This is a genomic window from Kitasatospora sp. NPDC002227 (assembly GCF_040296285.1).
Classification (GTDB): domain Bacteria; phylum Actinomycetota; class Actinomycetes; order Streptomycetales; family Streptomycetaceae; genus Kitasatospora.
On the sequence record NZ_JBEOWY010000035.1, the window covers coordinates 1 to 56922 of the forward strand.

The 56922-nt window shown below is 73.1% G+C and carries 48 protein-coding genes (1 of these 48 only partly in view); 21 read left to right on the forward strand and 27 right to left on the reverse strand.

The features are described from left to right. Positions 1-128 precede the first annotated feature (128 nt). A complete protein-coding gene (locus ABT095_RS26450; protein WP_350532006.1) occupies positions 129-500 on the reverse strand; it encodes a sortase-dependent protein in 372 nt (123 codons plus the stop codon). A 155-nt stretch (positions 501-655) separates the two neighbouring features. Continuing rightward, positions 656-1990, reverse strand: coding sequence for a histidine-type phosphatase (locus tag ABT095_RS26455; protein ID WP_350532007.1), 1335 nt, complete (start codon positions 1988-1990; stop codon positions 656-658). 175 nt (positions 1991-2165) lie between these two features. Between ABT095_RS26455 and ABT095_RS26460 the strand changes: the two genes are divergently transcribed. Further along, the gene (locus tag ABT095_RS26460) at positions 2166-2573 is read left to right on the forward strand and encodes a YciI family protein (protein ID WP_350532008.1); all 408 of its coding nucleotides are present in this window, start codon (positions 2166-2168) and stop codon (positions 2571-2573) included. 8 nt (positions 2574-2581) lie between these two features. Next, complete coding sequence (locus ABT095_RS26465) at positions 2582-3814, forward strand: RNA polymerase sigma factor (RefSeq protein ID WP_350532009.1); 1233 nt, start codon at positions 2582-2584, stop codon at positions 3812-3814. On the opposite strand, the gene ABT095_RS26470 is transcribed toward ABT095_RS26465, so the two are convergent. Then, positions 3789-6641 carry a DEAD/DEAH box helicase gene (locus ABT095_RS26470; protein WP_350532010.1) on the reverse strand — a complete coding sequence of 951 codons (2853 nt, stop codon included), beginning with the start codon at positions 6639-6641 and terminating at the stop codon, positions 3789-3791. The genes ABT095_RS26465 and ABT095_RS26470 overlap by 26 nt on opposite strands. A gap of 318 nt (positions 6642-6959) precedes the next feature. Between ABT095_RS26470 and ABT095_RS26475 the strand changes: the two genes are divergently transcribed. After that, positions 6960-7334: a hypothetical protein gene (locus ABT095_RS26475; protein ID WP_350532011.1), complete on the forward strand. Its 375-nt coding sequence runs from the start codon at positions 6960-6962 to the stop codon at positions 7332-7334. A 29-nt stretch (positions 7335-7363) separates the two neighbouring features. Next, complete coding sequence (locus ABT095_RS26480; protein ID WP_350532012.1) at positions 7364-7699, forward strand: ArsR/SmtB family transcription factor; 336 nt, start codon at positions 7364-7366, stop codon at positions 7697-7699. 15 nt (positions 7700-7714) lie between these two features. Here the strand turns inward: ABT095_RS26480 and ABT095_RS26485 are convergent, their stop codons facing one another. After that, on the reverse strand, positions 7715-8881 hold the full coding sequence (locus ABT095_RS26485) for an aminotransferase class V-fold PLP-dependent enzyme (protein WP_350532013.1): 1167 nt from the start codon (positions 8879-8881) through the stop codon (positions 7715-7717). A gap of 98 nt (positions 8882-8979) precedes the next feature. On the opposite strand from ABT095_RS26485, the gene ABT095_RS26490 reads away from it, so the two are divergent. Beyond that, entirely contained in the window at positions 8980-11055 is a 2076-nt protein-coding gene (locus ABT095_RS26490; RefSeq protein ID WP_350532014.1) for a S9 family peptidase, read from the forward strand. Between the two features lie 137 nt (positions 11056-11192). Beyond that, positions 11193-13574 carry an immune inhibitor A domain-containing protein gene (locus ABT095_RS26495; RefSeq protein ID WP_350532015.1) on the forward strand — a complete coding sequence of 794 codons (2382 nt, stop codon included), beginning with the start codon at positions 11193-11195 and terminating at the stop codon, positions 13572-13574. 148 nt (positions 13575-13722) lie between these two features. Here ABT095_RS26495 and ABT095_RS26500 read toward each other — a convergent pair whose 3' ends face one another. Then, positions 13723-14337: an MBL fold metallo-hydrolase gene (locus ABT095_RS26500; protein ID WP_350532016.1), complete on the reverse strand. Its 615-nt coding sequence runs from the start codon at positions 14335-14337 to the stop codon at positions 13723-13725. A gap of 97 nt (positions 14338-14434) precedes the next feature. Here ABT095_RS26500 and ABT095_RS26505 point away from each other — a divergent pair, with 97 nt between their 5' ends. Further along, a complete protein-coding gene (locus ABT095_RS26505) occupies positions 14435-14578 on the forward strand; it encodes a hypothetical protein (protein ID WP_350532017.1) in 144 nt (47 codons plus the stop codon). Positions 14579-14583: 5 nt separating this feature from the next. Continuing rightward, positions 14584-15087 carry a hypothetical protein gene (locus ABT095_RS26510; protein ID WP_350532018.1) on the forward strand — a complete coding sequence of 168 codons (504 nt, stop codon included), beginning with the start codon at positions 14584-14586 and terminating at the stop codon, positions 15085-15087. A gap of 65 nt (positions 15088-15152) precedes the next feature. Here the strand turns inward: ABT095_RS26510 and ABT095_RS26515 are convergent, their stop codons facing one another. Together ABT095_RS26515 and ABT095_RS26520 are read right to left on the reverse strand one after the other, a co-directional pair. After that, positions 15153-15608 (reverse strand): hypothetical protein, encoded by a 456-nt coding sequence (locus ABT095_RS26515; protein ID WP_350532019.1) that lies wholly within the window; start codon positions 15606-15608, stop codon positions 15153-15155. Then, positions 15605-20476: a ricin-type beta-trefoil lectin domain protein gene (locus ABT095_RS26520; protein WP_350532020.1), complete on the reverse strand. Its 4872-nt coding sequence runs from the start codon at positions 20474-20476 to the stop codon at positions 15605-15607. The genes ABT095_RS26515 and ABT095_RS26520 overlap by 4 nt, the downstream gene beginning before the upstream one ends. A gap of 349 nt (positions 20477-20825) precedes the next feature. Here ABT095_RS26520 and ABT095_RS26525 point away from each other — a divergent pair, with 349 nt between their 5' ends. The 3 genes from ABT095_RS26525 (at position 20826) to ABT095_RS26535 (ending at position 24724) form a co-directional block, all read left to right on the forward strand. After that, a complete protein-coding gene (locus tag ABT095_RS26525) occupies positions 20826-21878 on the forward strand; it encodes a hypothetical protein (protein ID WP_350532021.1) in 1053 nt (350 codons plus the stop codon). A gap of 22 nt (positions 21879-21900) precedes the next feature. Then, the gene (locus ABT095_RS26530; protein WP_350532022.1) at positions 21901-23073 is read left to right on the forward strand and encodes an MFS transporter; all 1173 of its coding nucleotides are present in this window, start codon (positions 21901-21903) and stop codon (positions 23071-23073) included. 637 nt (positions 23074-23710) lie between these two features. Next, a complete protein-coding gene (locus tag ABT095_RS26535) occupies positions 23711-24724 on the forward strand; it encodes a Crp/Fnr family transcriptional regulator (RefSeq protein WP_350532023.1) in 1014 nt (337 codons plus the stop codon). Between the two features lie 25 nt (positions 24725-24749). Here ABT095_RS26535 and ABT095_RS26540 read toward each other — a convergent pair whose 3' ends face one another. After that, positions 24750-25388, reverse strand: a complete 639-nt coding sequence (locus tag ABT095_RS26540) for a TetR/AcrR family transcriptional regulator (protein ID WP_350532024.1) — start codon at positions 25386-25388, stop codon at positions 24750-24752. 84 nt (positions 25389-25472) lie between these two features. Here ABT095_RS26540 and ABT095_RS26545 point away from each other — a divergent pair, with 84 nt between their 5' ends. Beyond that, a complete protein-coding gene (locus ABT095_RS26545; protein ID WP_350532025.1) occupies positions 25473-27026 on the forward strand; it encodes an FAD-dependent monooxygenase in 1554 nt (517 codons plus the stop codon). A gap of 188 nt (positions 27027-27214) precedes the next feature. Further along, positions 27215-29299: a helix-turn-helix domain-containing protein gene (locus ABT095_RS26550; RefSeq protein WP_350532026.1), complete on the forward strand. Its 2085-nt coding sequence runs from the start codon at positions 27215-27217 to the stop codon at positions 29297-29299. A gap of 227 nt (positions 29300-29526) precedes the next feature. Here ABT095_RS26550 and ABT095_RS26555 read toward each other — a convergent pair whose 3' ends face one another. The 6 genes from ABT095_RS26555 to ABT095_RS26580 all read right to left on the reverse strand — a co-directional run bounded on the left by ABT095_RS26555 (position 29527) and on the right by ABT095_RS26580 (position 37238). Beyond that, the gene (locus tag ABT095_RS26555; protein WP_350532027.1) at positions 29527-31332 is read right to left on the reverse strand and encodes a glycoside hydrolase family 36 protein; all 1806 of its coding nucleotides are present in this window, start codon (positions 31330-31332) and stop codon (positions 29527-29529) included. Between the two features lie 204 nt (positions 31333-31536). Further along, the gene (locus tag ABT095_RS26560) at positions 31537-32514 is read right to left on the reverse strand and encodes an ABC transporter ATP-binding protein (RefSeq protein WP_350532028.1); all 978 of its coding nucleotides are present in this window, start codon (positions 32512-32514) and stop codon (positions 31537-31539) included. Continuing rightward, positions 32511-33497: an ABC transporter ATP-binding protein gene (locus tag ABT095_RS26565; RefSeq protein WP_350532029.1), complete on the reverse strand. Its 987-nt coding sequence runs from the start codon at positions 33495-33497 to the stop codon at positions 32511-32513. The genes ABT095_RS26560 and ABT095_RS26565 overlap by 4 nt, the downstream gene beginning before the upstream one ends. After that, positions 33494-34483, reverse strand: coding sequence for an ABC transporter permease (locus ABT095_RS26570; RefSeq protein ID WP_350532030.1), 990 nt, complete (start codon positions 34481-34483; stop codon positions 33494-33496). Before ABT095_RS26570 ends, ABT095_RS26565 begins: the two co-directional genes overlap by 4 nt. Next, positions 34480-35469 carry an ABC transporter permease gene (locus tag ABT095_RS26575; protein WP_350532031.1) on the reverse strand — a complete coding sequence of 330 codons (990 nt, stop codon included), beginning with the start codon at positions 35467-35469 and terminating at the stop codon, positions 34480-34482. Before ABT095_RS26575 ends, ABT095_RS26570 begins: the two co-directional genes overlap by 4 nt. A gap of 38 nt (positions 35470-35507) precedes the next feature. After that, entirely contained in the window at positions 35508-37238 is a 1731-nt protein-coding gene (locus ABT095_RS26580; protein WP_350532032.1) for an ABC transporter substrate-binding protein, read from the reverse strand. Between the two features lie 273 nt (positions 37239-37511). On the opposite strand from ABT095_RS26580, the gene ABT095_RS26585 reads away from it, so the two are divergent. Then, positions 37512-38978: an aminopeptidase P family protein gene (locus tag ABT095_RS26585; protein ID WP_350532033.1), complete on the forward strand. Its 1467-nt coding sequence runs from the start codon at positions 37512-37514 to the stop codon at positions 38976-38978. Positions 38979-39087: 109 nt separating this feature from the next. Here the strand turns inward: ABT095_RS26585 and ABT095_RS26590 are convergent, their stop codons facing one another. Continuing rightward, positions 39088-40113, reverse strand: a complete 1026-nt coding sequence (locus ABT095_RS26590; RefSeq protein ID WP_350532034.1) for a nitronate monooxygenase — start codon at positions 40111-40113, stop codon at positions 39088-39090. Positions 40114-40359: 246 nt separating this feature from the next. On the opposite strand from ABT095_RS26590, the gene ABT095_RS26595 reads away from it, so the two are divergent. The 5 genes from ABT095_RS26595 (at position 40360) to ABT095_RS26615 (ending at position 43969) form a co-directional block, all read left to right on the forward strand. Continuing rightward, the gene (locus ABT095_RS26595) at positions 40360-41280 is read left to right on the forward strand and encodes a hypothetical protein (protein ID WP_350532035.1); all 921 of its coding nucleotides are present in this window, start codon (positions 40360-40362) and stop codon (positions 41278-41280) included. 188 nt (positions 41281-41468) lie between these two features. Continuing rightward, positions 41469-42080 (forward strand): HAD family hydrolase, encoded by a 612-nt coding sequence (locus ABT095_RS26600; RefSeq protein WP_350532036.1) that lies wholly within the window; start codon positions 41469-41471, stop codon positions 42078-42080. Positions 42081-42140: 60 nt separating this feature from the next. Beyond that, complete coding sequence (gene zapE / locus ABT095_RS26605) at positions 42141-43229, forward strand: cell division protein ZapE (RefSeq protein WP_350532037.1); 1089 nt, start codon at positions 42141-42143, stop codon at positions 43227-43229. An 11-nt stretch (positions 43230-43240) separates the two neighbouring features. Further along, positions 43241-43612 carry a DUF6086 family protein gene (locus tag ABT095_RS26610; RefSeq protein ID WP_350532038.1) on the forward strand — a complete coding sequence of 124 codons (372 nt, stop codon included), beginning with the start codon at positions 43241-43243 and terminating at the stop codon, positions 43610-43612. Positions 43613-43666: 54 nt separating this feature from the next. Further along, on the forward strand, positions 43667-43969 hold the full coding sequence (locus ABT095_RS26615) for a hypothetical protein (RefSeq protein WP_350532039.1): 303 nt from the start codon (positions 43667-43669) through the stop codon (positions 43967-43969). Between the two features lie 67 nt (positions 43970-44036). On the opposite strand, the gene ABT095_RS26620 is transcribed toward ABT095_RS26615, so the two are convergent. The 3 genes from ABT095_RS26620 to ABT095_RS26630 are packed head-to-tail and all read right to left on the reverse strand — an operon-like array spanning position 44037 to position 46579. Next, on the reverse strand, positions 44037-44705 hold the full coding sequence (locus ABT095_RS26620; RefSeq protein WP_350532040.1) for a P-loop nucleotide/nucleoside kinase family protein: 669 nt from the start codon (positions 44703-44705) through the stop codon (positions 44037-44039). Between the two features lie 42 nt (positions 44706-44747). Continuing rightward, positions 44748-45380, reverse strand: a complete 633-nt coding sequence (locus tag ABT095_RS26625) for a response regulator (RefSeq protein ID WP_350532075.1) — start codon at positions 45378-45380, stop codon at positions 44748-44750. Positions 45381-45394: 14 nt separating this feature from the next. Next, entirely contained in the window at positions 45395-46579 is a 1185-nt protein-coding gene (locus tag ABT095_RS26630; RefSeq protein WP_350532041.1) for a sensor histidine kinase, read from the reverse strand. Positions 46580-46758: 179 nt separating this feature from the next. On the opposite strand from ABT095_RS26630, the gene ABT095_RS26635 reads away from it, so the two are divergent. Together ABT095_RS26635 and ABT095_RS26640 are read left to right on the forward strand one after the other, a co-directional pair. Then, complete coding sequence (locus tag ABT095_RS26635; RefSeq protein ID WP_350532042.1) at positions 46759-47832, forward strand: ABC transporter permease; 1074 nt, start codon at positions 46759-46761, stop codon at positions 47830-47832. Next, a complete protein-coding gene (locus tag ABT095_RS26640) occupies positions 47829-48521 on the forward strand; it encodes an ABC transporter ATP-binding protein (protein WP_350532043.1) in 693 nt (230 codons plus the stop codon). Before ABT095_RS26635 ends, ABT095_RS26640 begins: the two co-directional genes overlap by 4 nt. Before the next feature lie 62 nt (positions 48522-48583). Here the strand turns inward: ABT095_RS26640 and ABT095_RS26645 are convergent, their stop codons facing one another. The 9 genes from ABT095_RS26645 to ABT095_RS26685 form a co-directional block, all read right to left on the reverse strand. After that, positions 48584-49087 (reverse strand): DUF3761 domain-containing protein, encoded by a 504-nt coding sequence (locus ABT095_RS26645; protein ID WP_350532044.1) that lies wholly within the window; start codon positions 49085-49087, stop codon positions 48584-48586. Between the two features lie 76 nt (positions 49088-49163). Next, a complete protein-coding gene (locus tag ABT095_RS26650; RefSeq protein WP_350532045.1) occupies positions 49164-49874 on the reverse strand; it encodes a GntR family transcriptional regulator in 711 nt (236 codons plus the stop codon). 53 nt (positions 49875-49927) lie between these two features. Beyond that, the gene (locus ABT095_RS26655) at positions 49928-50854 is read right to left on the reverse strand and encodes an ornithine cyclodeaminase family protein (RefSeq protein WP_350532046.1); all 927 of its coding nucleotides are present in this window, start codon (positions 50852-50854) and stop codon (positions 49928-49930) included. Continuing rightward, positions 50854-51885: a proline racemase family protein gene (locus tag ABT095_RS26660; RefSeq protein ID WP_350532047.1), complete on the reverse strand. Its 1032-nt coding sequence runs from the start codon at positions 51883-51885 to the stop codon at positions 50854-50856. The genes ABT095_RS26655 and ABT095_RS26660 overlap by 1 nt, the downstream gene beginning before the upstream one ends. Beyond that, entirely contained in the window at positions 51882-53261 is a 1380-nt protein-coding gene (locus ABT095_RS26665; protein WP_350532048.1) for an aldehyde dehydrogenase family protein, read from the reverse strand. The genes ABT095_RS26660 and ABT095_RS26665 overlap by 4 nt, the downstream gene beginning before the upstream one ends. 138 nt (positions 53262-53399) lie before the next feature. After that, positions 53400-54404 carry a proline racemase family protein gene (locus tag ABT095_RS26670; protein WP_350532049.1) on the reverse strand — a complete coding sequence of 335 codons (1005 nt, stop codon included), beginning with the start codon at positions 54402-54404 and terminating at the stop codon, positions 53400-53402. A gap of 88 nt (positions 54405-54492) precedes the next feature. Continuing rightward, a complete protein-coding gene (locus tag ABT095_RS26675) occupies positions 54493-55356 on the reverse strand; it encodes a dihydrodipicolinate synthase family protein (protein WP_350532076.1) in 864 nt (287 codons plus the stop codon). A 131-nt stretch (positions 55357-55487) separates the two neighbouring features. Beyond that, a complete protein-coding gene (locus ABT095_RS26680; RefSeq protein WP_350532050.1) occupies positions 55488-56918 on the reverse strand; it encodes an FAD/NAD(P)-dependent oxidoreductase in 1431 nt (476 codons plus the stop codon). Continuing rightward, on the reverse strand, positions 56899-56922 hold the 3' portion of the coding sequence (locus ABT095_RS26685) for a (2Fe-2S)-binding protein (RefSeq protein ID WP_350532051.1). Its footprint extends 300 nt past the window's final position; the window shows 24 of its 324 coding nt (coding positions 301-324); its start codon lies off the right edge, out of view; its stop codon occupies positions 56899-56901. The genes ABT095_RS26680 and ABT095_RS26685 overlap by 20 nt, the downstream gene beginning before the upstream one ends.

A 56922-nucleotide genomic window follows, 5' to 3' on the forward strand; every position in this document is an offset into this window, starting at 1 on the left:
GTCGATCCAGTTGTAGAGCCACTCCTTGCGCACCGTGACCTTGTGCGCCCACGGAAACAACCCCTCCGCCAGACCCACCACTCGGTCCGCGATGGCACGAAGGGCGCCGGCGGCGACGGCGGCCTCGGCTAGCCCCGGGCCCCGGCACGGCGGCGGACAACGGCGAAGCCAATACCGGCCGCACCGACGGCGGCCAGGCCCGAGCCCGCGACCAGGGTGGCGGTGGAGTGGCTCTCCTCGCCCTCACCGGTCTGGGCGCCGCCCTTGGGGACGGCCTTCACCTGCGGCGTACCCGTACCGGCCGGGGCGGCGCTGGGGGAGACCGAGGGCTTGGGGCTCGCGGCCGCGGTGGGCGCGGACGACACCGCCGGGGCGGGCGTGCCGTCGGCGAAGGCCGCCGCGCCCGAGAGGGCGACGGCACCGGCCGCGCCGACCGAGACCAGGGCGAGGCGCACGGCACGCCGGCCCGTCTTCCGAGGAGTTGCCTGAGGAGCTGTCATGGGATTCCCTCCGCATGGTCACCGCCCGCTTCCTGCTGGCCGCGAGTCGGTACGTCAGACGTTAGGAACCGCACCTCACAGCCCCGGGCCGGTGCCGTAACAGCCTCCGGGCGGGTCTGTAACAGTCGGCTGTAACAGTCGGCTGCAACAGAGCCTCAGCGGCCGAAGCAGCGCTTCAGCTCGTCCAGCTCGTAGAAGTACCCGCCTTTGGTGAAGGGCTTGCAGGAGGCGGGGAAGTACGTCTCCTTCTCGTTGTAGAGCATCCGGACCAGGTAGGCCGGCGCCTTGCCGTCCGCCGCATTGCCCGCGTAGACGTCCCACTGGATGTTGGCGGCCATCGGGGCGACCCGGGCCCCGCGCCACGGGTTGTTCGCATAGGTGTACGGCTGCGCCGGGTCGGCCGGCTCGGTGCTGCCGGGCAGGCCGAGCAGCACGGCGAGCGGCTCGATCTCCTCGGCGTGGGTGAAGCGCAGCACCGCGCCGTTGTCGCTGGTGCCCGCCGCCTTGGCCTCGGCCTGGGCGAAGAGGTCGTCGAGGAGGGGGTTGGCCATCTTGTAGGTGATGGTGCGTCCGCTGAAGGCGGGGCCCTTCTCGTAGAACTCCTCGGCGTCGTCCAGGTACTGCAGCCACTTGGCGTCGACCGGGGCCAGGAAGGGGCCGAGGTCGACCTCGGGCGCCTCGACCCGCAGGTCGGGGGCGGCGCCGTAGAGCTGGTAGAGCGCGGTGGCGAAGGCCTGCTGCTCGGCAGGGGTGAGCGTCTGCACGAACTCCGGGCAGAACAGCCGGGTGACGACGTGTCGGGCCACCGAGGCCGTGCGGGGCTGGTCCCGGATCTGCGCGAGGGTGGCGTGGAGCTCCGGGTCATCGGCCAGGTAGGCCTGGTAGTCCGCGTTCTGCGGCTGCTTGTGGAAGTACAGCAGGTTCTTGTCCGTGACCGGCGGCCGGACCAGGCCGGTCAGGCCCGGGTCCGCGGCCGTCAGGGCACCGGTGAACGCGTTGGCGCTGGCCACCACGCGGGCCACCCCGGAGGTCTCCACCACGATCGGCTCGCCCCCGGCCACGATCGAGTCGAAGAGCTCGGGCAGCCGCTGCTCCAGGCGCCGTGCCGTCCCCTGCTGCTCCTGCACCCCGAGCCCGGCGAGGCTCCCGTAACCGATCCCGGCCGCGGCCGCCAGCAGGGAGCGCACCTGCGGGCCGAGCTGCTCCCCGAGCCCGGTCAGCGCGCCGGCGGCCTGCGCCCGGTCGAGCACGGCGAGCACGGCGTCGCCGTCCTTGCCGTCCGTCATGGCGCGGGAGCCGTGGCGGGCGACGTTCTCGGTGAAGACCGGGGTGAAGCCCTTGGGGGCGTGGTGGTAGCGGTCGAGGGGTTGCTGCGGCGCGTACGGGGTCTTGGTCCCGTAGTACCCCTCGGCCGGGGCCGCGTCGGCGGTGCCGACGGTGAGCAGCGTGGTGGCGGCCAGGGCGGCGGCGAGAGTGGCGGTGTGCTTCAAGACGGGCCTCTCGGAAGGACGACTGGGCGCCCGCACCCTCGCACCGCCGTCCGAACGCCTGGTGTGGCGGAGGTGAACCGGAAAAATCTTCGGCGGCGATGTCGAGAACCCGCGGCCTGCTCCGTCCCAGGGGTGAAGGCGACCACAATGGGTCGCACCGGCAAGGAGGAAAATCATGGCCAAGTACCTGCTGCTGAAACACTACCGAGGCGCCCCGGCGGCCGTGAACGACGTGCCGATGGAGCACTGGACGCCCGAGGAAATCTCCGCTCACATCACCTTCATGGGCGACTTCGCGGCCCGGCTGGAGCAGACCGGCGAGTTCGTGGACGGCCAGGCGCTGGCACCCGAGGGCCTCTGGGTCCGCTACGACGGCGAGGGGCGCCCGCCGGTGACCGACGGGCCGTTCCCCGAGGCCAAGGACCTGATCGCCGGCTGGATGGTGATCGACGTGGACAGCCAGGAGCGCGCCGTCGAGTTGGCCGGTGAGCTCTCGGCCGCCCCCGGTGCGGACGGCAAGCCGATCCACGAGTGGCTGGAGCTGCGCCCCTTCCTGACCGCGCCGCCCACCGTCACGGACTGACCGCACCGATGGACGAAGCCCTGGTCCGGTCCCTCACCCCGGGCGTCCTCGCCGTCCTCGTCCGCCGCGGAGCCGACTTCGCGGCGGCCGAGGACGCGGTGCAGGACGCCCTGGTGGAGGCCGTCCGCAGCTGGCCGGACGATCCCCCGCGCGACCCCAAGGGGTGGCTGGTCACCGCCGCCTGGCGCAAGTTCCTCGACGCCGTACGGTCGGACACCGCCCGGCAGCGGCGCGAGGAGCGGATCGACCAGGAGCCGGCCCCCGGGCCCGCGCCGGAGGCGGACGACACCCTGCAGCTCTACTTCCTCTGCGCCCACCCCTCGCTGACGGCCTCCTCCGCCGTCGCGCTCACGCTGCGCGCCGTCGGCGGCCTGACCACCCGCCAGATCGCCGAGGCGTACCTGGTGCCCGAGGCGACGATGGCGCAGCGCATCAGCCGGGCCAAGCGGACGGTCTCCGGCGTACGGCTCGACCGGGCGGGCGATGTGGCGACCGTGCTGCGGGTGCTCTACCTGGTCTTCAACGAGGGCTACTCCGGGGACGTCGACCTGGCCGCCGAGGCGATCCGCCTCACCCGGCAGCTCGCGGCCCGGATCGACCACCCGGAGGTGTCCGGCCTGCTCGCCCTGATGCTGCTCCACCACGCCCGGCTCAGCGCCCGCACCGCCCCCGACGGCAGCCTGGTCCCGCTCACCGGGCAGGACCGCAGCCGCTGGGACACCGGTCTGATCACCGAGGGCGTCGGCATCCTCCAGGCGGCCCTGGCCCGCGACCGCCTGGGCGAGTTCCAGGCCCAGGCCGCCGTCGCCGCCCTGCATGCCGACGCCCCCACCGCCGAGGAGACCGACTGGGTGCAGATCGTGGAGTGGTACGACGAACTCGCCGCCCTGACCCCCAACCCCGTCGCCCGCCTCAACCGCGCCGTCGCCCTCGGCGAGGCCGACGGCCCCCGGGCCGGCCTCGCCGCCCTGGCCGAGCTGGACCCGGCCCTCCCCCGCCACACCGCCGCCTCCGCCTACCTCCACGAACGCGCCGGCGACCTGGCCCGGGCAGCCGAGCTCTACGCGGAGGCGGCGCAGAAGGCCACCAATGCCCCCGAGCGCGACCACCTGTTCAAGCAGGCGGCCAGTTGCACTCTCAGGGGTGCGGGGAACTGCGCTGCCAACCCCCGACAGCCTGCAGCCCCCCGCCATCCCTCGGTTGCACCCGAAGGGATCAGCCCATCGACGAGTAGGCGATGATGCCGCGCCGCAGGCCGTCCACGGCCTTGCGCGCCGTGGCCCGCAGGGCGACGTCGTCGCCCGCCGCGTCCTGGATCTGCCCCAGCACGTCGATCAGCTGCTTCGTCCAGCGGACGAAGTCGCCGGCCGGCATGTCGGCGTCGCGCAGGACGGAGTCCAGGTTGTGGCCCAGCGCCCAGCGGTACGCCGTCCACGCGAAGCCGAGATCCGGCTCGCGCTGGCCGACGCCCTCGGCGGTGTTGATGCGGTGCTGCTCCTCCAGGGCGTCCAGGTGGCCCCAGATCCGAACCATGTGGCCGAGTGCCTCCTTGGTGCCGCCCTCCGGCACCCGGGGGGCCGCGGCGTCGTCGGCCTGCCGGGCCTCGTACACCAACGCCGAGGCGCAGGCGGCGAGTTCGGCCGCGGCCAGGCCGCTCCAGACGCCCTCGCGGATGCACTCGGAGGCGAGCAGGTCGAGCTCGCCGTAGAGGCGGCCGAGGCGCTTGCCGTCGGGGGTGACGGTGTCGCCCTCGAGGTAGCCGAGATCGGTGAGCAGGCCGCAGACCCGGTCGAAGGTCCGCGCGATGGTGTTGGTGCGGGACTTGACCTTGCGCTCGAGCAGCTCGGTATCCCGGGTGAGGCGGTGGTAGCGCTCGGCCCAGCGGGCGTGGTCCTCGCGCTCGTCGCAGCCGTGGCAGGGGTGGGCCCGCAGGGTGGTGCGCAGCCGGGAGATCTCGGGATCGTCGGCGGCGGCCGCGCGGCCGCGGCGGTAGCGCTCGGGCTCCAGGTGGCCTGCCTTGGTGCGCAGTGCGGAGGCGAGGTCGCGCCGGGACTGCGGGCTGCGCGGGTTGAAGGACTTGGGGATCTTCATCCGCTCGACGGCCGACACCGGGTACGGGAAGTCGATCATCGCGAGCCGCTTGACCTGCCGCTCGGCGGTGAGCACCACCGGGCGTGGCCCGTCCTGGTAATCCGGGTGGCGCTGGCTGCGCGGCGAGCGGCTGACCGGCGGCAGGCCGGGGTCGAGCACCAGCGCGAGGCCCGCGAACTTGCCCGTCGGTACGTGGATCACGTCGCCCGGCTTGAGCTGCTCGATCGCGTCGATGGCGGCGGCCCGGCGCTGGCCGGTGCCCTCGCGGGCGAGCTCGTTCTCCCGCTCCTTGAGGTCGCGGCGCAGGCGCATGTACTCCTGGAAGTCGCCCAGGTGACAGGTCATCGACTCGCGGTACCCCGCCAGCCCCTCCTCGTTGCGCTGCACCTGCCGCGCGATGCCGACCACCGAGCGGTCGGCCTGGAACTGCGCGAAGGAGGTCTCGAGCAGCTCGCGGGAGCGGCGGCGGCCGAACTGGGAGACCAGGTTGACGGCCATGTTGTACGAGGGGCGGAAGGAGGACTTCAACGGGTAGGTACGGGTGCCGGCGAGCCCGGCCAGCGCCTCCGGGTCGATGCCGCGCTGCCAGAGCACGACGGCGTGGCCCTCGACGTCGATGCCGCGGCGGCCGGCCCGGCCGGTGAGCTGGGTGTACTCGCCGGGGGTGATGTCGGCGTGCATCTCGCCGTTCCACTTGACCAGCTTCTCGAGCACGACCGAGCGGGCGGGCATGTTGATGCCGAGCGCCAGGGTCTCGGTGGCGAAGACGGCCTTGACCAGGCCCTTCACGAAGAGCTCCTCGACCACCTCCTTGAACCTCGGCAGCATGCCGGCGTGGTGGGCGGCGATGCCGCGCTCCAGACCGTCCAGCCACTCGAAGTAGCCGAGGACGTGGAGGTCCTCGTCGGGGATGTCGGCGCAGCGCTCCTCGACGATGGCGCGCACCAGGGCCCGGTCGGCGTCACGGTTGAGCCGCAGGCCGGAGGTCAGGCACTGCTGGACGGCGGCCTCGCAGCCGGCCCGGCTGAAGATGAAGGTGATCGCGGGCAGCAGGCCCTCGGCGTCGAGCCGGTCGATCACGTCGACCCGGCCGGGCGTCCAGACCCGGGTGGGGCGGCCGGTGGGCATCGAGCGGCCGCGGCCGCGCTGGAAGCGGTCGCCGCCGCGCGGGTTGCCCGCCTGCTCGGAGCGGGCGAGCCGGACCAGCTCGGGGTTGACGGCCTTGGCCGGGTTGCGCGGGGCGTCCTTGGGGCGGCCGTCCCGGTCGGGGTTGGCGAACAGGTCGTACATCCGGTTGCCGGCCATGACGTGCTGCCAGAGCGGCACCGGGCGGTGCTCGGAGACGATCACCTTGGTGCCGCCGCGCACGGTGTCCAGCCAGTCGCCGAACTCCTCGGCGTTGGAGACGGTGGCGGAGAGCGAGGCCAGCACCACCGACTCGGGGAGGTGGATGATGACCTCCTCCCAGACGGCGCCGCGGAAGCGGTCGGCGAGGTAGTGCACCTCGTCCATCACCACGTAGCCCAGGCTGTCGAGCGCGCTGGAGCCCGCGTACAGCATGTTGCGCAGCACCTCGGTGGTCATCACGACCACGGGCGCGTCGCCGTTGACGCTGTTGTCACCGGTGAGCAGTCCGACCTTGTCGGCGCCGTAGCGCTTGACCAGGTCGCCGAACTTCTGGTTCGACAGGGCCTTGATCGGGGTGGTGTAGAAGCACTTGCGGCCCGACTGCAGGGCCAGGTGGACGGCGAACTCGCCGACGATGGTCTTGCCGGAGCCGGTGGGCGCGGCGACCAGGACGCCGCTGCCCGCCTCCAGGGCCTCGCAGGCCTCGATCTGGAACGGGTCGAGCGGGAAGTCGTAGAGCTCCTTGAAGCCGTACAGGGCGGTCTTCTGCTCCTTGGCGCGGCGGCGGAAGGCGGCGTACGCCTCGGCCGGGCCGAGCTCCGCCTGGTCTTCGGGCAAGGCGCCGTTCATCGGCGTCACCTCTTCTTCCGTGGGGCGGCGCGACGGCTGGTCAGTGGTGTGGTGATCGAACATCTCGGCTTGAGGTTACCCGGCACCACGGACATCGAATGCACCCTTTTTTCGCGGCCCGAACCGGCGCTCAGCGGTGCCCGGGGGCGCGGAAGGGATCAGATCCGCAGTTGCAAATGTCTTCAGATTGACGTGAACAGCTCTAGATCGATCGGCATTCCGGCCTCTTCCGATCGGTTCCGTTCATCCGGCGTGCCCGAGTGGGCGGCTCCCTACAGTCGGACCGACCGAAGGCCCCACGGACTAAGGAGAGCCACCATGGCCAATCTGGAGACCTCGCTCAAGGACGCGATGACCATCGAGGGCGCGATGGGCGTGGCCCTGGTGGACTACGGCAGCGGGATGGCGCTCGGCACCCTCGGGGACAGCAACGAGATCGACCTCAACATGGCCGCCGCGGGCAACACCGACCTGGTGCGGGCGAAGATGCGCACGATGGAGATGCTCGGCCAGCACGACAACGCGATCGAGGACATCCTGGTCACCCTGACCAGCCAGTACCACCTGATCCGGCCGCTCACCACGGACACCGGACGCGGCCTCTTCCTCTACCTCGCGCTCAACCGGGGCCGGGCCAACCTGGCGATGGCCCGGCACCAGCTGCGGCGGATCGAGGCGACCCTTGAGGTCTGACCGGCCGGCACGGAAGGAAGGGGGCGCAGGTGCCGGTACCGCTCTACCAGGCCAAGGCCGAGTTCTTCCGGATGCTCGGGCACCCCGTGCGGATCCGGGTCCTGGAGCTGCTGCAGGACGGGCCGACCCCCGTCCGTGACTTGGTCACGGCGATCGGGATCGAGCCCTCCAGCCTCTCCCAGCAGCTCGCCCAGTTACGCCGCTACGGCCTGGTGACGGCCACCCGCGAGGGCACCACCGTGGTCTACGCCCTGGCCGGCGGCGAGGTGGCGGACCTGTTACGCACCGCCCGGCGCATCCTCACCGAACTGCTCACCGACCAGGGCCTGCTACTGGCGGAGCTGCAGAACCGCCCGCCCGCCTAGGAAGGCCACGGGCCGTCAGCGACCCAGCAGTTCGCCGATGCCCGTGGCCAGCTTCTGGTACTCCTCCGGCCGGTTGTAGACCTGGGCGCTGATCCGCAGCACGCCGCCGCCGGTCCACGGCCGCACCGCGATCCGGATGCCGAGGCGGCGGTGGGCCGCGACCATCAGGGCCTTGGCGGTGTGCTCACTCTCGGCGCAGCCCGGGGGCAGCCGGACGGCGCGCATGGCCAGGCCCGCCATCACCGGCAGCTCGCGCAGCCCGGCCCGGTCGACCAGCAGCCGCTGCCCGTACTCGGCCAGCGCCGCGTTGTGGGTGCGGACCCGCTCGGCGCCGAGCTGCTCGAGCAGCGCGAAGCCGGTCGGGGCGGCCAGCCAGGGGGTGTAGTCGGCGGTGCCGCGCCACTCGACCCGGCCGGGGAAGCCCCGGTCGTGCTCCCAGGAGTACATCAGCGGGCGCATCCGGGGCCGCCAGGCTCCGGACACGGCGAGCACGGCGGTGGCGCGCGGGGCGAAGGCCCACTTGTGCAGGTTGCCGACCCAGAAGTCTGCGCCGCCGGCCTTCTCGCCGAGGTTGACCGGCAGCATGCCGGGCGCGTGGGCCGCGTCCACCACGGTGATCACCCCGCGCTCGGCGAGATCCGCCAGCAGCTGCCTGCTCGCGATCTCGCGCGCGCTCGGCGAGGTCACCAGGTCGAGCACCGCGACCCTGGTGCGGGGCCCGACGGCGGCCAGCACCTGCTCGCGGACGGCGTCCGCGTCCGGGGTGTGCAGCGACAGGCGCAGGCAGCGCACGGTGGCGCCGGATTCGGCGGCCTTGCGCTCGGCGGCCTTGTTGACCACGCCGTAGCCGTGGTCGGTCACCAGGATCTCGTCGCCCTCGGCCAGTGGGAGGGAGTCGAGCACCACGGCGATGCCCTCGGTCACGTTGGTGACCAGTGCGATCCGGTCGGGCTTGCCGCCCAGCGCCGTGGCGAGCCGGGCCCGGGCGTGCGCGATCCGGTCGGGCAGGTCGAGGAAGAAGCCGTCCGGATCCTGCTCCTGCTCGGCGCGCAGCCGGGCCTGCACGCGTTGGACGGGCAGCGGCACCGCACCGTACGAGCCGTGGTTGAGGTGGGCCACCGCCGGGTCGAGGCCGAACAGCCCGTTGGTGCCCGCCAGCGGGCGGGGGGCTTCCGCTGTCATTGCGCTCCTTCCGCGTCACACACCGTGCGTAATGATGTGTGACATTTCACACTGCATACTTCTAGCCGAGAACGGGCACCCACGGCAACCATCGGGCGGTGACCTCTACCGACTCTTTCCTCGCACTCAGCGCCCGAACCGGCCGGTTCGCCTACGGTTCACCGCGCGCCGTGACCATCTCCGGCGACGGCTCGCGCCTGCTCTTCCTCCGCTCGACCGGCTCGGAGGACCCGGTCGAGCGGCTCTGGCTGCTCGACCTGGCCACCCGCCAGGAGCGGCTGGTCGCCGACCCGGCCGTACTGGCCCCGCAGCGCACCGGCGCGCGCGCCGACCTGCCCGCCCTGGAGCGGCGGCTGCGCGAGCGGGTGCGGATCGCCGCCGTCGGCATCGGCTCGTTCGCCGCCACCGCCGACTGCTCGGTGGCCGTCTTCGCGCTCGACGGCCGCGTCTTCCGTACCGACACCGTCGCCGGCACGAGCACCGAACTCCCGGTCGCGGGCCCGGCCTTCGACCCACGCCCGGCCCCGGACGGCTCGGTGGTCGCCTACGTCTTCGACGGCCAGCTGCATCTGACGGATCGTCAGGAGCCGCTCAGCCCGGCCGACGGCGGGGTCTGGGGCGTGGCCGAGTTCGCGGCTGCCGAGGAGCTCGGCCGCTCCCGGGGCCACTGGTTCTCCCCCGACGGCTCGGCCGTGCTCGCCACCCGGATCGACGAATCCGCCCTGCCGCTGCGGTACTTCGCCGACCCGGCGCACCCCGAGCTGGCCCCCGAGAGCTTCGCCTACCCGCAGGCCGGCGGCCCCAACGTGGACCTCCAGCTCTGGGTGCTCGGCCTGGACGGCGCCCGCCGGCAACTGCGGTGGGACACCGAGGCCTTCCCCTACCTGTGCGCGGCCGGCTGGGAGAGCACCGGCGAGATCCTGCTGACCGTCGCCGACCGGCTGCAGCAGACCGTCCTGCTGCTCACCGCCGACCCCGCCAGCGGCGACACCCGCGAACTCTCGCGCACCGTCGACGAGTTCTGGGTGGACGACCTGCCCGGCACCCCGGCCCGCCTCGCCGACGGCCGGCTGCTCACCTCGGCCGACCACGAGGGCGGCACCGCCCGGGCGGTGGCCCTGGACGGCAAGATCCTCAGCGCGGAGCGGCTGCAGGTCCGCCGGGTGGTCGGCAGCCTGCGCGGGCAGCTGCTGATCGAGGCCGGCGAGGGCGACCCGGCCGACCAGCACGTCTACCTGCTCGACCCGGACAGCGGCGCCACCGAGCGGCTCAGCGAGGGCCCCGGCGTGCACTCGGCGATCGCGAGCGGCGAGACCCTGCTGCTCACCTCGGCCGGGCCGGACGGCATCAGCCGCCGACTGCACCACGAGGGCGAGGAGTTCGGCCTCACCGACCACGCCGCCCCGCTGCCCTACCGGGTGCTGCCCAAGTTCGCCCGGGTCACCGAACTCGGCCTGCCCACCGCCGTGGTGTACCCGCGCGGCCACGTGCCGGGCACCAAGCTGCCGGTGCTGCTCGACGTCTACGGCGGCCCCGGCTTCCAGGCCGTGGCCAGCGAGCCGCGCCGCTGGCAGGCCCGCCAGTGGTGGGCCGACCAGGGCTACGCCGTGGTCACCACCGACAACCGGGGCACGCCGTTCGTCTCCCCCGCCTTCGCGAAGGCGATCTTCCGCCGCTTCTCCCAGGTCGCGATCGACGACCAGGTGGCCGCGCTGCAGGCGCTGGCCGAGCGGGAGCCGGACCTCGACCTCGGCCGGGTCGGCGTGCGCGGCTGGTCGTACGGCGGGTACTTCGCGGCGCTGGCCGTGCTGCGCCGCCCGGACGTCTTCCACGCGGGCGCGGCGGGCGCGCCGCCCACCGACTTCCGGCTGTACGACACCGCCTACACCGAGCGCTACCTGGGCCTGCCGCAGGAGAACCCCGAGGGCTACCAGGCCGACTGCCTGGTGGACGACGCACCGAACCTGACCCGGCCGCTGCTGCTGATCCACGGCCTGGCGGACGACAACGTGCACCCCTCGCACTCCCTGCTGCTCTCCGAGGCGCTCACCAAGGCGGGCCGCCCGCACAGCGTGCTGCCGCTGCCCGGGGTCAGCCACATGACGCCGTTCGGCGTGAACGAGCAGATCACCGAGGCCGAACTCGCCTTCCTGCGGGATGCCTTGGCCCGCTGACCGGTCGTTCGTACGGTTCGTGCCCGGTAGGCCCCGATTCGGAAACCAATCCGAATCGGGGCCTTCCATGTGATGGATGACATGTGAAATATTACCCCCGCTCACTCGACCACCCCCGTCCGGAAAGGACCGGTCAGTTGCGCAGATTGTCAGCAGCCCTCGCGGCTGCGCTGACCACCAGTGCGATAGCGGCGACCATGCTCGGCGCCACCGCACAGGCCGCCCCCGTCAAGCCCGAGACGATCTCGGGCGCCCAGGCCCTCGCCGCCCAGAACGGCTCCGAGGGCCGTGAGGGCCCGCAGCAGAAGGCGCTCCCCCAGCAGGAGGTGCTGCGCCAGTCGCTCCAGTCCAAGGCCCTGGAACTGGTCAACAAGGGTGCGGTGGCCAAGACCGCCGACGGCACGGTGCCCCCGGTCGCCAAGATCGGCAAGGACTACGTCCAGCTCGCCAAGAAGCGCACCGACAAGGTGTTCGTCATCCTCGCCCAGTTCGGCGACAAGGTCGACAACACCACGCTCTACAACGGCACCCCGCGCTACGGCGGCACGCCCGGCCCGCAGCACAACACCATCCCGCAGCCGGGCAAGGACGACACCCACACCTTCTGGCAGGGCGACTTCAGCCGCGACTACTACCAGAAGATGTTCTTCGACGGCACGCCCGGCGCCAACTCGCTGCGCAACTACTACCGCACCCAGTCCTCGGGCCGGTACGACGTCGACGGCACCGTCAGCGACTGGGTCACCGTCCCGTACAACGAGGCCCGCTACGGCTCCAACAAGGGCCCCGAGGGCAGCGGTGCCTGGACCCAGGCGCAGGAGTTCATCCGCGACGCCTTCGACGCCTGGTACAAGGGCGAGATCGCCAAGGGCCGTTCGGTCGCCGACATCAAGGCGCAGCTGGCCCAGTACGACGTCGAGGACCGCTACGACCACCTCCACGACGGCAACTTCAACCAGCCCGACGGCTACCTCGACAACGTCATCGTGGTGCACGCGGGCGTGGACGAGACCTGGGGCGGCGGCGCCCAGGGCGCGGACGCCCTCTGGGCGCACCGCAGCTGGGACTTCCCGGACCCGACCCACCAGACGGGCCCGGCCGGGAACAAGATCGGCGGCTCCCAGATCGGGGACACCGGCTACTACGTCTACGACTACCTGCAGGCGGGCGAGAACAGCGGCGTCGGCCTCTTCTCGCACGAGTTCGGCCACAACCTCGGCCTGCCGGACCTCTACCCGCTGACGGGCGGTGACAACGGCGTCAGCTTCTGGTCGCTGATGTCCTCCGCCTCCTACCTGGGCAGGGGCCGCAACACCACGGGCGAGTTCCCGGGCGACCTGGACGCGTGGAGCAAGCTGCAGCTCGGCTGGCTGAACTACGACGAGGCGCAGGCCGCCACCACCTCCAGCCACACGCTGGGCGTTTCGGCCTACAACACCGACCAGGCCCAGGCCGTGCTGGTCCACCTGCCTCCGGGCACCACCACGACCGTCCTGGCCGATCCGGCCGAGGGCAAGTCCCAGTGGTGGAGCAACACCGGTGACAACCTGGACAACGCGCTGAGCCGCAACCTGGACCTCACCGGCAAGTCGGCCTCGGCCGCGCTGGACACCGCCGCCTGGTGGGACGTCGAGCAGGACTACGACTTCCTGACCTTCGAGGCCTCCACCGACAACGGCAAGAGCTGGACCGCCCTGCAGGGCACCGTGGACGGCGTGCCGTACGGCAAGACCTCCGCCAACATCCCCGGCCTGACCGGCACTTCGGGCGCCTACAAGCAGATCCACGTCCCCCTCGACGCCTACCTGGGCAAGCAGGTGCAGCTCCGGGTGCACGTCACCTCGGACAGCAACACCCACGGCAAGGGCGTGCTGATCGACGCGCTGAAGATCTCGGCCGACGGTGCCACCGTCTTCGCCGACGGCGCGGAGAACGGCAACCAGGGCTGGGACACCCGCGGCTTCCTGATCGTCGACGGCAAGAACGCCGTGCAGCAGCACCCGCGCGCCTACCTGGCGGAGAACCGCCGCTACGTCGGCTACGGCGCCTACCTCAAGACCGGCCCGTACAACTTCGGTTACTGGGGCGTCAAGAACAAGGCCAACGTGATCGACACCTACCCGTACCAGGAGGGTGTGCTGGTCTGGCTCTGGGACACCGACTACCTGGACAACAACACCAAGGACCACCTCGGCGGCGGCCTGATCCTGCCCGTCGACGCGCACCCGGCGCCGACCCGCTTCGGTGACGGCTCGCTGGTGAACGGCCGGGCGCAGACCTACGACGCGCCGTTCTCCCTGAAGCCCACCACCGGCTTCACCATCCACAAGGCCGGCGTCCCGACCACCATCGGCACCGAGCCCGCCGTCCCGGTCTTCAACGACCACACCAACAAGTACCTGGACCCCGCCAACCCGCAGGTCGGCGTCGACGTCCCGGACACCAACACCAAGATCGAGGTCGTCCGCGAGACCCAGAACGGCCGGCTGACCACCATCAAGGTCGGCCCCGCCTCCTGACGCGGCCTCTCCCCGAGCCCCGGCCCCGCCCTCCCCGGCGGGGCCGGGGCTCCTTGCTACGCTGACGCTCCGATCGACGGGGGCTTGCCATGGGCCGTGCTGTACCGGGTCTGAGCCCCCGGGCCGGCCGGGGGCTCAGCGGGTCCGGTCAGCCGAGGTCGACGGACTCGCCGAGGGGGATGCGGGCGTACTCGGTCTCGCCCTTCCAGTCGAGCCAGGCGTCGAAGTTCTCCTGGCCGATCTCGCTGAGGTGGGCGTCGTGGATCGGGAAGGCCCGGGCGGGGCGGACGGTGCGGGCGAAGTCCACCACCTCGGCGAGCTTGATCCAGGGGCCGGCGGCGGGCACCAGGAGGGTGTCGACCGGCTGCTCGGGGACGTGCAGCGAATCGCCCGGGTGGTAGAGCCCGTCGACCAGGAACCCGAGGTTGGTGCAGTCCGGCAGCCCGTCCACCGTCTCGGCGTGCTTCCCGCCGACCACCGTGACCTGGAAGCCGGCCGCCTCGAAGGTCTCGCCGACCGTCACCGCCTGCGCGCCCAGCTCGGCCGCCAGCTCCGGGTGGGCGTAGACCGCCAGCCCCGGGTCGGCCTGCCGGGCCGCCGCCAGCCGGTCGCGGTCGAGGTGGTCGTCGTGCTCATGGGTGAGCAGCACCGCGTCGGCCCCGGCCAACGGCTCGTCCCCCGAGAACTCCCCCGGGTCGATCACCAGCACCCGCCCGTCCTGCTCCAACCGCACACACGCATGTCCGTACTTCGTCAGTCGCATGCGGCCAACGTAATCGAACGGCAGGTCGGCCCGTCAGCATTTCCTCCGCCCGCGGCCCGGGCCCGCCCTGTCGGTGCGTCCTGGCAGGCTACGCACCATGACTCTCACCGACCTCACCTTCGACGACTGGCGCGCCTTCGGCCTGCCGGCCGCCCGGCGGATCGCCACCGAGTTCGTGTACGGCGAGGACGGCGAGGACATGTACGAGGAGTTCACCACCCGGCCGGTACTGGCACTGTAGGGGCCATGGGACCAGCAGAGACCGAGCAGCAGACCGCCCTCACCACCCTGGGCGAACTGGCGTGCCGTTACCGGACGGACGAGATCCCGGCGGCGGAGCTGCCGATGCTCGCGGCCGAACTGCTCGCTGCCGGGCTGGACACGCCGACGCTGTGCGACCTGGCCGGGTGGCCGCGCACCGCGTACACCGACGACATCCGCGCCGCCTTCGAGCAGTCCCTCGCCGAGGCCGGGATCCCGCTGCCCGAGCCCGGCCTGGCCTGGCGTCACGCGCTGCGCCGCCAGGCGGCGCGGTACGCCGCCGGCGAGCTGACCTCGGCCGGTCCGGTGAACGAGGACAGCCCCTGGGAGGCGGTCACCGAGGCGGAGCGGGCGTTCCTCGACCTGATCCCGCAGTGCGGGTGCTGCATCGAGTACACGGTGCCGGTCGACCGGCAGTCCTGGGAGGCCCAGCTGCACGCCGCCGCCCTCGCCCTGCTCGCGGCCGTACCCGCCGTACCGGGCTGCTGAGCCTCGAAACGGCGGACCCCCCGCCGGGCGGGCCGGCGGGGGGTCCGTGTCGGGGTGGTGGGTGGTCAGGCGGTCGGGGTCCTGGGCCGGTCGGCGGAGACCGCGAGCGAGTGGAGCTCGCCGTTCTCGTGGCAGAAGGCCATGACCCGGCTGCCGTGGACCATCAGGTCCGTCTGGCCAGGCACGTGGAACTCGCCGAGCGAGTGGCCGAGGCCCTGCGAGTCCAGCAGCTCGACGAGCCCGTCCCGGTCGGCCGGGACGGCGAGCGAGTCGCCGAGGCCGAGCTCGACCGGGAGCCGGAGTACGCCGCCGAACGGCTCCAGCTGGACCGTCCGGATCAGGCCGGTGGCGCCGTCGGTGTACAGCTCCACGCCCGCGTACTTGTACACCGGGTCGGGGCCGTCGATGGCCAGCTCGGTGCTGCCGAGCACGGCCCGCACCTCGGCGTACGACGCGCCGACCGCCAACAGGCCGAGCCGGCCGGTGCGAAGGAACTCCGCCAACCGGTCCGCTGCTGTCACGGCGTGCCTCCCAGTGCTCGGATGAGGTTCTCCAACTTGGGGATCTCGTTGGTCCCCGGCGAATTCTGCTTGAGGTAGCCGAGCCCGGCGTAGGCCTTCTTCAGCATGTCCTTGCGGAACTTGGGGTTCTTGAGGGCCGCCGCCGCGTCCTTCGCCGCCTTTCCGCTGATCGTCTTCCCGAAGGACGGCCGGAACTGGATCTCGAAGCCGCCGTCGGCGGTCGGGACCCCGAAGAACGAGACCTCCTCCCCCGTCGACATCTTCGCGTGCAGGCCCTTGGCGGCCCAGTCGTTGGCCACGGTGTCGACCTCGGGGCAGAAGGCGTTGTGCACCAGGACCGGGCTCTGCCCCGCCAGGACGTAGAACGAGTGGAGCCCCTCGACGGTCAGGTCGTAGACCTCGGTCGAGGCGAGACCGGCCCGGTCCTGCGTGGAGGTGACGGTACGGGTCGAACCGTCCGGCCGGCGGACCTGGTCGCCCGCGTGCAGGTCGACCGCGAAGGTCCACCCACGCTGGGCCACGTAGACCCGGTGCCAGGCGGTGGTGTCGAGCCGGCCGCCGCCTTCCAGGCCGACGGTGACCAGGCGCTGGGTGCCGTGCGAGAACGCGGCGGTGACCGGCTCGGCCCTGGTGCTGCCGTCGGCCGGGTCGGTCGCCAGCACCTGGTCGCCCGGCCGGACCGCGCTGATCGCCCGGTGCGAGCCGTCGGCCAGCAGGACCTGGGTGTCGCCGGGGAAGCTGTTGGTGGCACAGCTCGCCAGCTGCTCCTCGGCCTGCTGCAGGTCCCGCTCCAGCTGGGCCTTGGTGGCGTCCTCGATGTCGGCGAGCTTGACGTCCGCGAGGACCTTCTCCAGGTCGACACCCGTGGTGATGGCCTTGTCCGCCTCCAGGGCCATCTCGGCGCCCTTGGCGGCCTTGCCACCGGGCAGGAAGTTCAGCGCCGTGGTGCAGGCGGGCGAGAGCCCGTGACTGCGGTTGCACTCGTCCGCGTCGTGGGCGATGCTCTCCGCCAGCGCGACGAGCACCGCCTTGTCGACCTCCAGGATCAGCGAGATGGCGCTGAAGTGCTGGGTGGTCTTCTTGGTCACCACGGTGTTGTCGGCGCCGAGCCAGGTGATGTTGTAGTACGCCGCCGGTCCGGGGATGTCGGAGGCCGGCTCACCGATGGTCGGCAGCTGCAGGTAGTAGTCGACCCGCACGTTGTACTTGACGGTGAAGGTGACGTCACAGCCGCTGTCGCGGCTGGTGATGACCCCGAGCACGCACGGGCCGTCCGGGGTCGGGTCACCGAGCTGGGTGACCGTCTGCTGGGTGAAGACCCGCTGGATGCCCGTGGCACCACCGCTCTGCACCAGGTCGCGCTGGTCCGCAGCGGACTTCTGCCCGTCCGCGAGCGCCTTGGCCGCCTGGTCGGCGGCCGCCAGCTTCTCGGCGTTGACGGCGGACTCCTGGGCGGCGGCGGCCTGGGTCTGGGCGTCCTTGGCGGCCGCCGCCGCGGCGTCGGCGTCCTTGGCCGCCTGGGCGGCCACCTCGCGCGCCGTGGCGGCGGCGGACTGCGCGTCGCTCGCGGCGACCTTCGCCTTGTCCGCGTCGTCGGCCGCGGCGACCGCCGACGCCCGCGCGTCGTGCGCGTCACCCGCGGCGCCCTTGGCCGCCGCCGAGGCGGCTGCCGCGTCACCGGCGGCCTGGCTGTCGTAGTCGACAGTCCGGGCCTGCGAGGCGAGCGCGTCGGCCAGCGCCTGGGCCGCCGTGGCCGACGAGGCCAGCGCGTCCTTCGCCGAGCTCTTCGCCGCGGCCGCCGAGGCGGCGGCCGCGGCGGCGGCACGCGAGGCCGCCTGGGCGTCACCGGTCGCCGCGTTGGCCAGCGCGGCGGCCTGGTCGGCCGCCTGCTTCGCCTGATCGGCCTTCAGCTGCGCGACGGCCTGCTGCTGCTCGGCGATCGTCTTGGTCGCCTGACCGGTCAGTACCGCCAACCCGGCCGAGACGTCGGTGTCCTGGTAGGGGGCACCGAGCTGGACGGCGTCGTTGGCCGACGCGGCGACCTGCTGTGCCGAGGCCGACGCCGCGCCCGCCGCCTGCGCGGTGGCGTACGCGAACCCGGCCGCCGAGGCTGCGGTGGCCTGCGCCTGGCCGGCCTGCGCCCAGGCCGCGATCGCGTTCGACCGGGCCGAATCCGCCTGTGCCTGCGCGGTGGCCGCGTCCTTCTGTGCGGCGTCCGCGTCGGCGGCGGCCCGGTCGGAGGCCGCCCGGGCGTCCGCGACGGCCGACTGGCCGGTACGCACCGCCTGGTCCGCCACCGCCTTGGCGGCGTTGGCCGCGCTCGCATCGCTCTGCGCCTGGGCGGCCGCACCCTCGGCGCGGGTCGCCTCGGCATCCGCCGTCCGCGCGTCGGCAGTGGCCCGGTCGGCCGCCGCCGAGGAGGCGTCGGCGTTGTTCTGTGCGGTGGTGGCGTCCGCGTCGGCCGCGTCAGCCGCGTCCTTGGCCGCCTGCGCGTCGGGCCCGGCCGCCTTGGCGGCGGCGTCGGCCTCGGCGGCGTCCGCCTTGGCCGCCAGCGCGTTGTGCGCCTGCTCGGCCTCCCACGCCTTGCGGCGGGCGTCCTGAGCGGCCTTGTCCGCGGTCTGCGCGTCGCTGCGCTTCTGCGCCGCCGTGGCTCCGGCCGCCTTGGCCGCGTCCGCCGCCTTCACCGCCGCGTCCGCCTTGGACTGCGCCGTACCCCGGTCGGTGTCGGCCTTGGCCTGCGCGGCGGCCGCCTTGTTCTTGGCATCTGCCGCCGTGGCCTGCGCCGCCTCGGCTGCCGCGCGCTTGGCCTTCGCGGTGGCCGCCGCCTGCTTGGCGCTCTGCTCGGCGCCCTGAACGGTCGTCAGCGCCGTCTGCGCGTCCTTGGCCGCCTGCGCCGCCTTCGCCGCCTGCTGGGCCGAGCCGTCAGCTGCGGCCTTCGCCTGGTCGGCGGCCGCCTGCGCGGCGGTGGAGCGGAAGGCGGCCTGCGCGGCGTGCAGTTGGGTCTGCGCCAGCTGCTGCAGCGTCTGGCTGTTCGCCCCCGAGGCCGTCGTCGCGTTGTACGTGGTCTCGGTGGCCTTCACCACCGCGTCCAGCGCCGCCGCCGAGGCCAGCGTCGCCTGCGCCTCCTGCTGACCGGCCAGCAGACCGCGCCCGCGCGGCTGACCGGCCGCGTCGGCGATGGCGTACGCCTTCGCCTGTGCGTCCTTGGTGTCCTTTGCCGCCTGCTGCGCGATCGGCGCCTGCTGCTTGGCGAGGTCCCACTGCACCTTGGCCGCCTGCTGCGCGGCGGCCAGCGCCTTGTTCACCGCGTCGAACTCGGCCGGCTTCGGGTACGACAGGCTGTCGGTGCCCGTGCCGGTGCCACCGTTGTCCTGCTGTGCGTCGAACTGCTGGGCCCCGGTGCGGTTGCAGCTCCACACCTGGGTGGCCTGCCCCTGGTTGGCGGTGTGCAGGTCCAGGCAGAGCTTGGAGCCGAGGTTGTACAGCGTGGTGCCGCCGTTGGTGGCGGCCAGCTGCCACTGCTGCGACCCGGTGCCGTTGCACCCCCAGATCTGCACCTTGGTGCCGTTGACCTGCGGTCCGTGGCCGCCGTCCACGTCCAGGCACTTGTTGGTGGCCGAGTTGACCAGGGCCCCGGTCGGCGTCGGACGCCACTGCTGCGCGGCGCTGCTGTTGCACCCCCAGGCCTGCACCACAGTGCCGTTCGCCGGGTTGCTGCCGCTCACGTCCAGGCAGTTGCCGGCCGCGGTGTGCAGGTGGAACACGATCGGCCCACTGCCCTCGGTGCCCTTGCCGCCGGGCAGCCAGTACGCCTGCCAGCGGCTCAGGTGGTCGGCCAGCCAGGACTGCGCGAGTGCCTCGCCCAGGGCCTGCGAGCCGGTCTGCAGGGCGGCGGTCGCCTTCTGGGTCGCCGCCAGGATGCGGTCGCGCTGCACCTGCTGGCCCGCGATCTCGGCCTGCCACTCGGTGGTGGCGGTCCGGACCTCGGTGCCGAGCACCTTGTTCGCGTCGACCTTGTCCGGGTTGCTGCTGTCGCAGGAGGCGTAACGGGTCTTCAGGTCCTCGACCGCGACCCGGAACTCGGCCGTGCCGGGCTCCGGTGCGCTGCGCGGGAAGCCGCCGTTCTGCAGGAAGAGCCGGGTGTCGTCGGCGGAGAGCGAGAAGCCGACGTTGTCCTGGTCCCACAGCACGTGCTCGGTGGCCTGGCGCAGGTAGTCCGGGCCACTCGGGTCGGGCCAGGGGCCGCCGTAGCGCGAATCGCCCAGCGCCTTGGCCGCCTTGAGCGTGTCGGCGGTCGGCGCCGGAGTGGCGACCTTGCCGATGTCGGACTCGGAGGTCCACATCCGCTTGCCCAGCCAGGGGCCGAGACCGGTCTGCTCGAAGAAGTCACCCCGCTGGTCCCCCGGGGAGCCCGGGGCCCAGCGGAAGTCGGCCACCGACTGGAAGCCGCCCGGCACCTGGATCGACGCCAACGGCGCCTCCCAGTCCTTGTGACGGACGCTCAGCTGGTCGGCCTTCGCCTGCACGGCCTTGCTGTCCGCGAGGTACGCGTCGTGCAGCGGCGTGCTGTGGTTGCGGGTGTCGGTGTCGACTGCGGCGTGCAGCTGGTCCGGTGTGCCGTCCAGTGCCGTCGCGGCCAGCTGCTTCATCGCCGGGCCGCCCATCCGCAGCACGCCGGACATGAAGCACTGGTCCTGCCGGTACTGCGCGTCGCTCACCGAGCCGGCCTGGTCGGCCGGAGCCACGGCCGCCAGCGCCTGGAGGTTCGAACCTCCCAGAGCCGCGGCCGTCAGCAGCGCGGTGACCGCCGCGAGGCGTGGCAGAGGCCCCCTGGCCCGCTTCCGGGCAGGGAGAGTCAGATTTTTCACGTAACGAGTTCCCCGTTCGGGGCGGGCACGCGCGCAGGCTTCGGCACGTATGCCCCCCAGCACGTGCACGCCGATCGCTCGACCACGGCACCCGTCCCCCTGGGTGCCGGTCGTCTCCCCCGGGTGCAGAGGGGGAGGCGGTGGAGGCAGCGGCCTTCACCAGCGGCTCACAGTATTTCTCACGAAACGTTAAGGTCAATCTCCTTCGCCCGACGGGCCGCCGGGCCGTCGGGCCGGTTCGGGACGGTGAACCCTGTCGACCGGGACGTCGGGACGGGGAGTGTGGGGCCCGACCGCAGGAGCGGACGGCCCAGCCGCCCGCCCTGATGGCGAACGGCATTGGAGCGAGATGGGCACCACCGACCACCCCGGGCTCGTCCAGGCGGACGGCCGGGTGAACGACCACGCCAAGGACATCGACCCGCACGACGAGGAGATGGTCGCCTTCTGGTCCGACCGGACGAGGCGCACCCGCAACACGGTCTTCGCGGTCAACGTCGACATGCGCCGCAACTACGCCGCGCTCAAGGCCGAGTTGATCAACCACCTCAGCCCGGTGATCGTCGTGCAGAACGACTCCCAGGGCGGCCTGTTCACCCTGGTCCACAACGGGCAGCGGGAGACGGTGCACCCCGTCTCGGAGATCTTCGAGCTGGCCAAGTCGATCGCGCATGTCCCGCTCGGCACCTTCACCGTCCTCGCCCCCTACCTGAAGGCCCCGGAGGCGACCGGCTGGGTCCGGCCGCTGCAGCACTTCGCGCACACCCTGCGCACGGCCCACCGCCAACTCGGCGAGGCGGAGCTGCCGCCCGGGCTGCTGGCCTCCTCGACCAGGATCCTGGACGGCGCGCTCGGCTTCATCGGCGGCGCGCTGGAGCGGCGCAGCTTCGGCATCGACGAGTTCACCGACTTCACCGGCGCCGTGTACGAGGACATCCGCGCCAACATGGCGTACGCGGCGAAGGCGCAGATCGCCGGGGTGGAGGCGGTGATGCGGCGGTGGCGGAAGCAGGTCGGCGAGGAGCAGTGGCGGGGGCTCTACGCCGTCGTGCTGTCGATCTGGACCACCTCGGTGCTCAACCAGAACTCCATCGTCATCCGGCAGTTCATGGACCCGTCGACGGTCGACTCCCACCTGATCGACCTGCCGACCGCCGAACTGCCCGCCGACCCCGTCCTCACCGCCCTCGACAACCTGGCCCGGATCGTGCAGGACAACGTCGCGGCGGAGCTGGTCTTCCCCGTGGACCAGGAGATCGCCGACGCGCTCAAGGGCAAGCAGGACCTCCTCTCCGAGGAGATCCAGGTCCAGCTGGCCTGCCCGTTCCAGGCCAGACGGGCGGCGAAGGCGGAGGCGGCTGCCGCTGACGCCGCCCCCCGTGAGCGGCCGGCGGCGGCCTGACCGGGCGCGGCCGGGTGACGCGATGCGACACTCCCTCGGACTGGTCCTGCTGGCGGCCGTGCTCCGGGCACCGGTCACCTGCCTGGCGCCGGTGCTCGGCCTGGTCCGGGACGCGTACGGGCTGGGCGGGGTCGCGGTGAGCCTGCTCACCACCCTGCCGGTCCTGTGCCTGGGCCTCTTCGCCCCGCTGGCCCCCGCACTGGCCCGGCGGGCAGGCACGGAGGCGACGGTGGCCGGGGCGCTGGCCGTCCTGACGGCCGGGAGCCTGCTGCGGGCCCTCCCGTCCACGGCGGCCCTGTTCGGTGGCACGGTACTGGTCGGCGCGGGCATCGCCGTGGCCAACGTGCTGCTCCCCGCCCACGTCAAACAGCACCTGCGCGTCGGCCGCCACACCGGCCTGGCCATGACGGTCATGTCCGGTACCGCCGCCTTGGCCGCCGCCCTCGCCGTCCCCCTGGCCGAGGCCGCCGGCTGGCGGGCCGCGGTGGCGGTGTGGGCGCTGCCCGCACTGGCCGCCGCGACGGCGTGGACCGCACTGGCCCGGCGGGCGGGCGGCCGCGCCGTCGCACCCGCGCCGCCACGGCCCGCGCGTCCCGAGGTCGTGCTGCTGCGTTCTCCGCTGGCCTTGGCGCTGACCGGGTTCCTGGGTGCGGTGTCGCTGATGTTCTACGTGCTGACGGCCTGGCTGCCGGAGCTGATGCAGGCTCAGGGGTACACCGCCGCGCAGAGCGGGCTGATGGTGTCCGTGCTGCTGACCATCGGCATTCCGCTCGGCTTCGCCACCCCGGTGGTCGCCGCCCGGCGGGCGGGGCAGGGGCCGGTGGTGGCCGTGGTGGCGGCAGCGATGGGCCTCGGCCTGGCCGGGCTGCTGCTCGTGCCGGGGGCCGGATGGCTCTGGGTGGTGCTGCTGGGCCTCGGCAACGGCTGCGCCTTCCCGCTGGCCGTCACCCTGCTGACCCTCCGCGCGGCGGACCCGCACACCGCCGCCCGCCTCTCCGGCATCGCCCAGACCGGCGGCTATCTCCTCGCCGCCCTCGGCCCGCTCGCCGTCGGCCTCCTCCACGCCGCCACCGGCGGCTGGACGGCCGCCCTGCTGCTCCTGCTCGCCCTGGTCCTCCCGGAGACCGCCGCCGGCCTCCTCGCCGCCCGCCCGGACATCAAGGCAGCGAGGGTGGCACACCCAAACGATCTGTAACAAACCGTCAGGACCGCTTTACGGGAGGCGGATTGTCGAGAGAGGGTACGAATGTCACACCTCCAGGTGTGACGCGTGCTCAGCCTGAGCGCCTCTGGGACTGACTGGCGCGGCATGTCCGTCAGCCAGACGGGCAACGACGCAGTTCCACGCGTTGTAGCCAGGAGGAGCAATGGAAGGGCACGATCCGTCGCACGGACCAGGCGATCCTCAGCCAGAGGATCCCCGCGAAGGCGGCACGCGACACAACACGCACACGACTCCCACCCCGCCGAAGGCTTGGTTTCACGCCCGGTCGGGGCTCCAAGTCATCCAGACAGGGTTCTCGCTGGCCGGCCACGCGACCCCTGCCGCAGTGACAGGGGCCGTCGTGGTCGTGGGCGACTGGATCTTCTACCGGCCAAGGAAGAGCTGATCCGTCCGCCCAGCCGGGCCCGCGTTCTGGTGCACCAGGACACGGGCCCGTTCTGTTTCAGCCAGACCGTCCGAAGACAGAGTGCTGCCACGCAGTATGGCGGTTCACCCACGGAGTCTGGCCGCTCTGACAGAATGCTTCCACGCCAAATGGCGTATCCAGCCGAAGTCTGACGAGACCGCGAAGGATTGCGACCAGCCCTCAGGAGGGAGGTCCACGACCGTGTCTGACGCACCACAAGCTGCGAGCCTCGCCCTGGCGACCCTGCACGACCAGCTGGACCTGTTGCACAGGCGCGCCGGAAGCCCGTCCGTGCGGGCACTCGCACGGCTGACCGGCCCCCTCCTGAGCCATGACACGGTCCACCGGGTGCTGCGGACCCGAAGTGTCCCGAGCTGGACTTCGCTGGAACCGGTCGTCAGAGCACTCGACGGCGATCCGGAGCAGTTCCGGGAGCTGTGGACCGCTGCTCGGGACAGCTCCCAGACGTCCGAGGAGCAGCACTCGCAACCCGTGACCGCACATCCGGCCGGTCCGGCCGGCCGACAGCAAGCCGTGCGCCTGCGGCGCGACCGGCACTCCTTCAGCGATCAACTCTCACCCGAGGAGCGACGCGACCTGAGGCAGCTCGGAGTCATCCGGAGCTTCCGCCCCAGGGAGCTCCTCGCCCGGCAGGGGGAGCCCGCCGGGCCCGTCACTCTGTTGGTCCAAGGATTCGTCAAGCTGACCGCGTCAAGTCCGGCCGGCTACGAGACCCTCCTCCGGCTGGGAACCCCTGGAGACCTCCTGCTCGCCGAGCGCGCTCTGACCGGCCGCCCGGCCGGTTCCACCGTCCAGGCCTTGGGGCCGGTGGAAGCCTTGCTGATCCCGAACGAGCGTTTCAGAACCTTTCTGGCCGATCACCCTCCGGCGAGCATGGCCCTGGCCCGGACGCTGTCGGACGAGCTCGCCGCCGCCAACGCCCGACGAACGCGTGAAGCAGGGACGGCGATGGCCCGGGTGTGTGCGGCACTGGTGGACCTGGCAGATTCGTTCGACCTCTCGGGGGACGACACCGCGGGCCTCCTCCTACCGCTGGGCCAGAGCGACATCGCAGCGCTCTGCGGGGTCTCCTTGCGGACCTGCTCCCGCGTCATGGAACAGCTGAGGTACGAAGGGGTGGTCGGCAGCACCCGTTCCCGCCTCCGCATCCTGGACGTGGTACGGCTCAGGAATCTTTCTGCCACCGTCTGGTGAGCACGCCCACCCCTGCGGCATTCGCTCAGTAGCCCAGCCGGGCGGCACCGTCGGCGAGGAGGTCGAAGGCCAGCTCGGTGTCGGCGACGGCCTGGCGGTGGGCCTCGGGGAGGGGGAGGCCGGTGGTGAGGCGGTGCCAGGTGTCGCGGGCGAGGGTCTGGCGGACGGTCTGGTACTGGGTGGCGAGCAGGCGGTCGGCGAGGCCGGCGGCGCCGCCGTGCCGGGTGGCGAAGGCCTCGGCGAGGGCGGTGGCGTCGGCGGCCTGATAGGCGGCCAGGTGGGCGGCGAGGCTCGGGGTCTCGAAGACCAGGCGGTGGAAGGCGAGCACCTCGGGGGCGTCGCTCAGCCCCGAGACCGGGTCGTGCGCGGCCAGCCGCTCCAGGTGGTGGGCGCGCAGCGCGGCGAGCGGGGTGACGCCCTCGGGGCGGGCCAGCACCACCCGGCCGGCCTCCCCCTGGTGGTCGGCGAACCGGTGCAGCAGCAGTTCCTCCTTGCTGGCGAAGTACCGGAACAGCGTCGGCTTCGAGACCTCCGCGCGGGCCGCGATCTCCGCCACCGAGACCTGGTCGAAGCCCTTGGCGAGGAAGAGCGAGACGGCCGCGTCGGCGATCGCCCGGCGGGTGCGTTCCTTCTTGAGGGTCCGCAGACCTGCTGCCTGATTCATATGTTCATCGTACTCAGACGGAGAGACCAAGGAAGATTTGTTACTCGGTTGCATTTCTTACCGAGTTGCTGTTCGCTTGATGCCATGAGAGCGATCGATGGCACCACCAGCACAGCAGTACTGATCGCCGGAGCCGGGCCGACGGGCCTGACGCTGGCCTGCTCCCTGGCCCGCCAGGGCATACCCGTCCGGGTGGTCGACCAGGCGTCCGAGCCGCACCGGCACTCCCGGGGCAAGGGCCTCAACCCCCGCAGCCTCGAGGTGCTGGCCGACTTCGGCCTGGCCGAGCGGCTGCTCGCCGTGGGCCGCACCCACCTGCCCTTCCGCAAGTACTTCGACGGCGCCTTCGTCAGCGAGTCCGATCCGGTCGCGGGCAGCGGCCCGACCCCCGAGGTGCCGTTCGACAGCCCGCTCACCCTCCCCCAGTGGCGGGTGGAGGGCGCGCTGCGCGAGCTCCTCGGCTCGTACGGGGTCGAGGTCGAGCACGGCCGGGAGCTGACCGGCTTCGAGCAGAGCTTCGAGCAGGGCTTCGAGCAGAGCGAGGAGGGGGTGCGGGCCGTCCTGGCCGACGGCGAGCAGATCGAGGCGGCGTACCTGGTGGGGTGCGACGGCGCGCGCGGGGCCGTCCGCAAGGGCCTGGGCGTGGCCTTCGTGGGGAGCCACGACCCCTCGGTTTCGATGGTCTGCGGGGACGTCGAGGTCGAGGGGCTCGACCCGAAGGTGTGGCACCAGTGGTTCACCGCCGAGGGCGGCGTGCTGCTCTGCCCGTTCGAGGGCTCACCGCTGTGGCAGTTCCAGGCCCCGCCCGAGCGCGGGCCCGGCGGTGCGGAGCTGCCGGCCTCCGAGGAGAGCTTCCGCCGGCTCTTCGCCACCTACGCCGGGGAGCAGCCGGGCGTGCGCCTGGGCCGGGTCGGCTGGCTCTCCACCTGGCGGTGCAACGTCCGCCTGGCCGAGCGCCTCCAGGTCGGCCGGGTGCTCCTCGCGGGGGACGCCGCGCACGTCCAGCCGATCGCGGGCGGCCTGGGGATGAACACCGGCATCCAGGAGGCGTTCAACCTGGGCTGGAAGCTCGGGTACGTGCTGAGCGGCCGGGCCGGCCCGGGGCTGGTCGACAGCTACCAGGAGGAGCGGCTGCCGGTCGCCGCCCAGGCGGTCGACCTCAGCGCGGAGCTGCTCGGCACGGTGCTCGCCGCCGTCCGGACGCCGGGTCAGGGCCTGGAGGCCGGCCGCGCCACCGGGCTGGACGGGCTCGGTGTCCACTACCGCTGGAGCCCCCTGGCGCGGGACGCTCTGGGCGCCGCCGTACAGGCCGGCGACCGCGCTCCGGACGGTGTGCTGATCGGGCCCGAAGGCCCGGTCCGGCTCTCCGCCCTGCTCGCGGGCGACGACTTCACCCTGCTCTGCTTCGACGCCGAGGCCCCCGAACTCCCCGCCTGGGCCCGGGCCGTGCCCGTCGACCACCGCTCCGACCCCGGCGGCCGCCTCCGCACGGCCTACGGCCTGGCCGGCCACGGCCCCGCCCTGGTCCTGGTCCGCCCCGACAACCACCTCGCCCTGACGGCCCCGGGCACCGAGCCCGAGGCCGTCACCGGCTACCTGGCCCGCCTGGGGCGTCGGCTGCCGGACGGAGGTGCGTGACGGACGGTGCCGCCGGGGAGGGGGTGAGCCGATTGCCGTGCGCGCGGGCACGGCCGAAGCCGGGCCTCGGGTAGTACTCGGGGTGCCCGGGCGGCACATACCGGCCGCCCGGTTCAGACCGGGCTCGGACGGCGATCTACCGTGGAGTCCGGTGGCCCGCCCGGTGCCGGCCGAGATGAGGAGGTCAAGTGCCCACTCTGGGGTGGTTGGTGACGACGGTGCCCGGCCTGCGGCTGGTGGACGGGCCTCCGGAGTGGGTGGAGCGGCCGGTGCTGGGGCTGGCGGAGCCGGGGGAGGATCCCACCGGGCAGGTCCTGGTGTACGAGCCCGGGGTGCCGGGCCTGCGGCGGGCGGCGGCGATCGCCGTCCGGGCCACGGGTCCTGACGGCCCGTTCGCCGGGGTGCCGGTGCTACGGGTGGCGCCGGAGGTGTCCTGGCTGCGGGTCAGCCGGGCGATAGCGGACGAGCGGCTGCGCGAGGCCCAGGCGGTGGCCGACCGCCGCTGGCGGGTGGCCCGCGAACGCGCCGAGCGGCTGGAGCAGTTGCTCGCCCACGCCCGGGAGCCGGGCGACCGCGCGGTGGAGCGGGTGGTGGAGTGGCTGGGCCAGGCCGTCCGCGGCACCGCCCTGCTGGCCGGGCCGGCGACGGCGGCTCAGACAGCGGCGACTCAGGCGACAGCGGCTCAGGCGACAGGGGCTCAGGCAGCGGCGGCTCCGGCGGCGACCGGGCCGAGGACGGCCGGGCGGGCGTCGGCCGTCACCTCCCCCGGGCTGCGGCACCCGGCGGCCGGGCCGGTGGCCACCGGCCGACCGGCTCCCGGGCCTACGAAGGCCCACCGGCCGGCGGCGACCACCTCCCCCGAGCCGAAGAGCCCGGCAGCGGCCGGGCCGGCACCCACGGGCCTGCTCGCCACCCCCGAGCCCGGGACGGGCGGTCAGGTCCTGGCCGTCTCCTCCCCCGCCGCGCCGGATCTGCTGGCGGCCGGGCGCGGCCCGGGCGCGGAGATCGCCGCCGGGCGGCTGCGGTCGGCCGCGCTGGAGGAGGACGGGCTCAGCCTGCGGCTGGCCGCCGTCGGGCGGGGTGGCGCCCACCTGACCGTCGGCCGGGCCGAGCCGTTCGACCAGGCGGCCGCCGCGCTGGTCGGCCAGACCGCCGGGGTGCTCGCGGCGCTGCTGCGGCTGCGGGCGGCCGAGCAGCGCCGCGACCGGCTCGCCGAGGCGGCGGCCGGCCTGCGGGTGGCCGTCTTCCAGCTGCTGATGGGCGGCGAGGTGACGCTGGCTCAGCGGACGGCGGAGGGCCTGGCACCCGGCCTGCTGGACACCGAGCGGGCCCGGGTCTACATCCTGGAGGGCCCCGCCGAAGAGCGGGACGAACTGGCCCGCGCCTGCGGCGGGGCCACCGCCGGCCGGGCCATGGTGGTGCGCTGCCCCGCCACCGAGCAGCACCTGATCGTGATCAGCCCCCTGCCTGCCCGAAGCGGCTCCGAACCGGGCTGGGACGCGGTGGGCCAGGTGCTGCGCGGGTTCCTGGAGCACCGGGCGGACCGCTTCCTCGGCGGCAGCGGGGTGCAGCCGCTGGCCGAGGTGGCGGGGGCGTACGGGGATGCCGTCCGGTCGCTCGCGGTGGCGCGGCTGCGGCCGGGGCGGGCGGCGCTGTACGCGGTGGAGAGCCGGCTGACCGAGGTGTTCGACCCGGCGGTGGCCGGGGCCTGGGCGGCCGGGGTGCTCGGGCCGCTGCGGGCGGTGCCGCTGGGCAGCCGGGACCAACTGCTCGGCACGCTGCGCCTGGGCCTGGAGTTCCCGGCGACCAGCGCGGGGAAGATCCTCGGGGTCAGCCGCAACACCGTCCGGGCCCGGATGGACCGGGCGGCCGCCCTGCTCGGGCTCGACCTGGACAAGGTCCGCCCGCGGGCCGTGCTCCACCTCGCGCTGCGCGCGGAGGAGAGCGGCGCGGCGGCCGAGGCCGCCGGAGTGACGCTCGCCGAGGTGCTCGGCACCCCGGCCGTCCGGGCCTGGGCCACCGGCCTGCTGCAGCGCCTCGGAACGGACGCCCGCGGCCTGCGCACCACCCTGCGCACCTGGCTGGCCGTCGACACCCACGTCGAGCGCACCGCCCAGGAGCTGGGCCTGCACCCCCAGACCGTCCGCGAGCACCTGCGCGCCGCCGAGCAGCTGCTCCAGCGCCAACTGCTCTCCGGCGGCAGCGGAGTGTACGAGACGGCCCTGGCCTTCGCGGCCCTGAGCGAGCTGGATCCGGCCCTCGAGGGCAACTGAGCCAGGGCCGTCCGGGCAGCCGGACCGTGCACCGGTGACACCCGCCCCGGCCCGACCGTGCACTCGTGCGGTACCGGGCCGGTGTCCCGTTGCCTAGAGTCTGGACCAGCGGCCGGACGGGGGACCGGACACGGGGGACGGATCGGCCGGCCGCTGAACCGGCATGGCCCGGGGCCGGAGGAACCCCACTCCCTCCGACCCCGGGCCGTCCTGCCTTTCCGGCAGTCTCAGCGGCGGACGGTCAGCAGCCCGCCCAGCGGCACGTGGAGCGCCAGCTCCGTGCCCGCCACCGTCGGCTCGGCCTCGGCCACCACGTCGCCCCGGCAGTCCTGGACCAGCAGCCGCAGCCGCCCCGGCGCCCGGTCGAAGGAGAGCCGCACCAGCGTGTCCGCGTCCGCGTTGGCGAGCAGCAGCAGCTCCCACTCCCCCGTCACGGCCGCTGGCACCGGCGCGTACCGGCCGAAGGCCAGGGCTGTGCCGTTGCGGGCCTCGATCAGCGGGTAGGCCAGCTCCGGCCGGTGCGGGCGCAGCTCGCCGCGCTGCAGCAGCGCCACGTTCTCGCGCATGACGGAGAGCCAGAAGCGCACCGTCTCCAGCTGCGCCGGGCTCTGGGCGGAGAGCTCCACCGAGACCTGCGGGGTGGCGAAGAGCACCGAGAGCAGCAGCACCGCGATCTGCTCGGGGCGCTCGCTCGGGTGCCAGGTGATCGGGTCGGCGTGCACGGCCAGCGGGCCGGCGGTGAGCCGCAGGTCGGCGGTGCGGGTGCGGTTCTCGGCGGTGTTGTGCGGGCAGTCGGTGGCGCGCACCATCGTGGCGTACGGCCACAGGCCGGGGCCCATGTAGTCCTGCCGGTGCTCGATCAGCACCTCGGGCCGGGTGGCCCGCAGCCGGGCGTCGAGCGCGGTGAGCAGCTTCTGCACGCCCTCGGCCACCGTCGGGCAGTCGGCCTCCGGGGAGGCCGAGGTGGCCCCGGCCCGGGCGAAGGTGTCGATGAAGTCGACCTTGAGGCCGTCCGCGCCGTAGGTCTCGACCGCCGAGGCGAGCCGCTCGACCTGGTGCGCGCGGACGGTGGCGCTGCGCGGGTCGAGGACGTGCGTCTCCAGCTGGGGCAGGTGGGCCAGGGTGTGCTCGGCCAGGCCCTTGAGCGCCTCAGAGCGCTCGCCGACGAAGGGCAGCGAGTGCCAGACCAGGTACTTGAGGCCCAGCTCCTGCACCCGGGCGATGTGCGCGGCGAAGTCGGGGAAGCCGAGCGGGGCAGGCTGCCAGTCGCCGGTGGTGGCGTAGGAGCGGCCCTCTTCGTCAGTCTGCCAGCCGTCGTCCACGATCAGCGCCTTGAAGCCGAGCGGCGCGGCAAGCCGAGCCAGGCGCTCGACGTCGGCGGAGGTCATCGCCAGGTGAAGGGCGTACCAGGTGCAGAAGGTCGGCTCGAAGGCGGCGGGCGGCACGGTGACCGGCGCCATCAGCGTGGCCCACCAGGAGGCGGCGCCGCGGACGGTGTCGGCGAAGTGGCGCCCGCTCAGGTCGAGCAGCAGGTGCAGGCGGTCGCCCTCGTGCTCGACCCAGAAGCTGAACTCGCCGGTCTCCTCCACGGCACCCTCGCCGATCGAGACCGGCAGCACCAGCTCGCCGACGGCGAAGGTGCACAGGGCGGCGTCGCCGGTGCCGACCAGCGAGCCGACCGGCGCGCCCTTGGGCAGCGAGGCGATCCGGGGGGCGATCCAGGAGGGCGGCAGCCAGCGGGTGCCGGTGTTCGGGGTCCAGTGCGCGGTGGCGCCGGTGCAGGGCAGCCGCCACTCGACCCGGGCGCGGGCGGGCTGCCCGTCCAGCGAGGGGCCGGTGGTGACCTCGATCAGCACCACGCCGTCCTGGTCCTGCGGCGTCACGGTGACGGCGCCGAGCCCGGCGCCCACCGCCGTGGCCTGCACTCTGAGCCCGGGCAGCCCGAGACCGGTCTCGACGGCGCGGCGGTCCTCCGGACGGCCGGAGGGCTGGGCGCTGCCGTCCCAGCTGAGCGGGGGCGGGGTCTGGGTCACGAGGGAGTGCCTTCCGTCGGCGATCGGTGAAGGGCGGCGCCGGACGGAGCGCCGGGAAAGGGGTGGTACCCACGCGGGGCGGCTGCGGAAGCGGAAGAGACAGCCGCCCCGCGCGGGGGCTCTCTTTTTTTGGGGGGTGTGAGACCCGGTCGGGCGTGGCCCGCGTGCTGACGGTTCCCCGCCACGCCCGACCGGGAGTTCGGGCTACGCCTCCGGGAAGTGGCAGGCGGCCTGCCGGCTTGTGCCGGGGGCGGTGATCTGCAGGAGCGGAGCCTCGATCCTGCAGATGTCCTGCGCCTTGGGGCAGCGCGGGTGGAAGGTGCAGCCGCCGGGCGGGTTGGCCGGGCTCGGCGGGTCGCCGAGCAGGACGATCCGCTCGCGGGCGCGTTCGGCGGCGGGGTCGGGCAGCGGCACGGCGGAGAGCAGCGCCTTGGTGTAGGGGTGCGCGGGGTTGCCGTACACCTCCTGCTTGTCGCCGATCTCGACGATCCGGCCGAGGTACATCACGGCGACCCGGTGGCTGATGTGCTTGACCACGGCGAGGTCGTGCGCGATGAACACGTACGCCACGCCGAGTTCGCGCTGCAGCCGCTCCATCAGGCCGACGATCTGGGCCTGGATGGAGACGTCCAGGGCCGAGACCGGCTCGTCGGCGACGACCAGTTCGGGCCGGGTGGCCAGCGCCCGGGCGATGCCGATGCGCTGGGCCTGGCCGCCGGAGAACTGGTGCGGGTAGCGGTCCAGGTGCTCGGGCGAGAGCCCGACCAGACCGGCCAGTTCGCGGACCTCCTTGCGGATCGCGTCGGCCGCCATGCCCTGGGCCCGCAGCGGGGCCGAGACGATCTGCTGGACGGTCTGCCGCGGGTTGAGCGAGGCGAACGGGTCCTGGAAGATCATCTGCAGTCTGCTGCGCAGCGGGCGCAGCTCGCGCTGGCCGGTGCGGGTGATGTCCTGGCCCTGGAAGCTGACCTGACCGGCCGTCGGGTCGAGCAGCCGGACCAGCATCCTGCCGGTGGTGGACTTGCCGCAGCCGGACTCGCCGACCAGGCCGAGCGTCTCGCCGGGGGCGACCTCGAAGGAGACGCCGTCCACCGCCTTGATCCCGGGGTGGCGGCGCAGGGTGCCGCGCGGGCCGGGGAAGGTCATCCCCAGGTCCGTGACGGAGAGCAGGGCTGCGGTCATGCGGTCACCCCATCGAGCTGGCAGGCGTTGCGGTGCCCCTCGGCGACCAGCCGCAGCTGCGGCCGCTCCCCGGTGCAGAGCGGGTTCTTCTCGGCCGCGTAGACCGGGCAGCGCGGGTGGAAGGCGCAGCCGGGCGGCGGGTTGAGCAGCGAGGGCGGGCTGCCGGGGATGGAGCTGAGCGCCTCGCCCTCGGCCGCGTCGAGCCGGGGCAGCGAGTCGAGCAGGCCCCGGGTGTAGGGGTGCCGGGGGCTGGCGAACAGCGTGTCCACGGGGGCCTGTTCGGCGGCCGAGCCGCCGTACATCACCAGCACCTCGTCGGCGACCCGGGCGATCACCCCGAGGTCGTGGGTGATCATGATGACGCCGAGCCCGCGCTCCTGCTGGAGCTTCTTCAGCAGTTCGAGCACCTGGGCCTGGACGGTGACGTCCAGGGCCGTGGTCGGCTCGTCGGCGATGATCAGGTCCGGTTCGCAGGAGAGCGCAAGGGCGATCATGGCGCGCTGGCGCATGCCGCCGGAGAACTGGTGCGGGTGCTCGTGCACCCGGCGCCGCGGCTCGGGGATGCCGACGTCACCGAGCACCTCGACAGCCCGCTCCAGCGCGGCCTTGCGGCTGCCACCGTGGTGCTCCCGGTACGCCTCGGCGATCTGGTCGCCGATGGTGAAGTACGGGTGCAGCGAGGTGAGCGCGTCCTGGAAGATCATCGCCATCCGGCGGCCGCGCAGCTTGCGCACGGTCTCGGGCACGGCGCCGATCAGCTCGGTGCCCTCGAACTTCACCGAGCCGGTGACGGTGGAACTGGCCGCGCGGTGCAGGCCCATGACGGCCAGCGAGGTGACGGACTTGCCGGAGCCGGACTCGCCGACGATCCCGAGGGTCTTCCCGCGCTCGACGGTGAAGTCCACCCCCTTGACGGCCTTGACGATGCCCTCGGCGGTGCGGAACTCCACCTCCAGGCCCGAGACTTCGAGCAGTGCGGTCATGAGATCCTCGCCCGCGGGTCGATCCAGGCGTAGACGAGGTCCACGACCAGGTTGGAGGTGACGATGAAGAAGGCGGCGAGCACCGTGATCCCCATGACCACCGGCTGGTCGGCCTTGTTGAGCGAGTCGGCGAAGAGCTTGCCGACGCCGGGGAGGCTGAACAGGGACTCGGTGATCAGGGCGCCGGCCAGCAGGCCGCCGAGGTCCATGCCGAGCATGGTGGCGACGGGGGTGAGCGCCGGGCGCAGCCCGTGCTTGCCGACCACCTTGCGCTCGGGCATGCCCTTGGCCCGGGCGGTGCGCACGTACGGCTCCTCCATCGTCTCGATGACGGAGTTGCGGGTCATCCGGGCGTAGATCGCGGCGTACATCAGCGCCAGGGTGATCCACGGCAGGATCAGGTTGCGGATCCACGCCACCGGGTCCTGGGAGAAGGCGATGTAGCGCGGGTAGGGCATCCAGCCGAGCACCGTGACGACCAGGTAGAGCAGGATCATCGCGGTGAAGTAGACCGGCAGCGCGGCGACGCCGATGGTGCCGACCATGACGGTGCGGTCGATCCAGGTGTTGCGGCGCAGTGCGGAGAGCACCCCCGCCGACAGGCCGAGCAGCAGCCAGAGCACGGCGGCGCCCAGGGCCAGCGAGGCGCTGGCGGGCAGGCGGTCCATCATCAGCGCCCAGACCGGCTGGGCGCTCTGGAAGGAGTACCCGAAGCAGGGGAAGCCGCAGTGCACGGCGTACTGGCCGCTGCCCATGGTCTGCCCGGCGAAGATGCCGACCACGTACCGGGCGAACTGGGTGTACAGCGGATCGCTCAACCCCATCTGCTGGCGGACCAGTTCGATGTGGTCGGTGGAGCAGTCCTTGCCGCAGAACTGGGCCGCCGGGTCGTTGGGCAGCAGGTAGAAAATGGTGAACGTCAGCGCGCAGATCACCAGTAGGGTGACGGCGATGCCGAACAGACGCCGGATCAGGAATCCGATCATGCCGTCCTGCCCTTCGGGTCGAGCGCGTCGCGCAGCGCGTCACCGAGCAGGGTGAAGGCCAGCACGATCAGGAAGAGGCAGGCGCTGGGGAGGATGAAGAACATCGGGTCGACCTTGTAGTAGAGCACCGAGTCCGAGATCATCTGGCCCCAGGAGGGCGTCGGCGGGCGCACGCCGACCCCGAGGAAGGTCAGTGCGGCCTCGGCCCCGATCAGGCCGGGGATGGCCAGCGTGACGTACACGATGATCGTGCCGGAGAGGTTGGGCAGGATCTCGGTGAACAGGATCCGGGCGCTGGAGGTGCCGCAGGCCCGGGCCGCCTCGACGTACTCGCGGTGCTTGAGCGACATCGTCTGGCCGCGGATGACGCGGGCGATGTAGGGCCAGCTGAAGACGCCCATGACGACGATCAGCAGCAGGATGCGGTTGGCGTTCTGGGCCACCGAGAGCAGCGCGATGATGAAGATCAGGCTGGGGAAGGACATCATCACGTCCATGAACCGGCTGATCACGGAATCGATCCGGCCGCCGAAGTAGCCGGCGGTGATGCCGAGCAGCACGCCGATCACGGTGATCATGAGCGCGGCGCTGAACGCGACCAGGAGGCTGACCTGGGCGCCGTACAGCAGCCGGGCGAAGATGTCGCGGCCGAGCATCGGCTCGACGCCGAGCCAGTGCTTGGGGCTCATGCCGCCGAGGCTGCCCTTGGGCAGGCCGCCCAGGTAGGGGTTGACGGCCTTCTTGTCGATGTCCGCCGGGCCCTTGCCGCTGATCGCGGTGAGCACCGGCGCCAGCAGGGCGGCCAGGACGAAGAAGACGATGATGCCGAGGCCCACCAGGGCCGCCTTCTGGCGGCGCAGGCGGTGCCAGGCGAGCCGCCACGGTGAGGCCGGCGGCTGCGGTGCGGGATCGGACGGGGCGGGGGCGGAGGCGCTGGCCGCCGCCCCCGCTCCCCCGGCGTCGGCCGGGCGGAGCGGGGCGGTCATGGCGTCGGTTCCTTCACACTCGACGGGCGGTTCGAGGGCTACTTGACCGACTTCAGGCCGATGACGGCGTAGTCGATCTGACCGGCCCACACGGGGTGGGCGTAGGCGCCGGCGATGTTGGAGCCGACCAGCAGCGGCTTCTTCTGCCACAGCAGCGGCACCGCGGGCGAGGCGTCCATGATCTTGCCGTCCAGCGCCAGCCACGCCTTGTTGGCCTCGTTCAGGTCGGTCAGCGAGGCGATCCGGTCGAGTTCGGCATTGACGGCCGGGTCGTTGAACCGGTCGAGGTTGCCGTAGTTGTTCTTGTCCACGATCGAGCGGCCGTCGAAGATCATCGGCAGGAAGGTGGCGGCCGACGGATAGTCGGGGCACCAGCCGCCGACCGACAAGCCCGGCTGCTTGGTCTTGTCACCGACCACGCCGGCCAGCGCGGTCGGGTCGACGGTGTTGATCTGGACGGTGATGCCGGCGTTCCTGAGCGCGGCCTGGATCGCCTCCGCCTCCTGCTTGCCGCCGGTGGAGGTGGCCAGCTCGGTGGAGAAGCCGTTCGGGAAGCCCGCCTCGGCCAGCAGCTGCTTGGCCTTGGCCTGGTCACCGGCCGGCTTGATGCCGAAGTGGTCGACCGCCTTGCCGTCGGTGAGCACCGGCGGCAGGTAGGTGGTGGCGATGTCGTTCAACGCGGGGCCGCCGAGCGAGTTCTGCACGGCCTCCTTGTCCACCGCGTACTGGACCGCCAGGCGCACCTTGGGGTTGTCGAACGGCGCCTTAAGGTTGTTCATGTCGAGCTTGCTGGTACAGCCGGCGTTCTCGCTGATCAGGCGGGCCTTGACGGCCGGGTTGGTCAGCACGTCGCTCAGCTTGGCGGGCAGCAGGTCGACGTAGGAGATGGCGTTCTTGTCGTCGCCCTGGTCGGCGATCAGCCGGTCCGCGATGCCGGTGCCCTTGAGGGTCTGGTCGACGATGATCTTGTCCGGGTACGCCTTGCGGACCGGGTCGCTCGCCTGGTCCCAGTAGGTGTTGCGGACCAGCACCAGCTGCTTGCCGCGGTCGTAGGTCTCGATCTTGTACGGGCCGGAGGAGAACGGGTGGTTGGAGTAGTTGGCGCCCGCCTCCTTGGCCTTCGGCACCGGGGCGAAGGTCGGCAGCGTGACGGTGTAGCCGAACTCGGCGACCGGGCGCTTGAGGTGGAAGACGATGGTCTTCGCGTCCGGGACCTCGATCGCCTCCTTGCCCAGGCGCTCGCCCTTGAGCGGGCCCTGGTACTTGTCGGGGGCGTTCAGGTAGCGGCGGGCGTAGTCCGGGCCGCCGGGCAGCTCGGGCGAGAAGGAGCGCTCGACGTTGTACTTGATGTCGTCCGCGACGATCGGCGTGCCGTCCTCGTACTTGAGGCCGTCCTTCAGGTGGAAGGTCCAGGTCTTGGCGCCATCGCTCGGGGTACCGAGGTCGGTGGCCAGGTCCGGCTCGATCTTCAGGCCCTCGGCGCCCGGGGACGCCTTGAAGGTGGTGAGGGTGCGGTAGAGCATCCGGACGCCGACGTCCATGACCGGCATGGTCCAGTTGCGGGTCGGGTCGAGCTGGTCGAAGTCCTGGTTGGACAGGATCGTGAGGGTGCCGCCCTTGACCGGCGTACCGCCGATGATGCCGTTGCCCTCGGTGGTCACCGGCTTGTCGCCGGTGTCGTCACTGCTGCTGCTGGAGCACGCCCCGAGACTGAGGGTCAGTGCTGCCGCGATCGCCGCCGCGAGGGCGGCGTGGGTACGCCTGGTCATGTGCAACTCCGCGGTGTGGGGCCATCCTGCGGCCCGGTTCGCCCCGGGGCTGATCCGGGGCCACCTGGGGGCGGCCGCAGAGGTCCGTTCCGAGACCTAGCCGCTCCTGGGGTGTGACCCGTAACATAGTAATGTGAAATTGCACTGGCAAGAGGTGGAGCGCTCCGTTACCGAGCTGTGTCCGGCGCGCCTCTCCAACTACCTTGCGGCACAACCGCATCGGTGCAGCTCACCCCCACTCGACCCCGCACCCACGGCAGAGGAGCCCCCTCGGTGACCACCGCTCCCAAGACCCCCCAGCTGAACACCGGCAGTCACGACCTGCCCGTCTCCGAGGCGCTCGACGCCTTCATGGGCACCGGCTGGGCCACCACCCCGCTGCCCGCCACCGACCGGGTCAACGGGTACGAGGTCATGCCCGCCCGCCGGGCCAGGCTCGCCGCCCGCTTCCCCGGCGAGCGCCTGGTCGTCCCGGCCGGGCAGCTCAAGGTGCGCAGCAACGACTGCGACTACCGCTTCCGCCCGCACAGCGCCTACGCCTGGCTCACCGGCCTCACCGGCGAGGAGCAGGTCGGCCACGTCCTGGTGGTCGAGCCCACCGGCGAGCCCGTCCTCTACCTGCGCCCGCGCTCCCCGCGCGGCGGCGGCAGCCCCTACGGCGCCGAGTTCTACCGCGACCGCCGCTACGGCGAGTTCTGGGTCGGCCGCCGCGCCGACCTGGGGGAGGCCGAGCAACTCACCGGCATCCGCACCGCCCACCTGGACGACCTGGAGAAGCTGTTCACCGGCCCCCAGCCCACCACCCGCCTGCTCGCCGGCGCCGACCCGGTGGTCGACGCCCTGGCCGGGCGCTCCGCCCTTGTTCCCGCTGCCGGTGACGGTGAACTGGCCTCCGCCCTCTCCGAGTTGCGCCTGATCAAGGACGCCTGGGAGGTCGGGCAGCTCCAGCTCTCGGTCGACCTCACCGTGACCGGCTTCGAGGACGTCGTCCGCGCGCTGCCCGCCGCCCTGCGGCACCACCGCGGCGAGCGCTGGCTGGAGGGCGCCTTCAACGCGCGGGCCCGCGCCGAGGGCAACGGCGTCGGCTACGACACCATCGTCGCCTCCGGCGCCCACGCCACCGTCCTGCACTGGATCCGCAACGACGGCAAGCTCAACCCCGCCGATCTGCTGCTGCTCGACGCGGGCGTGGAGACCGACTCGCTCTACACCGCCGACATCACCCGCACCCTGCCGATCGGCGGCACCTTCTCCCCCGTCCAGCGCCAGGCGTACGAGCTGGTGCTGGCCGCCCAGGACGCCGGCATCGCGGCGCTGCGGCCCGGCGCCTCCTTCCGGGACTTCCACAAGGCCGCCATGCGGGTCATCGCCCACGGCCTCGCCGACTGGGGTGTGCTGCCCGTCTCCGCCGAGGAGGCCCTCCAGGAGGACAGCGGCCTCTTCCGCCGCTACACCCTCTGCTCCACCGGCCACATGCTCGGCCTCGACGTCCACGACTGCGCGAAGGCGCGCGCCGAGACGTACCTGGACGGCGTCCTCGAGGAGGGCCAGGTCCTCACCGTCGAGCCCGGCCTCTACCTCCAGGCCGACGACGAGACCCTTCCGGCCGAGCTCCGCGGCCTCGGCATCCGCATCGAGGATGACCTCATCATCACGGCCGACGGCGCCCGGATGATGTCCAGCGCCCTCCCCCGCACCCCGGACGCCATCGAGTCCTGGATGGCGAACCTGCTGGGGTGATCCTTCAGGGGTAGCTCCTCAGGGGCGCGGGGAACTGCGCGAGCGCGGCAGGCGCGGGCCTGTCGCTTTCCGACTTCGCGCAGTTCCCCGCGCCCCCAGACAGTGCAACTCACCCCTGAGCTGCCCGCCAGAGCTCCCCGGTGATCTCCGCCGCCGGGCCCGTCCGGGCCTGGGCGTGGGCCGTGCCGGCCCACAGGTGCATCGTCCCCGTGTCGCCGGCCTTCGCGGCGGCGCCGCGGATCGGCGCCGTCAGGTGGTGAACGGCCGGGTACGCCTTCGGGGCCGACGCCCCGTACCGGTCGATGAAGGCGTTCCGCAGCCCCCGGGCCGCCCGCCCGGTGTAGGCGCGCGTCACCACGGTGGCACTCCCGGCGGCGACCAGCGCCGCCCGGTGCGCCGCCGAGGCGCCCGATTCGTCCGCCCGCAGGTAGGCGGTGCCGAGCTGGACCGCCGCCGCTCCGGCCGCCAGCGCCGCGGCGATTCTCCCGCCGTCCCCGAGGCCGCCCGCCGCGATCAGCGGCAGCCGCGTCACGGCCCGTACCTCGCCGAGCAGTTGGAGCAGCGGGGTGCTCCCCGGCTCGTCCGCGACCTGGTGCGTACCCCGGTGGCCGCCCGCCTCCGGGCCCTGCACGCACAGGGCGTCCATCCCGACCGCCTCGGCGGCGCGGGCCTCGGCCGCACTGGTCACCGTCCCGATCTGCACCGTGCCGACGGCCCGCAGGGCGGCGGCCTCCGCCGCCGTCGGCAGGCCGAAGGTGTAGGACACGTACGGCACCGGATCGGCCGTCAGCAGCGCGAGCTTGGCCTCCCAGCCGTCCCGGTCCGGCCGGACGGCCGCGGGCAGTTCGACACCCCAGCGCCCGGCCTCCGGCAGCAGCACCTCCCGGTAGCCGGGCACCGCCGCGTCCTCGCCCGGACCGCCGGGCACGAAGAGGTTCACCCCGACCGGACGGTCCGTCAACTTCCTTACGGCAGCGATCTGTTCGGCCATCGCCGCAGCCGACTTGTACCCGGCCGCCAGGAACCCCAGCCCGCCGGCCCCGTTCACGGCCGCCACCAGCTCCGGCGTGGACGGCCCTCCGGCCATCGGCGCCGCGATCACCGGCACCGCAAGCCCGGCCAATCCCTCTGCCATGCTCCCCGCTCCTCCCGTACCCGCTGACGTGTCCAGCGTACGAGCCGGGCCGCCGCATCCGCAGATTCTGGTGCCGGTCCCCGCCAGTACCGACATACTTCCGTCGGTTTGGCATAGACGCAGCAAAATCTCCCGCCGATCGGCGTCCGACCTCTGGACGCGCGCCGCCCCGGCTGGTTGGGTGACTCGCGCCCGACCACGCACCCCGTTCAACCCCCACACCCTCACCCTCAACGGGAGAATTCCGTGCGTCTTCGCCCTCTCGCCGCCCTGGCCGCCACCGCCGTGGCCGCCCTCTCGCTCACCCTGACCGGGCAGGCCGACGCGAGCCAGACAGCCGCCCACCACGGCCTCAAGCCACTGCACGCCGCCAAGCAGCTGCAGCCCGCGGCCCGGTCGACCAACACCCTCAAGCTCGGCTCCAGCGCCGCCACCGGCGTGGTCTCCCCCAACCCGAAGGTCTACCTGGTCTTCTGGGGCTCGCAGTGGTCCTCCGACCCGGCGGGTGTCGCCACCGACATGCAGAACATGTTCAAGGGCCTCTACGGCAGCCAGGACACCTGGGGCACCATCATGAACCAGTACTGCGAGGGCCTCGCCAAGGGCACCTCCACCTGCGGCACCGGCGGCACCCACATCAACCACCCGACCAGCACCCCGCTGGCCGGCGTCTGGTTCGACAACTCCGCCGCCGCACCGGGCAGCGCCACCGCCGCCCAGATCGGCGCCGAGGCCGCCAACGCCGCCGCCCACTTCGGCAACACCACCCAGACGCCGAACCTCAACGCCCAGTACGTGGTGCTCTCGGCCACCGGCACCCACCCGGACGGCTTCCCCAGCTCCGGCTTCTGCGCCTGGCACGACAAGACCAGCTCCGCGTACGGCACCCTCGCCTACACCAACCTGCCGTACGTCCCCGACACCGGCGCGGGCGGCTGCACCACCTTCACCGACGGACGCCTGCTGTCGGGGATCGAGTCCACCGAGACGCACGAGTACGCCGAGACCGTCACCGACTTCTGGCCCTCGATCGGCTGGAACGGCGGCGGCGGCGAGATCGGCGACGAGTGCGAGCAGATGGACTCCTACGTCACCCTCTCCACCGGCACCTTCGACCTCCAGGGCCTGTGGTCCAACAGCGCCAACAAGTGCGTCACCCACGGCTGACGCCCTGACGTACTGACTGCCTGGCCTCCGGGCCGTCCGGAACGGCCTTTCGACCCACCGGTCGAGGCCCTTCGGACGGCTCGGCGGCACAGGCCCCACACCTGGGCCGGACCGTCCGACGGCCCGTCACCGGGGCCGCCCGGTCCGGTCGGGCGGGGTCTCGCTACTGTCGGCGCATGCAGCCAAAGGTGATCTTCTTCGACCTCGGGGGCGTGGTCTGCCGATTCCTCCCGCAGCAGCGGCTCGACGCACTGGGCACTGCGTGCGACCTGAGCGCCGACCAGGTGAAGGACGTGCTCTACACCTCCGGGCTCATCGAACGGTGGGATCTCGGGCGCGACTCTGCCGCGGCGATCCACCGCACGGTGGCGGACCGGCTGGGATATCCCGGGAGCCTCGCCGAGCTCCAAGAGCTCTGGTGCCGCGCTTTCGAGCCGGACCTGCAGGTATTGCACCTGATCGACGGGCTGCGTCCGCTCCGCACGGCCCTCCTCTCCGACAACGACCCCCTGCTTCTTGCCGCGCTCCCCCAGGTGTTTCCCGAGGTCGGTTCCCGGTTCGACTCCTTGCTGTTCTCCTGCCGGTTCGGGGCCACCAAGCCCGACCCGAGGGTGTTCACCCGGGCGCTCGACGCGATGGGCTGTGCTCCGGCCGAAGCGCTGTTCGTCGACGACAAGGCCGCGAATGTGGCAGCCGCCCGGAGGCTGGGGATCGCCTCGCTCCGGTTCAGCGATGCCGCCGGACTGAGTGCCGCACTGGACGGGCTCCGCCGAGGCCCCGCCACCGCCGAGACCGGCTGACCTGACAGCAATCCATCGGCCTGGCTGCCCTGATGATCTTGCCTGCTAGGGTCCGGACCCGTGACGGACAGGGTGCAGAAGCAGTACGAAGCAATGCGTGGGCACTTCCACCGGGCCGCCGAGCAGCACGGGTTCGCGCTGGACCCCGCCCAGGAACTCCCGGTCGAACGGCTCAGCAGGCTGGCCGGTGAGTTGGCCCGTCCGGCCTGGCGGCTGCCCGGTAGGCCGCGGCACCTCTACCTGTGGGGCCCGGTCGGCCGGGGCAAGAGCTGGCTGGTGAACACCTTCCTCGACGGGCTGCCGACCGCCCGCAAGCGGCGGCTGCACTTCCACGACTTCTTCCGCCGGCTGCACGAGGGCGTCGCCCACCACGCCGAGAGCCCGGCCACGGACGGCGCGGCGGTGGACCAGGCCGTTGACGAGCTGCTCGGCGACTGCCGCGTCCTCGTCTTCGACGAGTTCCACGCCCACGACGCGGGTGACGCGATGCTGGTCGCCCGGCTCCTGCGGACCCTCCTTGACCGGCGCATCACCCTGATCACCACCTCCAACTACCCGCCCGCCGGGCTGATGCCCGACCCGCTGTACCACCACCTCTTCGAACCGACGATCAGCCTGATCGAGGAGCGGATGGACGTCCTCGACGTCTCCGGCCCGGTCGACTTCCGGCAGCACCGCCCCAGCGGCACTCACGGCTTCGGCCAAGGCGCCCTTCTCCGCCCCGGTGAGGAGACCCGCAGCGGTCTCACCCCGCCCCGGCCCGAGGAAGCCGGGACGGTGACCGCCCACCACCGTGAACTGCCGGCCCGGGCCGTCCGCCCCGACCACGCCTGGTTCGGCTTCCAGGACCTCTGTGAAGGCCGCACGGCCGTGACGGACTACCTCGCCCTCGCCGACCGCTTCCCCACCCTCGTCCTCGACGGCGTCCCGCCCCTCACCGAGGCCTCCCCCGACGCCCGCCGCCGCTTCGCCAACCTGGTCGACGTCTGCTGCGACCGGGACATCCGCCTCGTCCTGATCGGCGCCGACCCCCTCGCCGGCCTCTCCCCCACGGCCACCCTCATGCGCGACCTCGACCGCACCGCCAGCCGCCTCGCCCTCCTCCACCGGCCGGAATCCCCGGTGCGTACCGACGCCCGGACAACCTAGGCTGACGAGCCGTGAGCCAGTACTACGACTTGGGCCACGAGACGCTCTGGAACCCGTCCAACGGAGCGTCCTTGCTGTTCCTGCGTCAACTCGCCGTCTTCGAGGAGGAACTCGGCCTTCCGTCGGGCATCGGCCCGATGGAGAACGACGAGTGCCAGGTCGACCCGGCCGCTCTCGGCGTCTTCGCCAACACCCTCCTCGCCAAGGACCTCCGGACCCACCACGCCGTGGTCCGGGCCCTGACCGAGGGTTTCCTCCTCGCCGTCCTGGCCCTCGCCGAGCGGGCGGGCGTCGAGATCCGGTGGGCGGAACCGGGCTCCCCGGACCGGGTCGAGGTACTTCGCGGCAAGGTGCGGGACCTGGACCGCTGCATGGCACGCTGACGAAGACGTCCACCCGAAAACGTCCACCACGAGGAGAAAGCAGAGGAACGGCACGTGGCACTGGCGAGGAAGGGATCCCGCCGCATCGTCGTCGACGGTGTCGAGTACCGCTGGCGGGTGAGCAGCAAGCACTGGTGCTGCAGCCACGACCCCACCACCTTGGGCTACGCGGTGGAGGACGCGGCCCACCCCGGCACCACGCTCGTCGTGGACACCGGCCGGCCTGTCGTCGCCCGACCGACCGAGACCCCGGCGGAGGTCGTGCTGCCGCGCGAGGTCGCCGCCGGCATCCGGGCCGCCCTGGCTGACGGCTGGACGCCCCGCGCCAACGGTTCGCCGCTGGTGATGGGGCCGTGACCAACTCCTGGGAAGCCCACCACCCCGACCTCCTACGCCTGCTGGGCCTGGTCCGTTCCGCGCGGATTCACGCCTCCGAGGCGCCGATCACCGTCTCCCCCTCGCCCACCGGCTCCTCGAAGTTGGCCAGGTAGCGGTCGAACAGGGCAGCGTCCAGGGTGACGGCGTTCGGGCCGCTCTCCAGGTTCCTGGCGGCGATGCGGCGCTCCAGCGTCGCCCGGTCCGCCTTGAGGTGGAGGAGCTGCCAGCGGGCGCCGTGGCTCTCGACCAGGGTCTTGTAGTCCTCGCGGGCGGCGCGGCTCCAGAAGCTGTAGTCGACCACCACGTCCCGCCCGTCCCGGATCAGCTCGACCAGCCGCAGCCGCTGCTCGGCCCGCACCTCCTCCTTCAGCGCGTCCCACTCGGCCTGCGGCAGCACCACCCCGGCGTCGCGGCCCCCGAGCCGCTCCCACACCACCTCGTCGATCGACAGCCGGACGTACCCCCAGCGCTCCAGCGCCTTGGCATGCGTGGTCTTGCCGGCCCCCGGCGGCCCGCACATCAGCACCACCGTGCTCGGCACGCGCGGCGGGTCGAGGAGGTCCTGCAGGAGCTCGATGCACTCGCGGAGGGCGGGAGCCGGCGTCGCCTGCTCCATCATCAACCGGATCGCCTGGATGCTCCGGTCAGCCCGGACCAGCCGCTCCACGTCCGGCCGGACCTCGGCGGGGATGCGCTGCCACAGTTCGTTCTGCATCCCCGTAGTCAAGCCGCCTCCGCCTCCGCCGCTCAACCGGATTCAGGCGGGCCGGATCAGACCGCTGGTCAGTCCGGCTGCGATGGCGGCCGTACGGGAGTCCACGCCGAGCTTGTCGTAGATGTGGACCAGGTGGGTCTTGACCGTGGCCTCGCTGATGAACAGGCGCTTGGAGATCTGACGGTTCGCCAGGCCCTCCGCGAGCAGCTGGAGGATCTCGGCCTCGCGGGGGGAGAGGGTCGGGCGGCCGGCCCGGACGCGGCCGAGGAGGCGGGCGGCGACCGGCGGGGCGAGGACGGTCTCGCCGCGGGAGGCGGCGCGGACGGCGGCGGCCACCTCCTCGGGCGGGGCGTCCTTGAGCAGGTAGCCGGTGGCGCCGGCCTCGACGGCGGCGAGAATGTCGGCGTCGGTGGAGTAGGTGGTGAGGATCAGGACGGCCGGCGGGTCGGGCAGGGCCGTGATCCGGCGGGTGGCCTCGACGCCGTGCATGCCGGCGCCCATCTGGAGGTCCATCAGGACGACGTCCGGCCGCGAGGGCAGCGAGTCGAGCACCCGCAGCGCCTCCGCCCCGTCGCCCGCCTCGCCGACGGCCTCCAGCTCCGGCAGGTCGTCCACCATCGCCCGCAGTCCGCGCCGCACCACCGGGTGGTCGTCCACGAGGAGCACCCGGATCACTGCCGCCGAGGAGGTCACTGCGCCACCACCGCACGGGTCCGCAGCGAGACCGCCACCGCCGTCCCCTCCCCGGGGGCCGACTCGACCGTCAGACTGCCGCCGAGCGCGGCGACGCGCTCCCGCATGCCATGCAGTCCGAAGGAGCCCGGGGCGGGCGCCTCGGGGTCGAAACCCAGACCGTCGTCGTACACGTCCAGCGTCACCTCGTCGTCCAGGTATCCGAGCGAAACCGCGATCCGGGCGGCACCGGCGTGCCGCACCGCGTTGGCCAGCGCCTCCTGGGTGGCCCGCAGCAGGGCCACCTCCGCCTCCACCGGCAGCGGGTAGGGCTCGCCCTCCAGGTGGAAGTCGGCCCCGGCGCCCACGGCGAGCCGGCGCAGCGCCTCGACCAGGGTGGCGTCGTCCAGCGCGGGCGGGGTGAGGGCGGCGACGAAGCGCCGCGCCTCGGCGAGGTTCTCCGAGGCCGTCCGGCCGACCTCGCGGATGCGCTCGGAGGCGGCCACCGGGTCCGAGAGCAGGGCCGAGTCCGCCGAGCGGGCGAGGAGGACGATGCTCGAGAGCCCCTGCGCCAGCGTGTCGTGGATCTCCCGGGCCAGCCGCTGCCGCTCGGCCAGCACGCCGGCCTCCCGCTGGCTGGCGGCCAGCTCACCCCGGGTGCGGACCAGGTCGTCGATCAGGCGCTGGCGCGCCCGGCTCTCCCGGTACAGCGCCGCGTAGCCGTACGCGGTGAGCAGCGCGACCACCGCGCCGGCGAAGGGGCCGAGCACCTTGGCCAGGGTCAGCCCGCCGTCGGTGCCGGCCTGGGCGGCGACCACCACACCGGTCAGCGCGACCACGGCGGGCACGGCCCAGCGGGCGGGCATCAGGTGCAGGCAGACGAAGTAGAGCGGGAAGGCGAGGTAGCAGAACTCGGGGTGCAGCAGGGTCAGCGCGATCCACAGCAGGACCACCACGCCGAACCAGACTCCCGCCCAGAGCCGGCTGGTCCGCACCTGCTCGGCGACGCCGCCGGCCGCGTAGACCGCCGCGAGCGCACCGGCGGTGGTCAGCCCGGCCGCGCCGAGGTCGCCTGAGACCACCCCGCGCACCAGCAGCACGGCCAGCAGGGTGAAGAACAGCCCGTGCAGGGCGAGGTTCATCAGCCGCAGGGCGGGGGTGCCCTCGTCGGCGGCGGGGTGCGGTGGGGCGGTGACGGTCACGCCTTCCGAGGGTACGGGGTCCGGGCAGGGCGGATGCACGGCGCGGCATCAACCGTTCGATGGATATCCGGATGCATCCCCCGCACGGGTCGAGTCCCCCTCCTCTCCCTGATGGAACCGGCCGCGCGCGCCGACAAGGTTGGTGTCAGCATCCGAAGCTTCCTCCTGGAAGGACTCCCGTGTTCGTCGCGCTGCGTGACATCCGCTTCGCCCGGGGGCGCTTCGCCCTGATGGGCGCGGTCGTCACCCTGATAACCACTCTGGTCGTGTTCCTGTACGGGCTGACCGGCGGCCTGGCCTCGGCGGCCTCCTCCACCGTCGCCGAGCTCCCGGCCGACCGGATCGTCTTCGGTGCCCCGGCGGGCGCGACGCCGGAGGTCAACTTCGCCAACTCCACCGTCTCCCCCGCCCAGGCCGCCGCCTTCGCGGCCGCCCCCGGGGTGAAGGCGGCGCAGCCGCTCGGCGTCTCGATGAGCCGCCTGACGGCCGACGCCGGCGCGGCCTCGGTGAGTGTGGTCGGCACCGGCTCGACGCTGCTGCCGCCGATGGGCTCGGGCAGCGCCCCCGCCGACGGCCAGGTGGTGGTCGGCTCCGACACCGCGAAGACGTACCACCTCTCCGTGGGCAGCCAGGTGAAGGTCGGCCCGAGCACGCTCACCGTCTCCGGCGTCACCGCCGAGCGCTCGCTCTCGCACGCCCCGACGGTGTGGACCACCCCGGGCACCTGGGAGAAGGTGAGCGGGCAGAACCAGCCCACCGCGCTCGCCCTCGTCCTCGGCTCCGGCGCGGACCTCAAGGCGCTGGACGACGCCCAGGGCACCGAGACGGTCCCGCTCGGCGACGCGCTCTCCGGCATCAACGGCTACGACGCCGAGCAGGGCAGCCTGCAGATGATCCAGGGCTTCCTGTTCGCGGTGAGCGCCCTGGTGGTGGGGGCCTTCTTCACCGTCTGGACGGTGCAGCGCAGGCCCGACATCGCGGTGCTCAAGGCCGTCGGCGCGAGCAGCGCCTACCTGGTGCGGGACGCGCTGGCGCAGGCCGCCGCCGTGCTGGTCGGCGGGGCCCTGCTCGGCGGCCTGGTCGGCGCGGTGGGCGGGGTGTTCGCGAGCGCCTCGGTGCCGTTCGACGTGGGCGCGTCGACGGTGGCCGTGCCGGTGACGGTGATGGTGCTGCTCGGTCTGCTCGGCGCGGCGCTGGCCGTGCGCCGGATCACCTCTGTCGACCCCCTCGCCGCACTCGGAGCCAACCGATGACCATCACCTTGAAGACCCGTACCGGCCTCGCGCTGCGCGAGGTGACGCTCACCTACCCGGACGGCGAGCAGCGGCTGACCGCTCTCGACCGGGTCGGCCTGGAGGTCGCGCCGGGCGAGTTCGTCGCGGTGGCCGGGCCCTCGGGCTCGGGCAAGTCGAGCCTGCTGGCGGTGGCGGCCACCCTGCTGCGGCCGGACAGCGGCGAGGTGCTGATAGACGGTCAGGAGGTCGGCGCGCTGAGCGCGGCGGCGCGGGCCGCGCTGCGGCGGGAGAGGCTGGGCATCGTCTTCCAGCAGTCGAACCTGCTGGGCTCGCTGACGGCGCTGGAGCAGCTGCTGGTGCTGGAGTCCGTCCGGGGCGGCAAGGTCCGCGAGGCGCGGGCCCGGGCCGAGGAGTTGCTGGCCTCGGTCGGCCTGGACGGTGCCAAGCAGGGGCGCCGCCCGCACCAGCTCTCCGGCGGTGAGCGCCAGCGGGTCAACATCGCCCGGGCGCTGTTCGGCAGCCCCTCGGTGCTGCTCGTGGACGAGCCGACCTCGGCGCTGGACCACGAGCGCGGCGAGCAGATCGTCGCCCTGCTGGCGGAGGTGACCCGCACCCACGGCACGGCGACCGTGATGGTCACCCACGACCGTGACCTGCTCGGCCGGGTCGACCGGGTCCTCGAGATGCACGACGGCCGCCTGAGCTGAGCCGGCGGGACGGACGGAGGCGGGGCACCGGGCGGTGCCCCGCCTCCGGCGTTACTTGAAGCTCACTTGAACCAGTACTGGACGCCGCCGTGCTTGGAGCAGGTACCGGACGGGGTGGCCGAGGTCGAGGCGGTGCCGTCCTTGCACTCGGCCATCTCGTTCGGGACTGCGGGTGTCTGGCCGACGTCCCAGCCGCAGACGGCCACGGTGTGGTGGCCGCAGCTGCCGCCGCGCGGCCCCGGCTCCCCGGTCGGCTCGGCGGGCAGGCTCGGCAGACTCGTCGGTACCGGGGGCAGCTTCGGCAGCGTGGTCGGCACCGCCGGCAGGGACGGCAGGGACGGCAGTGCGGTCGGCACCGGCGGCAGCGAGGGCAGGGTCGGGGTGACCGTGGGTGCCGGCAGGATCGTCACCTTGGCCGCCGGGCTCGACCCGGCCGACGAGGCGGAGGCGGAGACGCCGGCGGTGGCGGTGGGCTGCACCACCGGGTCGCAGGCAGTGGCCAGAAACGCCGCCACGGACACCGCGGCGATCGCGAGTGCCCGTGGGAGCAGTGGAGTACGGGTCATGATTCGGCAAAGTACCCGTGGACATACCTTCATACCGTCGGAACGGCGGAATGAGCCGAGAAGTCCCGAATGTCCGTCAGCGGGCGCCGAGCCGCAGCGACGACCGTTCCTCGACCACCGAGTCCTCGCCGGCCGCCCAGAGGGAGCGGATGTGGCCGAGGTGGCGCTTCATGCAGGCCTCGACGGCGTCGGTGTCCCCGGCGAGCATCAGGTCGAGCAGCTCCAGGTGCTCCTCGGCCGAGGAGACCAGCTCGCCGCGCTGGTCGAGCCGGTTCAGGCCGTAGAGGCGGGAGCGCTTGCGCAGGTCGCCCACCGTCTCGACCAGGCGGGCGTTGCCGGCCAGCGCGAGCAGGTCGAGGTGGAACTGGCGGTCCGACTCCAGGTACCCGATCAGGTCGTGCTTGCGGGCGGCCGCGACGATCGCCTGGGCCTGCGGGCGCAGGGCCTCCAGCTGCTCGGCGGTGGCCGTCCGGGTGACCTGGACGACGGTCGGGACCTCGATCAGGGCCCGGATCTCGGTGTAGTCGTCGAGGTCCCGCTCGGTCAGCTCGGTGACCCGGAAGCCCTTGTTGCGCACCGCCTCGACCAGGCCCTCCCGGGCCAGGTCGAGCATCGCCTCGCGGACGGGCGTGGCGGAGACGCCGAAGTCGGCGGCCAGCGCGGGGGCCGAGTAGACGACCCCCGGGCGCAGCTCACCGGAGATCAGCGCGGCTCGCAGGGCGTGGGCGACCTGGTCGCGCAACCGCTCCTGTACGGAAATGAGGGCGCGAGGTTTGAGGTCGGCCATGGTGTTCCTCCGGGGTCTTTAGGACACCATTGTACAATGTCACGTTTCGCCAATTATGGAGCATTTCCATGCATTGTGTAAAGCTCCTGCTGGGCCGCCGCCACCGCCAGGTCCTGCCAGGCCATCCCGACACTCTTGAAGAATCTCGGCCGGTCGTGCGGCACAACTGCCTTGCCGTTGACGAGTTCTGACAGATTAGCAAGGCCGTCCGATTTACGGATCGCCCCCTCCTCGATCGGCACCAGGAGATCCCCGGCCTCCCGCAGTGCGACCGCCCGCGCCTCAACGTACCGCGCGGAGCGCACCACCAGTGCCGTGTCCACCTCACGGGCCACCGGCTCGTGCGAGCCGACCGCCGCGACGGCCGCGTGGTCCGGCACCAGCCGGCCGTCGAACAGCGGCGTCCGGGCCGTGGTGCAGCACACCACCAGATCGGCCGCCGCGACGTCCGCCGCGGTGCCCGCCTCGGCGGCCATACCGAGCGCCCGGGCGTGCGCCACCAGAGCAGCCGCCGGCTCGGCGCTGCGGCCGACCACGGTGAGCCTGGTCAGCGGCAGCACCGCGCGCAGCGCCTCCAGGTGCCCGTACGCCTGCGGGCCGGCGCCGAACAGCACCAGGTGCTCCGCCTCCGGCACCGCGAGGTGCTTCAGCGCCAGCGCCGTCACGGCGGGGGTGCGCAGGGAGGTGAGCGCCGCGCCGTCGTACAGCGCCACCGGCTGGAGGGTGGGGCCGTCCAGCAGCAGGTAGCTGCCGGTGATCCGGGGCAGTCCGCGGGCGGCGTTGGCCGGGACCACCCCGGCGATCTTGACGCCGGTGTAGGCGGAGGAGGCGGCCGGCATCAGCAGCAGCTCTCCGGCGGGGACGGGGATGTTGCTGCGGGCCGGGCACTCCTCGGGGTCGAGGCCGTCGAGCAGGACGCGCTCGAGGGCCTCGACGGCCTCCGGCATGCCCAGGGTGAGGGGGAGGGTGGCGACAGACATCAGAGCAGGAATCCCGTTCCCAGCGAGTCGTGCGGATCGAGGACGAAGCGGTGCTCGCCGGTGCGGTGGGCCGAGCCGGTCACCTCGGTGATCACACCGTCCCGGTGCTCGCCGGCCAGGCGGCCGGTGAAGACGGTACCGATGACCGACTCGTGCCGCAGCACGTCGCCGGGCGCCATCCGCCCCTCGACGGCCAGCAGGGCGAGCCGGGCGGAGGTGCCCGAGCCGCACGGCGAGCGGTCGATCTGGCCGTCCGCGAAGACGGTGACGTTGCGCTGGTTGGGGCCCGCCAGGGTGTCCGGCAGCTCCTCGTGCAGGATCACGCCGTAGACGCCGGAGAGCCGGGGGTCGGTGGCGTGCCGGGTGGCGGGCTCCTCGGCGAGGGCGGCCCGGATCTCGCGGCCGACCGCCGTGAGCTCGGGCAGGTCCTCGGTGGTCACGGAGAGGCCGAGCTCGGTGGCGGAGACCGAGGCGTAGCAGGCGCCGGAGTGCGCGAGGTCGACCCGCACCTTGCCGCGCGAGGTCTCCACGCTCAGGCCCCGGGCGCTGACGGCGGTGGGGACGTTGCGGAAGGTCACGTCCGTGGTGCGGCCCTGCGAGCGGTGCACGGCGGCGCTCACCCGCCCCGACGGGACGTCGATCCGCACCCACGCCACGCCGTCCTCGGGGGCGGCGACCAGACCGGAGTCCACCGCCCAGGCGCCGAGCGCGATGGTGCCGTGGCCGCAGGCGGTGGAGTAGCCGTCCTTGTGCCAGAACAACACCCCGAAGTGCGCCTCCGAGTCGTCGGGGGCGACCACGAAGCCGCCGTACATCCCGGCGTGCCCGCGCGGCTCGCGGGTGAGCAGGCGGCGCACGTCGTCCAGCGCGCTCGGGCGCGGGGCGGTGGCGGTGCCGCCGGCGCCGAGCGCGATGGCCCGGCGCTCGGCGACGGTGTCGCCCACGATCGGCGGCAGGCCGGAGGTGACGATCCGGAAGGGCTCACCGGCGGTGTGGTAGTCGACGGTGGCGATGTTGAGAGCGGTCGTCATCGGGGCGTCCCGGCCGGGAGCACGGTGACGGTGCGGCTGGCGGTGTAGAAGTCGAGCACGGCCTGGCCCTGCTCGCGCGGGCCGTAGCTGGCGGAGTTCGAGCCGCCGAAGGGCAGGTGGAAGTCGACGCCGCTGGAGGGGGCGTTGACCCGGATCATGCCCGCGTCCATCCGGTCGGCGGCGGCCAGCGCGGTGTCCAGGTCCCGGGTGTGCACCGAGGTGGCCAGGCTGTGCCGGGTGGAGTTGGCGATCGCGATCGCCTCGTCCAGGTCGGCGGCGCGCAGCAGCACGGCGACCGGGCCGAAGAACTCCTCCGCGAGCAGCGGGTGCCCGGCGGGGACGTTCTCGAGCAGCGCGGGCTCGAAGTACCAGCCGGGGCGGTCGGCCCGGGTGCCGCCGGTGAGCACGGTGGCCCCGGCCGCGCGGGCGGAGTCGACGGCGCCGGTCAGGCGGTCCAGCGCGGCCTCGTTGATCACCGGGCCGCACGCGGTGGTGGGCTCGGCCGGGTCGGCGGCGGCCGTGGCGGCCAGCGCCTTGGTGAGCGCCTCGGCCAGCGGCTCGTACGCGTCGCCGACGGCGATCACCCTGCTGGTCGCGGTGCACTTCTGGCCCGCGTACCCGGCGATCGCGGCGGCCAGGTGGCCGGCCGCCTGGGCGAGGTCGGCGTCGGGGAGCACGACGGCCGCGTTCAGGCCGCCCATCTCGGCCTGCACCGGGATGCCGCGCGCGGTGGTGGCCGCGATCACGGCCTGGCCGACGGCGGTGGAGCCGGTGAAGGAGACCACATCGGTGGCCGACACCAGCGCCACGCCCTCCTCGGCCCCGCCGGGGACCACGGTCAGCACGCCCTCGGGCAGGCCCGCCAGCTCGGCGATCCGCAGCGCGCACGCGGTGCCCTCGGGAGCCGGCTTGAGGACGACGGTGTTGCCGACGGCCAGCGCGGGCGCGGCCTTCCAGACCGGGATGGCGAGCGGGAAGTTCCACGGCGTGATCAGCCCGGCCACCCCGTGCGGGCGGCGGCGGGTGAGCAGCAGCCCCTCCCCGGCGGCCGGCTCGTGCACGGCCCCGGTCGGGGCGTACGGGGCCTGCGCGTAGTACCGCCAGATCGCGGCCGTCCGGGCCACCTCGCCCCGCGCTTCGGCCAGCGGCTTGCCGACCTCCCGCACGGTCAGCTGCGCCAGCTCCTCGGCGTGGGCCTCCACGGCGTCGGCGGCCTTGCCCAGCGCGGCGGCGCGGCCGGCCGCGCCCAGCTTGGCCCATGCCTGCTGCGCGGCACGGGCCCGCTCCACGGCCGCCTCGACGCCGAAGGCGCCGGGCGTCTCGACGGAGACCACCAGGTCGGACGGGTCGGCGGGGTTGTACGAGCTGATGGTCATGACGAGGCCTCCGGGAGGGGGATCTACTTTCGTGGGGCAGCACCCCGGGGGCGCGGGGAACTGCGCGACCAGCCCTCTACGAAGGTGCACGGTTGCGCGCGCCGTTCCTCGCGCCCCTGAGGTGGTTGCTCTGAGCAGTTACAGCAGGAAACCGGCCGGGAACGGATCGGTCGGATCCAGGAAGTACTGCGCCGTGCCGGTCACCCACGCGCGACCCGTGACGGTCGGAATCACGGCGGGGTGACCGGCGACGGTGGTCTCCTCGACCAGGCGGCCGGTGAAGGAGGTGCCGATGAACGAGTCGTTGACGAAGTCCCGCCCGATCGGCAGCTCTCCGCGTGCGTGCAACTGGGCCATCCGCGCGGAGGTGCCGGTGCCGCAGGGCGAGCGGTCGAACCAGCCGGGGTGGATGGCCATCGCGTGCCGGGAGTGCTCGGCGGTCGAGCCGGGGGCCGCGAGGTAGACGTGGTGCACGCTGTGGATGGACGGGTCCTGGGGGTGCACCGGCCGCGCCGCCGTCGCGTTGATCGCGTCCATCATGGCCAGTCCGGCGTCCAGGATGTCCTGCTTGCGCTCCCGCTCGAACGGCAGCCCGAACTCGGCCAGCGGCAGGATCGCGTAGAAGTTGCCGCCGTACGCGAGGTCGTAGCTGACCGTCCCGTACCCCGGCACCTCGATCTTCTGGTCCAGCGCCACCGCGTACGACGCCACGTTGCGGATGGTCACGGCCTTGGCCGCGCCGCCCTCCACGTGCACGTCCGCGATCACCAGCCCGGCCGGCGTGTCCAGCCGCACCGTCGTGACGGGCTCGACCACCTCGACCATGCCGGTCTCCACCAGCACCGTCGCGACCCCGATCGTGCCGTGGCCGCACATCGGCAGCAGGCCCGAGACCTCGATGTAGAGCACGCCGAAGTCGGCGTCCGGCCGGGTCGGCGGCTGCAGGATGGCGCCGCTCATCGCGGCGTGGCCGCGGGGCTCGTACATCAGCAGGGTGCGGAAGTGGTCCAGGTGCTCCTGGAAGTGCACCCGGCGCTCGGCCATGGTGGCGCCGGGGATGACGCCGAAGCCGCCGGTGATCACCCGGGTCGGCATGCCCTCGGTGTGCGAGTCGACGGCGTGGAAGACGTGACGGCTGCGCATTGGTGGTCTCCCCTGGTAGATCGGGCAGGTTCAGGAGCGTACGGGAGGGCCGGCTGCCCCCGCAGCCGGCCTCTCATCCGTGGGACGGTCAGACCAGGCCCTCGGAGATGGCCTTCTCGGTGGCGGCGCGCACGGCCTTCTCGATCTCCGGGGAGAGCGCGAAGCGCGGGGCGCGGACCGGACCGCCGGGGCGGCCGGCGATGTCCATCGAGAGCTTGATGGCCTGGACGAACTCGGTCTTGGAGTCCCAGCGCAGCAGCGAGTGCAGCGACTTGTAGAGCGGCAGGGCCGTCTCCAGGTCGCCCGAGACGGCGGCCTGGTAGAGCTTGACGGTGGCCTTGGGCAGCGCGTTCGGGTAGCCCGCGATCCAGCCGACGGCGCCGGCCAGCGCCAGCTCCAGGAGGACGTCGTCGGCGCCGATCAGCAGGTCCAGGCCCGGGGCCAGCTCGGCGATCTCGTACGCCCGGCGGACGTCGCCGCTGAACTCCTTGACCGCGACGATCGAGCCCTCGCCGTGCAGCTGCGCGAGCAGCTCGGGGACGAGGTCGACCTTGGTGTCGATCGGGTTGTTGTAGGCCACGATCGGCAGCCCGGCCTTGGCGACCTCGCCGTAGTGGGCGCGGACGGCGGCGTGGTCGGCGCGGTAGGCGTTCGGCGGGAGCAGCAGCACGGAGCCGGCGCCGGCCTCGGCGGCCTGCTCGGCCCAGCGGCGGGACTCGGCGCTGCCGTAGGCTGCGACGCCGGGCATCACGCGGGAGCCGTCGCCGGCGGCCTCGACGGCGGTGGTGACGACGCGGGCGCGCTCCTCGGCCGTGAGGGTCTGGTACTCGCCGAGCGAGCCGTTGGGCACCACGCCGTCGCAGCCGGAGTCGATCAGCCAGCGGACGTGCTCGGCGTAGGCGTCGTAGTCGACCGACAGGTCGTCACGCAGGGGCAGCGTGGTGGCGACCATGATGCCGCGCCAGGGGCGGGCGGGCTCGTGCGAAGCGAGAGACACGGGGACAACTCCCTTGTGGTGAGGTGTGACATTTTATTGTAGCGGGCGGAGCAGCCACAAGAGGGCTGCACCGTCCGAATGATCGGTCAGTCTGTCGGGTCGGCGGCATCCGCCGCCCCAGCGGCCGGAACGGCGGCCAACTGACCCAGCGGGACGGGGCAGGCCAGCGGGCGGCTGTCGGCGCGGGCGCCGGCCTCCCCCGCCAGGCAGGCGACGGCCGGGCCGCACATCCGGCCCTGGCACCAGCCCATCCCGGCCCGGGTGAGCAACTTGACGGTACGGGCGTCGCCCGCACCCAGATCCTCCACCGCCTCGCGGATGCGCCCGGCGGGCACCTCCTCGCAGCGGCAGACGTCCGTCTCGGGGGTGAGCCACTCCGGCCAGCCGGGGCCGGGGCGGTGCGAGCGGGCCATCAGCCGGGCGAAGGCCCGGCGGCGCTGCTGCTTGGCCCGCAGCGCGCCCGGCACGTCCCGGCCGGCGATCACGTGGGCCGCCAGCTCGCCCTCGGCGATCGCCAGGTCCGCGCCGCCGACCCCGCAGGTCTCCCCCGCCGCCCAGAGGCTGGGCAGGCTGGTGCGCAGCTCCGGGTCCACCCGCAGGCCCACCGTGCCGTCGGGCAGCTCGCGGGTCGCGGCGCCCAGCTCGGTGGCCAGCTCGATCTGCGGCACCAGGCCGTGGCCGACGGCGAGCGCGTCGCACTCCACGTACCGCTCGGTGCCGGGGACGGGCCGCCACTCGCGGTCCAGCCGGGCGATCGTCACGCCGGTCACCCGGTCCGTGCCGTGCGCCTCGACCACGGCGCTGGAGCGGCGCAGCCGCACGCCGTGCCGCAGCAGCTTGGTGCCGTGCTCGGCGCCCTCGACCAGCTTGGCGGGGTTGGCCAGCAGGGTGCCGACCCCCTTCGCGTAGCCGAGGTAGTCGGTGGCCTCCACCACCGCCGGGACGTGTCCCCCGGCGGTGACCAGCGAGGAGGCGGCGGCCAGCAGCAGCGGGCCGGAGCCCGCCACCACGATCCGCTTGCCGGGCAGCACCAGGCCGGCCTTGAGCATGGCCTGCGCGCCACCGGCGGTGACCACCCCGGGCAGCGTCCAGCCGGGGAAGGGCAGCTGGCGCTCGTACGCGCCCGTGGCCAGCAGCACGGCCCTGGCCGGGACGACCGCCTTGCCCTCGGCGCCGGGGCCGGTGGTGGCGTGCAGCCGCCACAGCTCGCCGTGCTCGGCCGTCCAGACCTGGTGCTCGGTCAGGTAGCTGATCCGGCCCAGGCCGGTCTGCCGCTCGAGCCGGGCGGACAGGGCCGTGAAGGCGCCCCAGCCGTGGTGCAGCTTCTCGGGGTGCGCGGCCCGCAGGCCCGGCGCGGGGTGGCGGTAGTACTGGCCGCCCGGGCGCGGGCCCGCGTCCAGCAGGGCGCAGCGCAGGCCGAACTCGGCGGCCGTCACGGCGGCGGCCAGACCTGCGGGGCCGGCGCCCACTACCGCGAGGTCGAAGGGCTCGTACGGCTCAGATGGCGAGGTCGGCACGGCC

What these genes read in the sequence shown, in the direction of transcription:
- ABT095_RS26565 (WP_350532029.1), bottom strand. Translation starts at nt 33,497, where the DNA reads ATGACCGCACTGCTCGAAGTCTCGGGCCTGGAGGTGGAGTTCCGCACC.
- ABT095_RS26545 (WP_350532025.1), top strand. Translation starts at nt 25,473, where the DNA reads ATGAGAGCGATCGATGGCACCACCAGCACAGCAGTACTGATCGCCGGA.
- ABT095_RS26505 (WP_350532017.1), top strand. Translation starts at nt 14,435, where the DNA reads ATGACTCTCACCGACCTCACCTTCGACGACTGGCGCGCCTTCGGCCTG.
- ABT095_RS26525 (WP_350532021.1), top strand. Translation starts at nt 20,826, where the DNA reads ATGGGCACCACCGACCACCCCGGGCTCGTCCAGGCGGACGGCCGGGTG.
- ABT095_RS26580 (WP_350532032.1), bottom strand. Translation starts at nt 37,238, where the DNA reads ATGACCAGGCGTACCCACGCCGCCCTCGCGGCGGCGATCGCGGCAGCA.
- ABT095_RS26465 (WP_350532009.1), top strand. Translation starts at nt 2,582, where the DNA reads ATGGACGAAGCCCTGGTCCGGTCCCTCACCCCGGGCGTCCTCGCCGTC.
- ABT095_RS26510 (WP_350532018.1), top strand. Translation starts at nt 14,584, where the DNA reads ATGGGACCAGCAGAGACCGAGCAGCAGACCGCCCTCACCACCCTGGGC.
- ABT095_RS26560 (WP_350532028.1), bottom strand. Translation starts at nt 32,514, where the DNA reads ATGACCGCAGCCCTGCTCTCCGTCACGGACCTGGGGATGACCTTCCCC.
- ABT095_RS26570 (WP_350532030.1), bottom strand. Translation starts at nt 34,483, where the DNA reads ATGATCGGATTCCTGATCCGGCGTCTGTTCGGCATCGCCGTCACCCTA.
- ABT095_RS26660 (WP_350532047.1), bottom strand. Translation starts at nt 51,885, where the DNA reads ATGACGACCGCTCTCAACATCGCCACCGTCGACTACCACACCGCCGGT.
- ABT095_RS26470 (WP_350532010.1), bottom strand. Translation starts at nt 6,641, where the DNA reads ATGAACGGCGCCTTGCCCGAAGACCAGGCGGAGCTCGGCCCGGCCGAG.
- ABT095_RS26590 (WP_350532034.1), bottom strand. Translation starts at nt 40,113, where the DNA reads ATGGCAGAGGGATTGGCCGGGCTTGCGGTGCCGGTGATCGCGGCGCCG.
- ABT095_RS26670 (WP_350532049.1), bottom strand. Translation starts at nt 54,404, where the DNA reads ATGCGCAGCCGTCACGTCTTCCACGCCGTCGACTCGCACACCGAGGGC.
- ABT095_RS26675 (WP_350532076.1), bottom strand. Translation starts at nt 55,356, where the DNA reads ATGGTCGCCACCACGCTGCCCCTGCGTGACGACCTGTCGGTCGACTAC.
- ABT095_RS26500 (WP_350532016.1), bottom strand. Translation starts at nt 14,337, where the DNA reads ATGCGACTGACGAAGTACGGACATGCGTGTGTGCGGTTGGAGCAGGAC.
- ABT095_RS26655 (WP_350532046.1), bottom strand. Translation starts at nt 50,854, where the DNA reads ATGTCTGTCGCCACCCTCCCCCTCACCCTGGGCATGCCGGAGGCCGTC.
- ABT095_RS26620 (WP_350532040.1), bottom strand. Translation starts at nt 44,705, where the DNA reads ATGCAGAACGAACTGTGGCAGCGCATCCCCGCCGAGGTCCGGCCGGAC.
- ABT095_RS26640 (WP_350532043.1), top strand. Translation starts at nt 47,829, where the DNA reads ATGACCATCACCTTGAAGACCCGTACCGGCCTCGCGCTGCGCGAGGTG.
- ABT095_RS26540 (WP_350532024.1), bottom strand. Translation starts at nt 25,388, where the DNA reads ATGAATCAGGCAGCAGGTCTGCGGACCCTCAAGAAGGAACGCACCCGC.
- ABT095_RS26575 (WP_350532031.1), bottom strand. Translation starts at nt 35,469, where the DNA reads ATGACCGCCCCGCTCCGCCCGGCCGACGCCGGGGGAGCGGGGGCGGCG.
- ABT095_RS26665 (WP_350532048.1), bottom strand. Translation starts at nt 53,261, where the DNA reads ATGACCATCAGCTCGTACAACCCCGCCGACCCGTCCGACCTGGTGGTC.
- ABT095_RS26530 (WP_350532022.1), top strand. Translation starts at nt 21,901, where the DNA reads ATGCGACACTCCCTCGGACTGGTCCTGCTGGCGGCCGTGCTCCGGGCA.
- ABT095_RS26485 (WP_350532013.1), bottom strand. Translation starts at nt 8,881, where the DNA reads ATGACAGCGGAAGCCCCCCGCCCGCTGGCGGGCACCAACGGGCTGTTC.
- ABT095_RS26650 (WP_350532045.1), bottom strand. Translation starts at nt 49,874, where the DNA reads ATGGCCGACCTCAAACCTCGCGCCCTCATTTCCGTACAGGAGCGGTTG.
- ABT095_RS26475 (WP_350532011.1), top strand. Translation starts at nt 6,960, where the DNA reads ATGGCCAATCTGGAGACCTCGCTCAAGGACGCGATGACCATCGAGGGC.
- ABT095_RS26645 (WP_350532044.1), bottom strand. Translation starts at nt 49,087, where the DNA reads ATGACCCGTACTCCACTGCTCCCACGGGCACTCGCGATCGCCGCGGTG.
- ABT095_RS26450 (WP_350532006.1), bottom strand. Translation starts at nt 500, where the DNA reads ATGACAGCTCCTCAGGCAACTCCTCGGAAGACGGGCCGGCGTGCCGTG.
- ABT095_RS26460 (WP_350532008.1), top strand. Translation starts at nt 2,166, where the DNA reads ATGGCCAAGTACCTGCTGCTGAAACACTACCGAGGCGCCCCGGCGGCC.